Annotated in this window: 60 protein-coding genes and 3 tRNA genes (1 of these 63 only partly in view); 21 read left to right on the top strand and 42 right to left on the bottom strand. The window is 48.5% G+C overall.

The features are described 5' to 3' along the window. From JW878_00475 to JW878_00455, 5 genes are all read right to left on the bottom strand, one after another. A protein-coding gene (locus JW878_00475; protein ID MBN1761540.1) for an ABC transporter ATP-binding protein crosses the window boundary here: on the bottom strand, positions 1–586 show its 5' portion. It extends 98 nt beyond the left edge of the window; 586 of the gene's 684 nt are visible here — the first part of the coding sequence; it begins with the start codon at positions 584–586; its stop codon lies beyond the left edge, outside the window. After that, the gene (locus JW878_00470; GenBank protein MBN1761539.1) at positions 583–1,632 is read right to left on the bottom strand and encodes a DUF3344 domain-containing protein; all 1,050 of its coding nucleotides are present in this window, start codon (positions 1,630–1,632) and stop codon (positions 583–585) included. Before JW878_00470 ends, JW878_00475 begins: the two co-directional genes overlap by 4 nt. Further along, positions 1,574–3,364 carry a DUF3344 domain-containing protein gene (locus JW878_00465; protein ID MBN1761538.1) on the bottom strand — a complete coding sequence of 597 codons (1,791 nt, stop codon included), beginning with the start codon at positions 3,362–3,364 and terminating at the stop codon, positions 1,574–1,576. Before JW878_00465 ends, JW878_00470 begins: the two co-directional genes overlap by 59 nt. A 340-nt stretch (positions 3,365–3,704) precedes the next feature. Then, positions 3,705–5,942, bottom strand: coding sequence for a hypothetical protein (locus JW878_00460; protein MBN1761537.1), 2,238 nt, complete (start codon positions 5,940–5,942; stop codon positions 3,705–3,707). Further along, positions 5,932–7,065 (bottom strand): DUF3344 domain-containing protein, encoded by a 1,134-nt coding sequence (locus tag JW878_00455; GenBank protein ID MBN1761536.1) that lies wholly within the window; start codon positions 7,063–7,065, stop codon positions 5,932–5,934. The genes JW878_00460 and JW878_00455 overlap by 11 nt, the downstream gene beginning before the upstream one ends. Positions 7,066–7,401: 336 nt before the next feature. On the opposite strand from JW878_00455, the gene JW878_00450 reads away from it, so the two are divergent. The 3 genes from JW878_00450 (at position 7,402) to JW878_00440 (ending at position 10,643) form a co-directional block, all read left to right on the top strand. Further along, the gene (locus JW878_00450; protein ID MBN1761535.1) at positions 7,402–9,108 is read left to right on the top strand and encodes a glutamate--tRNA ligase; all 1,707 of its coding nucleotides are present in this window, start codon (positions 7,402–7,404) and stop codon (positions 9,106–9,108) included. Between the two features lie 170 nt (positions 9,109–9,278). Continuing rightward, on the top strand, positions 9,279–9,878 hold the full coding sequence (locus JW878_00445; GenBank protein ID MBN1761534.1) for a hypothetical protein: 600 nt from the start codon (positions 9,279–9,281) through the stop codon (positions 9,876–9,878). A 186-nt stretch (positions 9,879–10,064) separates the two neighbouring features. Continuing rightward, the gene (locus JW878_00440; GenBank protein MBN1761533.1) at positions 10,065–10,643 is read left to right on the top strand and encodes a peptidase C39 family protein; all 579 of its coding nucleotides are present in this window, start codon (positions 10,065–10,067) and stop codon (positions 10,641–10,643) included. Positions 10,644–10,835: 192 nt separating this feature from the next. Here JW878_00440 and JW878_00435 read toward each other — a convergent pair whose 3' ends face one another. The 25 genes from JW878_00435 to JW878_00315 form a co-directional block, all read right to left on the bottom strand. Then, positions 10,836–11,006, bottom strand: coding sequence for a hypothetical protein (locus JW878_00435; GenBank protein MBN1761532.1), 171 nt, complete (start codon positions 11,004–11,006; stop codon positions 10,836–10,838). Positions 11,007–11,176: 170 nt separating this feature from the next. Then, complete coding sequence (locus tag JW878_00430) at positions 11,177–11,413, bottom strand: hypothetical protein (protein MBN1761531.1); 237 nt, start codon at positions 11,411–11,413, stop codon at positions 11,177–11,179. Positions 11,414–11,479: 66 nt separating this feature from the next. Further along, positions 11,480–11,815, bottom strand: coding sequence for a H+transporting two-sector ATPase C subunit (locus tag JW878_00425; GenBank protein ID MBN1761530.1), 336 nt, complete (start codon positions 11,813–11,815; stop codon positions 11,480–11,482). Between the two features lie 415 nt (positions 11,816–12,230). Further along, a complete protein-coding gene (locus JW878_00420; protein MBN1761529.1) occupies positions 12,231–12,551 on the bottom strand; it encodes a hypothetical protein in 321 nt (106 codons plus the stop codon). A gap of 194 nt (positions 12,552–12,745) precedes the next feature. Then, complete coding sequence (locus JW878_00415; protein ID MBN1761528.1) at positions 12,746–13,321, bottom strand: hypothetical protein; 576 nt, start codon at positions 13,319–13,321, stop codon at positions 12,746–12,748. Positions 13,322–13,337: 16 nt separating this feature from the next. Further along, a complete protein-coding gene (locus JW878_00410; protein MBN1761527.1) occupies positions 13,338–13,553 on the bottom strand; it encodes a hypothetical protein in 216 nt (71 codons plus the stop codon). Further along, positions 13,546–14,799, bottom strand: coding sequence for an ABC transporter permease (locus tag JW878_00405; GenBank protein ID MBN1761526.1), 1,254 nt, complete (start codon positions 14,797–14,799; stop codon positions 13,546–13,548). Before JW878_00405 ends, JW878_00410 begins: the two co-directional genes overlap by 8 nt. 19 nt (positions 14,800–14,818) lie before the next feature. Next, positions 14,819–16,126, bottom strand: a complete 1,308-nt coding sequence (locus tag JW878_00400) for a COG1361 S-layer family protein (protein ID MBN1761525.1) — start codon at positions 16,124–16,126, stop codon at positions 14,819–14,821. Between the two features lie 26 nt (positions 16,127–16,152). Next, positions 16,153–16,482: a hypothetical protein gene (locus JW878_00395; GenBank protein MBN1761524.1), complete on the bottom strand. Its 330-nt coding sequence runs from the start codon at positions 16,480–16,482 to the stop codon at positions 16,153–16,155. Between the two features lie 6 nt (positions 16,483–16,488). Continuing rightward, positions 16,489–17,202, bottom strand: a complete 714-nt coding sequence (locus JW878_00390; GenBank protein MBN1761523.1) for an ABC transporter ATP-binding protein — start codon at positions 17,200–17,202, stop codon at positions 16,489–16,491. A gap of 359 nt (positions 17,203–17,561) precedes the next feature. Further along, the gene (locus tag JW878_00385) at positions 17,562–18,365 is read right to left on the bottom strand and encodes a hypothetical protein (GenBank protein MBN1761522.1); all 804 of its coding nucleotides are present in this window, start codon (positions 18,363–18,365) and stop codon (positions 17,562–17,564) included. Between the two features lie 33 nt (positions 18,366–18,398). After that, a complete protein-coding gene (locus tag JW878_00380) occupies positions 18,399–19,034 on the bottom strand; it encodes a hypothetical protein (protein MBN1761521.1) in 636 nt (211 codons plus the stop codon). A 153-nt stretch (positions 19,035–19,187) separates the two neighbouring features. Continuing rightward, the gene (locus JW878_00375) at positions 19,188–19,505 is read right to left on the bottom strand and encodes a hypothetical protein (GenBank protein ID MBN1761520.1); all 318 of its coding nucleotides are present in this window, start codon (positions 19,503–19,505) and stop codon (positions 19,188–19,190) included. 39 nt (positions 19,506–19,544) lie between these two features. Then, on the bottom strand, positions 19,545–19,826 hold the full coding sequence (locus JW878_00370; protein MBN1761519.1) for a winged helix-turn-helix transcriptional regulator: 282 nt from the start codon (positions 19,824–19,826) through the stop codon (positions 19,545–19,547). 73 nt (positions 19,827–19,899) lie between these two features. Next, entirely contained in the window at positions 19,900–22,656 is a 2,757-nt protein-coding gene (locus tag JW878_00365; GenBank protein MBN1761518.1) for an HAD-IC family P-type ATPase, read from the bottom strand. A gap of 107 nt (positions 22,657–22,763) precedes the next feature. Then, positions 22,764–23,567 (bottom strand): alpha/beta hydrolase, encoded by an 804-nt coding sequence (locus JW878_00360; GenBank protein MBN1761517.1) that lies wholly within the window; start codon positions 23,565–23,567, stop codon positions 22,764–22,766. Between the two features lie 45 nt (positions 23,568–23,612). Then, positions 23,613–24,332 (bottom strand): isoprenylcysteine carboxylmethyltransferase family protein, encoded by a 720-nt coding sequence (locus JW878_00355; GenBank protein ID MBN1761516.1) that lies wholly within the window; start codon positions 24,330–24,332, stop codon positions 23,613–23,615. 143 nt (positions 24,333–24,475) lie between these two features. Then, positions 24,476–25,576, bottom strand: coding sequence for an acyltransferase family protein (locus JW878_00350; protein ID MBN1761515.1), 1,101 nt, complete (start codon positions 25,574–25,576; stop codon positions 24,476–24,478). 27 nt (positions 25,577–25,603) lie between these two features. After that, a complete protein-coding gene (locus JW878_00345) occupies positions 25,604–25,831 on the bottom strand; it encodes a nucleotidyltransferase domain-containing protein (GenBank protein MBN1761514.1) in 228 nt (75 codons plus the stop codon). 297 nt (positions 25,832–26,128) lie between these two features. After that, the gene (locus JW878_00340; GenBank protein ID MBN1761513.1) at positions 26,129–26,584 is read right to left on the bottom strand and encodes a hypothetical protein; all 456 of its coding nucleotides are present in this window, start codon (positions 26,582–26,584) and stop codon (positions 26,129–26,131) included. Between the two features lie 158 nt (positions 26,585–26,742). After that, positions 26,743–27,282: a DUF3795 domain-containing protein gene (locus JW878_00335; GenBank protein MBN1761512.1), complete on the bottom strand. Its 540-nt coding sequence runs from the start codon at positions 27,280–27,282 to the stop codon at positions 26,743–26,745. Between the two features lie 120 nt (positions 27,283–27,402). Next, positions 27,403–28,167, bottom strand: coding sequence for a class I SAM-dependent methyltransferase (locus tag JW878_00330; protein ID MBN1761511.1), 765 nt, complete (start codon positions 28,165–28,167; stop codon positions 27,403–27,405). A 41-nt stretch (positions 28,168–28,208) separates the two neighbouring features. Next, complete coding sequence (locus tag JW878_00325) at positions 28,209–28,526, bottom strand: flavin reductase family protein (GenBank protein MBN1761510.1); 318 nt, start codon at positions 28,524–28,526, stop codon at positions 28,209–28,211. After that, positions 28,523–28,723: a hypothetical protein gene (locus JW878_00320; GenBank protein MBN1761509.1), complete on the bottom strand. Its 201-nt coding sequence runs from the start codon at positions 28,721–28,723 to the stop codon at positions 28,523–28,525. Before JW878_00320 ends, JW878_00325 begins: the two co-directional genes overlap by 4 nt. A gap of 85 nt (positions 28,724–28,808) precedes the next feature. After that, positions 28,809–29,252, bottom strand: a complete 444-nt coding sequence (locus tag JW878_00315) for a CGGC domain-containing protein (GenBank protein MBN1761508.1) — start codon at positions 29,250–29,252, stop codon at positions 28,809–28,811. A 390-nt stretch (positions 29,253–29,642) separates the two neighbouring features. Here JW878_00315 and JW878_00310 point away from each other — a divergent pair, with 390 nt between their 5' ends. Next, entirely contained in the window at positions 29,643–31,106 is a 1,464-nt protein-coding gene (locus JW878_00310) for a hypothetical protein (GenBank protein ID MBN1761507.1), read from the top strand. A gap of 151 nt (positions 31,107–31,257) precedes the next feature. Here the strand turns inward: JW878_00310 and acs are convergent, their stop codons facing one another. From acs to JW878_00295, 3 genes are all read right to left on the bottom strand, one after another. Next, on the bottom strand, positions 31,258–33,159 hold the full coding sequence (gene acs, locus JW878_00305) for an acetate--CoA ligase (protein ID MBN1761506.1): 1,902 nt from the start codon (positions 33,157–33,159) through the stop codon (positions 31,258–31,260). 164 nt (positions 33,160–33,323) lie between these two features. Then, a complete protein-coding gene (locus tag JW878_00300; GenBank protein MBN1761505.1) occupies positions 33,324–35,600 on the bottom strand; it encodes a diphthine--ammonia ligase in 2,277 nt (758 codons plus the stop codon). Positions 35,601–35,887: 287 nt separating this feature from the next. After that, positions 35,888–36,181: a winged helix-turn-helix transcriptional regulator gene (locus JW878_00295; GenBank protein MBN1761504.1), complete on the bottom strand. Its 294-nt coding sequence runs from the start codon at positions 36,179–36,181 to the stop codon at positions 35,888–35,890. Positions 36,182–36,318: 137 nt separating this feature from the next. On the opposite strand from JW878_00295, the gene JW878_00290 reads away from it, so the two are divergent. The 4 genes from JW878_00290 (at position 36,319) to JW878_00275 (ending at position 39,332) form a co-directional block, all read left to right on the top strand. Then, a tRNA-Met gene (locus tag JW878_00290) sits at positions 36,319–36,393 on the top strand. A gap of 10 nt (positions 36,394–36,403) precedes the next feature. After that, on the top strand, positions 36,404–37,714 hold the full coding sequence (locus tag JW878_00285; protein ID MBN1761503.1) for a TIGR00375 family protein: 1,311 nt from the start codon (positions 36,404–36,406) through the stop codon (positions 37,712–37,714). A gap of 90 nt (positions 37,715–37,804) precedes the next feature. Further along, positions 37,805–37,878, top strand: a tRNA-Lys gene (locus JW878_00280). Positions 37,879–37,898: 20 nt separating this feature from the next. Continuing rightward, entirely contained in the window at positions 37,899–39,332 is a 1,434-nt protein-coding gene (locus JW878_00275; GenBank protein ID MBN1761502.1) for an NAD(P)/FAD-dependent oxidoreductase, read from the top strand. 31 nt (positions 39,333–39,363) lie between these two features. Here JW878_00275 and JW878_00270 read toward each other — a convergent pair whose 3' ends face one another. Together JW878_00270 and JW878_00265 are read right to left on the bottom strand one after the other, a co-directional pair. Further along, a complete protein-coding gene (locus JW878_00270) occupies positions 39,364–40,473 on the bottom strand; it encodes a hypothetical protein (protein ID MBN1761501.1) in 1,110 nt (369 codons plus the stop codon). Between the two features lie 7 nt (positions 40,474–40,480). Continuing rightward, entirely contained in the window at positions 40,481–40,675 is a 195-nt protein-coding gene (locus JW878_00265; GenBank protein MBN1761500.1) for a hypothetical protein, read from the bottom strand. Positions 40,676–40,799: 124 nt separating this feature from the next. Here JW878_00265 and JW878_00260 point away from each other — a divergent pair, with 124 nt between their 5' ends. Next, positions 40,800–41,069 (top strand): DUF131 domain-containing protein, encoded by a 270-nt coding sequence (locus JW878_00260; protein MBN1761499.1) that lies wholly within the window; start codon positions 40,800–40,802, stop codon positions 41,067–41,069. Positions 41,070–41,162: 93 nt separating this feature from the next. Then, the gene (locus JW878_00255) at positions 41,163–41,750 is read left to right on the top strand and encodes an NYN domain-containing protein (GenBank protein MBN1761498.1); all 588 of its coding nucleotides are present in this window, start codon (positions 41,163–41,165) and stop codon (positions 41,748–41,750) included. 35 nt (positions 41,751–41,785) lie between these two features. Here the strand turns inward: JW878_00255 and JW878_00250 are convergent, their stop codons facing one another. From JW878_00250 to JW878_00240, 3 genes are all read right to left on the bottom strand, one after another. Continuing rightward, positions 41,786–43,159 carry an adenylosuccinate lyase gene (locus tag JW878_00250; protein MBN1761497.1) on the bottom strand — a complete coding sequence of 458 codons (1,374 nt, stop codon included), beginning with the start codon at positions 43,157–43,159 and terminating at the stop codon, positions 41,786–41,788. A gap of 31 nt (positions 43,160–43,190) precedes the next feature. Then, positions 43,191–43,922, bottom strand: a complete 732-nt coding sequence (locus JW878_00245; protein ID MBN1761496.1) for a hypothetical protein — start codon at positions 43,920–43,922, stop codon at positions 43,191–43,193. A gap of 350 nt (positions 43,923–44,272) precedes the next feature. After that, complete coding sequence (locus JW878_00240; GenBank protein ID MBN1761495.1) at positions 44,273–44,551, bottom strand: hypothetical protein; 279 nt, start codon at positions 44,549–44,551, stop codon at positions 44,273–44,275. Positions 44,552–44,691: 140 nt separating this feature from the next. Here JW878_00240 and JW878_00235 point away from each other — a divergent pair, with 140 nt between their 5' ends. Both JW878_00235 and JW878_00230 read left to right on the top strand, forming a co-directional pair. Further along, positions 44,692–44,916 carry a hypothetical protein gene (locus JW878_00235; protein ID MBN1761494.1) on the top strand — a complete coding sequence of 75 codons (225 nt, stop codon included), beginning with the start codon at positions 44,692–44,694 and terminating at the stop codon, positions 44,914–44,916. A gap of 63 nt (positions 44,917–44,979) precedes the next feature. Further along, positions 44,980–45,807: an arsenite methyltransferase gene (locus JW878_00230; GenBank protein ID MBN1761493.1), complete on the top strand. Its 828-nt coding sequence runs from the start codon at positions 44,980–44,982 to the stop codon at positions 45,805–45,807. A gap of 118 nt (positions 45,808–45,925) precedes the next feature. Here the strand turns inward: JW878_00230 and JW878_00225 are convergent. Beyond that, positions 45,926–46,000: transfer RNA gene (locus JW878_00225), tRNA-Pro, on the bottom strand. Between the two features lie 213 nt (positions 46,001–46,213). Here JW878_00225 and JW878_00220 point away from each other — a divergent pair. After that, the gene (locus JW878_00220; GenBank protein ID MBN1761492.1) at positions 46,214–47,035 is read left to right on the top strand and encodes a hypothetical protein; all 822 of its coding nucleotides are present in this window, start codon (positions 46,214–46,216) and stop codon (positions 47,033–47,035) included. 447 nt (positions 47,036–47,482) lie between these two features. Then, positions 47,483–47,983, top strand: a complete 501-nt coding sequence (locus tag JW878_00215; GenBank protein MBN1761491.1) for a hypothetical protein — start codon at positions 47,483–47,485, stop codon at positions 47,981–47,983. 211 nt (positions 47,984–48,194) lie between these two features. Here the strand turns inward: JW878_00215 and JW878_00210 are convergent, their stop codons facing one another. Together JW878_00210 and JW878_00205 are read right to left on the bottom strand one after the other, a co-directional pair. Further along, entirely contained in the window at positions 48,195–48,899 is a 705-nt protein-coding gene (locus JW878_00210) for a hypothetical protein (protein ID MBN1761490.1), read from the bottom strand. Positions 48,900–48,989: 90 nt separating this feature from the next. Next, entirely contained in the window at positions 48,990–49,868 is an 879-nt protein-coding gene (locus JW878_00205) for an AEC family transporter (protein ID MBN1761489.1), read from the bottom strand. Between the two features lie 226 nt (positions 49,869–50,094). Between JW878_00205 and JW878_00200 the strand changes: the two genes are divergently transcribed. From JW878_00200 to JW878_00170, 7 genes are all read left to right on the top strand, one after another. Then, positions 50,095–50,721, top strand: coding sequence for a cyclase family protein (locus tag JW878_00200; GenBank protein MBN1761488.1), 627 nt, complete (start codon positions 50,095–50,097; stop codon positions 50,719–50,721). Positions 50,722–50,832: 111 nt separating this feature from the next. Further along, positions 50,833–53,961, top strand: a complete 3,129-nt coding sequence (locus JW878_00195) for an N-6 DNA methylase (protein MBN1761487.1) — start codon at positions 50,833–50,835, stop codon at positions 53,959–53,961. A gap of 89 nt (positions 53,962–54,050) precedes the next feature. After that, complete coding sequence (locus JW878_00190) at positions 54,051–54,341, top strand: type II toxin-antitoxin system HicB family antitoxin (protein ID MBN1761486.1); 291 nt, start codon at positions 54,051–54,053, stop codon at positions 54,339–54,341. A gap of 16 nt (positions 54,342–54,357) precedes the next feature. Further along, a complete protein-coding gene (locus JW878_00185; protein ID MBN1761485.1) occupies positions 54,358–54,573 on the top strand; it encodes a type II toxin-antitoxin system HicA family toxin in 216 nt (71 codons plus the stop codon). A 121-nt stretch (positions 54,574–54,694) separates the two neighbouring features. Beyond that, on the top strand, positions 54,695–55,135 hold the full coding sequence (locus tag JW878_00180) for a DUF3887 domain-containing protein (protein ID MBN1761484.1): 441 nt from the start codon (positions 54,695–54,697) through the stop codon (positions 55,133–55,135). A 149-nt stretch (positions 55,136–55,284) separates the two neighbouring features. Further along, positions 55,285–55,794, top strand: coding sequence for a peptidylprolyl isomerase (locus JW878_00175; GenBank protein ID MBN1761483.1), 510 nt, complete (start codon positions 55,285–55,287; stop codon positions 55,792–55,794). Positions 55,795–55,834: 40 nt separating this feature from the next. After that, positions 55,835–55,978 (top strand): hypothetical protein, encoded by a 144-nt coding sequence (locus JW878_00170; protein ID MBN1761482.1) that lies wholly within the window; start codon positions 55,835–55,837, stop codon positions 55,976–55,978. Positions 55,979–56,034: 56 nt separating this feature from the next. Here JW878_00170 and JW878_00165 read toward each other — a convergent pair whose 3' ends face one another. Next, on the bottom strand, positions 56,035–56,412 hold the full coding sequence (locus tag JW878_00165) for a hypothetical protein (protein ID MBN1761481.1): 378 nt from the start codon (positions 56,410–56,412) through the stop codon (positions 56,035–56,037). Positions 56,413–56,610 lie beyond the last annotated feature (198 nt).

Here is a 56,610-nt window from a genome sequence, read left to right as displayed (position 1 = left end):
CTTCGGTGCTTAACCGCTTGAGTAAATCCAATATGCTCTGCCCGGTCTTCGAGTCGAGGTTGCCGGTGGGCTCGTCGGCCAGTATAAGCTTCGGATCGTTGGCAAGGGCACGTGCGATCGCTACCCGCTGCAGTTCACCGCCGGAAAGTTCGGAAGGGAGGTGCTCTGCACGGTTCTCAAGACCTACTAGGGACAAGAGGTTCCTCGCACGCTCTCTCCGTTCGCTTTTACTCTTCTTCTTATTATCCTTCGTGAAATAGAGCGGGTACTCGATATTCTCGACCGCATTCAACGCCGGTATCAGATTGAAGGTTTGAAAGACGAACCCGATAAACTGTCGCCGTAACAGCACCAGAGACTGTTTATTGTTGTAATCCACCCGCGCGCCATTAAAATGCACCTCACCCGCCGTCGGCGCGTCCAGGCATCCGACGACATGTAAAAACGTTGATTTCCCGGAGCCTGAAGGGCCCACAATAGAAATAAACTCGCCGTCTTCTACTTTCAAATCCACACCGTCTAACGCCACTACGTTCTCGTCGCCCATACGATAATGTTTCGTTAACCCCCGGGTCTCAACGGTCATTTCCTTCCGTCCCCGCTCTTCTCCACCACCAGCACCGCGTTGGTCACCATCATATAATCGTGATTGTCCTGAATCGCGGCGAAATTGTTCGAGGCTTTCAGATGATTGGTCACATCACGCTGATCAACTCCGATCTGAACCATGCTATCGGCAATATACACGTCATTCCAGACCCCGCCGCCAAGGCCGAACAATAATCGGAGCAGTTGCTTCAGGAAGGGAAGCTCCTCGAGCCATCCGCGCTCTTCGTTAAAGTAAAGCGAATTATGCGCCTTCTCTCCGCCAGATACGTAACCGCCTGAGGGAACCACCGAGATTAAATACGCCTTCTCTACATTTTCCACGTCCACAGCTCCATTGAAATAACTCGTGCTGATGGCCATCTCTGGGGTGATTCCGTATTCTGCATAGATCATGTCGCAGCCCTCGTTGATCCAGTATTCGATGAACGGGCAATCTTGATCGCCTTCTGAGCACTCGGTTACGACCAGCAGACCGATTCCTTGCACACTGAACGTGCTTCCGTTCGCATCCATGTTCTTCACGGTAACCGAATAGGAATCTGAATTCATGGGCAGCGTTACCGTGCAATCGTAGACCGTAACACCGGAGAAGTAATCATATTTCCCGACAAAGCCTTTCGTATCCGTATAGGTTATGAGCGGATTCAAAACTTCCGTTCCTTCAGATACCTCCAGTGTAGGATACACGCCGACGTTATCTTTCTGGCTCCAAACCCAGTAGACGTACAGTCGCGCGAGTTTTACGTCTTTTGCCGTTACCGTAGAGGTATCAAAATTGACGGTGTACGAATCATTACACGATATCTGTCCGCTGTAGGTGCTATCGCCAAGAGTGAATACGACAGTGCCACGAACTTCATCGTGCGCAACCGTGCTCAGCGGTTTGTCTCCCGCATACGAGCCCACGACGGGCATGATAGTGACGGCCAGGACAGCAAAGATGCTGAGTGCGAGCACGAGGCCACTAAAAATCGAAGGTAATTTCGTCGACGTTGTTACCCCTCCTGGTTTCTTGTAGCCCATTCCTCTCATCTGCGACTGCTTTTAAGGTGTGCGTTCCTTCCGTCACCACGATGGAAAAATCCGCTGTGAACGAAGTACCGCCTTCTAATCGCTCTATCGTGGTAAGCGCGCTCTTCTCATCGTCTATGTAGAGCGCGAGTTCAAAGTCCGCTGCGGGCAGCTCTCCCTCATTGGTGAGTTCAACAGGAACCGAATACTTGAGCATACTACCACCAATGGGATTTTTTCCTCCGGATTGCTCATCCACGCAGCCGCAGGTCACTAACGCTACGCTGAGAACGGCAAGGATTACGAGAACCTCGTGAAGTCTTCTCGTATCCCGTCTGCAATATAATAGAGCAAAAAGTAAGAGGAGAACACCGATTAACCCAGAGCACGCTGTTACAATACCGCTTGCCGTTGTCGCGCCGTTCTGCTCACGCACGGGCGTCAGAATCCGTACAGACACATCAGGGCTGCCACCGATATGAACATCAGAACTGAAGATGTTGTTGTTTTCGTTCAATTCCTGCACCGCGTTCTCTGCGTCAACTTCCGCTCTGATTGTGTGCGATCCATATAGGGCGTTCCATGGAATGGTCGTCTTTTTGATGCCACTGGCATCCATACGAACAGCATCAGCATAGATCTCAGAATCGTCAACGAACACGCTTAATCGTACGTCGTCCTCGTACAGGCGCCCGTCATTGCTCACCACCGCACGAAGCGTATTCGCGCCTTCGGTCAGGTTTCCGAAGTCGAGTTGGACAGTAAAATCGGGAGCAGTCTTTTCAGGGGTTTTATGTTCCACAGCAAGAACCGCGAGAACAGGATGCAGGTAATACTCTCCCTCCAGGTTACCCTCGTCATCTGCGTCTATAATGCCGTCCCCGTTGACGTCTTTACCTCTGAGGAAGCGGAGCCGATTTTCAGCCTGAGTATACTGCGTCACGTCGAAGCTCTTGAGATCAATCCCATAGGTCTCGTCGTCTTCGTTGTTGGCCACGTCATTCCCGCCTATCTCATGACCGTTGAACTCCAGATAATCGGGTTCTTTGATATTGCCAGCAAGATACGTCACGGTGAGATGCGCAGCGTTAATATTCGCGGGGTCAATCTCACTGCGGAAGTCCACGGATACGAGATCATTGATCGAGGGGGTGGTGCCAGCCCAGCCCATCCCGTGCAGGCTTGGGTTGCCATCACAGACCCAGTACGAGGTTTCCAGCCCGTTATCAGCCTCATAAACGGCGGCGAGGATGATGCCGTAGACGCGGCCATCCAGTTTACTGCCCTTTTCACCTCGGCTCGTCTCTGCGATTCCCGTATTGAGGCCCGGTATAACCTTGTCCGTGACATCGTAATAGACCCAGTAGCCACCATGACTGGAGCAATATACATGGGAGTTATCGTCATTGATGCCTTTCAAGAACGTTTTGCCAAGGTCATCCCCGTTAAACGTCGTCTGCACCCAGCCCTCATAGCGCTCAGTACCTCCCCAGACGCCAACATATAGCCGCGCCCACTTAACCGTAACCCCGTCAGGCAGTTCAAAAGTCTGCTCATACGGCGTGAAGCCGAGCCCACGACTCTCACCCACATAGACGCCACCTTTCAATGTGCCATGAGCTACTTCATCGAGCTTGTCCGGGTACGGCACGCCGTCAAACGAATAGATCGCACCTGCTACCTGTACTAATAACACGATACTGACCACTATCATCCCGATCAAGATTGCCGTTTTATCTTCCACGCTCGCTGTACCTCCATCCCGGGTTGCCACACTACCGAAGTTTGTTGTTTAATATTAATAAATCCTATTTCTTTTATATTACATCAGTTCGAAAAAATTACCAAAATTCACAAGAAAGGATCGGGAAGTTTTTTCTTCAACACACTCCTTTTAAACGTGTAGGAACTTAACCCGGAAGGAGAGAAGAGCTAAGGACACTCCGGATGACTGCTGATGAAGCGGAAGAAGTGAATCATGAGATTAGAAGAAGCTCTTATCGCATTCGTTCAGGATAGCGATGAAACAAAAAGCGATTTTTGGAGCCTTGAAGTGTTAGCTGACTTCTTACGTTTACCTGAAATCACGAGGACTTTTTCGCTTTCGCCCTTATCACATACGCTGCCACCGTAATGAGCAGCGCTAATAACGAGACGAGACAGTCAAAACCCGGTATTGGCGCTCCTGAACTCTCTTCTGGTATGGACATTGTTGGAGTCGGAGTAAGCGAAGGCGAAGGCGTAGCCGTTGCATTTGATATCGCTGTCGATGCAGGTGCGGTGGTTTCAGCTGTTATATTCACGAGCCCGATATCCGAACATCGATCCAGAATGTCCACACAGACCTCCCAGCGCCCCACAGATAGTGCAGTGGTATCAAATTCTGCCGTTATCGTCCCGTTCTCCACTTTAGCCGTCTTCATCTCCCGCTCTTTATTCGAGCCTTCTTCACCCACACTCAGCCATGCAGTAACGCCTTCGTTTACGTTTGTGCGTGCAACAATCGTTAGATTCTCACCAAGAGCGACATCTTCCAGCTCAAGTGTGACCTCAGGATTGACAACTTTAAAGTCCTTCTTCACAAAAAGATCATCACTACCCGCGCCCTTTATCCGATCCTCGAGTATCGCAATCCGCTGGTCCCGGGTCTTCGATTCATCGCCTATCTCCCACCAGCCATCGTATATTGCATCCGTTACACCATCCCGCCCCTTATGGAGTACAAGGGCCGTATACGTGCCGATATCAGGTTCTAGCAGCTTCTCATCCCAGATCCCTTCCTCTCCATCTACCGGTGTAGCCGTCGCTTCCGTGCCATACGGAACTATGACTCCCCCCTCGTGGTTCAATACCAGCAGGTATACCTTATCTACACCTGCTGCGGTTCCATTTATCCAAACATCGTCTCCTTTTGCCGTTATCGGTTGCACATTCAGGGTGAGCTCCTGTGACTCGATCAGAGCAAACTCTGTATCCGCGTCTGCCTTATTTCTTCGCTTCCAATCCTCCGAGACTTCCTCGCCGATACTGAATTCAACAGAAGCATCGATGAACACCTCGACCTTCTTCGGCCCTTCCAGCTCGCCCACGGTTTCATATTCGTATGTGAACTTGTTTCTGTAGATTCTTGCCTTGTCCACGTATTTATCGGCGATTACTATCACTGTGGAGTCGCCATAGGTGGACGTCCCTTCTATCACAACTGGATCGCCTAGTATCACTTCATCCGGTGCTGTCACCGTGACGTCACCCTTGAGGACTTCGATAGAGCACGATGCCTCTTCGTCCTCGTAGCCCCCGAATCTACCATCGCCGTCTACATCTACCTGTATCCGCAGCTCGTGCCTTCCGTGTGAAGCAGTTGCTGTATCCCACAGGAATAACTTCTCGCCTTCTGCATCTAACGTTGCATTCTGGCTTTCCAGCGAATCGATCAATAATCTCGCTTCCTTGTATGAAAATGCACTCTCTACAACTATCTCCGCTCGCTCGCCCTTTGCGATCTCATCAGTTACATCTAGTTCGATCTCTCGCGGTTCTATCTCGAAATTGATCTTCTTCTCAACCTCGGTGGCAAAGTCCTTCAGCACAATGGTGTATCTCCCCTCCACCACGTCCAAATCTGACATCGCCAGCACGATTCCACCCTCTGCTGAGATGGAAATGCCCCAAATATCCTCAGAGACGTTATAAAATTTTGTCTCCGCTCTATACTCGATCGGAATGTCATAAATGTCGTGCCCGTGAACGTCTCGTATCGAATGCCCGCCAGATTCGATGCTGAACTGCATAAAACCCGCTTCTTTGTTGTTTGATTCGATCGTGAGATTCAAGGAGCCCTCTGCATACGTCTTATCTGCGGGATACAAATTCAATCTGAAGGTATGCGTATCAAGCGAGAGCCAGCCTTGATTGTCCGTTTCAGCTTCAAAATAGTCTCCATTACCGTTCGCATCGTCTGAGAATCGATAATAGCCCTCATACTTGCCTTCTGTATCCCACTCTGCGGAAATAAAGGAGGTTTTGAAGTTGCTTGAAGAAGGGGACCCGGCAGCAGTGAATTTCCCGTCTATTCGTATTCCACTCAGTTCGCCCGTGCTATTCAGGAATCCTATTGTTTCGCCTTTGTAAACGACAAATATCGGATTGCCTGCATTCACTTCATCTTTTATCGATATTTCGCTAGCCGTATCGCAGGTTATATCCCCACCGACCTTCGTATAGGTTCGACTTAACGATGATGCTGATGCCGTGGAAATCAGAAATAAGATCGGAATTACACAGAGGAACGTGATGAGAAATAGCGTTCTATTAGCTCTCATTTTTCCTCCTCATGTGATACAGGGTCAAAATAAGGAAACCCGCAACTGTAAAGCCGACTTCAAAGCCGGACGGAGTGGGCGTAGGGGGAGAAGGTGTTGGGGAGAACGTGGGTGCAGGCGTTGCAACTATGGGCGATGGTGTAGCGGTAGCAGACGCAGCAGGCGTTGGCGAGGCGGTTGGGATAGGTGTAACAACAGGACTGGGCTCATCTTCTTCCTCTTTATACGTCACAACCAAAAACGCGCCGCTTGGAACCAAATAGTCTCCATCATCTTCGATCTTCGCTATATTATCTTTCGCTACCACATACTCGGTGACGTCCCGTGTATCAATGGCAAGATCATCATACGGATCCCCGGTATAAACGCTATCCCAGATCCCCGCATTAAACAGAAGTGTGTTTTCACCCCTATCGCCGCTGGGAACGATCGTCACTAAGTTCGCACTTTGTAGTTCCTCGCTCTCGATTACCCCACCAAACCTGGCGGTCGTAATCGCATCTTCAGCATGCTCGATTATCTTCATATTCAGTATGTCACAGCCCTCATTTAGCCAATATTCTCGCTTCTTCCCGCTCGCATCTTCGTAGATCACCAACAGCGCGAGTGCAACCATCGAAAATGTCTTCGATTCCGTCGCACTATTCTCAGCCGTTGTGATATACACGCTACTTCCCCATACCTGATCGGTAACATCATAGCAATACGTGCCGCTGGGGTAGTCATAATCGCCAGAGCCTTTTCTATCTGGGTATTCCCTATCCAACTTTGCTTCCGCTCCATCGAATGTAACGTCCATATCAGGATATACACCCTCTTCTCCTGCGTGGCTCCAGGTCCAGTAAGCATACAATCGCGCTATCTTTACCGTCGCACCGTCTGGAATGTCAAGATCGAAGGAGACCGTGTAGATATCCCCGGGAGATAGTTCACCCATATAGTCGCTATCTCCGATCGTATAGATCAGATCTCCGTAGATCGTATCATGCGCGTAGGTCGTTAACGGGTGATCAGCCGTGTAATCCGCGTTTGCAGGAGTCGAAAGCGTCAATATCACTGCTGACAGTGCCATACAAACAACACTGCCCTTCATCAGCGCACGACTAATACTGCCGTTTTTCATGGTAGTTTTACTCCCCGTTCCGCCATCCCGTAGCAGTCCGGGAAAAGGCGATGCCATCACTCATTTTTACCGGTTTCACGCTTTTTGCCTCGCATCGCCGCACCGCTCGTGCCTTCTCCCTTCATCTACCGTTAAGCGTAAGAGAGCATATCATATTGCTCTTATGGAAGTTGATAGGGAGTTAATAAAAATATTTTGATACAAATAACCTTGAGGATAAAATCTAAGAGTTTGCGGCGCGTATCGTTTTAAAAAGCGAGCCGCGTGGAGAAAAAAAGAAGTTTTTACTTGACTTATCCCTTTTAAACGTATAGCGAAGGAAATCAACAAAGAAGGATGGAAGAGTTAAGGGCACAGATACGGAAATACGCGTTACAGAACGCAGTGAAATACGGTAAATCGCCGAAGAAGGATGTGGTGCTGAAGCGCATGCTCTCAGAACAGCCCGAGTTACGAAAAGACGCTAAGAGTCTCTCGATAGTAGTGAACGAGGAGATCGCGCGTATAGACTCGCTGAGTAAGGACGAGCGCGCGGACGAACTGGCTACAATCGCGCCGGAGTTATTAGATGAGCTAGCTGCAGCGGCAACAGAACCAAGACGTACTGAAACTGGCTTGCCTGAACTGCCGCTGGCAGAGGGGGAGAATGTGGTGATGCGGTTCGCGCCCAATCCCAATGGCGCGGCGACGCTTGGCAGCGCTCGTGGCATTATTATCAATTCGGAGTACGCCCAGCGCTATAATGGAACATTCATTCTGCGATTTGATGATACGGATCCAGTAGTGAAACGGCCGTTATTAGAAGCGTATAGCTGGTATCTAGAGGACTGCGCATGGTTAGATGCTGAACCGGATGAAATAGTCGTGGCATCGGAACGTATAGATTTGTATTATACGTATGTGGAGGAGCTGATCCGGAAAGGGGCGGCGTATGTCTGCTTCTGCCCTGCGGAGACGTTTAAGCTGTATAAAGACAATATGCAGCCCTGCCCCCACAGGACCGCGAGCAGAGAAGAAACGATGGAGAACTGGGAGAAGATGCTCAACGGCGTGTACGAAGAGAAAGAGGCAGTGCTGCGGATAAAAACGGATATTGCCAGTCCTGATCCCGCGTTGCGCGATTGGGTCGCATTCCGAGTGCTCAAACGCGATCACCCGCGAGTCGGCGGGCGATACGTGGTATGGCCAATGCTGGATTTCGAGTCGGCCATCGAGGATCACCTGCTCGGTCTGACGCACATCATACGGGGCAAGGACCTCATGAAATCGGAGAAGCGACAGCGGTTCTTATACGACTATTTCGGCTGGGAATATCCCCGGACGATGCTCTGGGGCAAGATAAAGATACACGAATTCGGCAAATTCAGCACGTCCGAGCTCGGAAAAGCGATAGAACGCGGCGACTACGAAGGCTGGGACGACCCGCAACTGCCAACGCTCAGAGCACTGCGCAGAAGAGGATTTCAACCGGAAGCGATTCGCAAGTTCTTCGTTTCTATGGGTGTCACGCGGAACGATATCGCGGTGAGCATGAAGAATTTATATGCAGAGAACCGAAAGCTGGTGGATGACGTATCGAATAGATACTTCTTCGTGCGGAATCCCGTGGCACTGCGATTGGAAGGGGTGGATTCGCTTGTGGCGCACGCACTAAAGCATCCTTCACGTGAGGGGTATCGAGAGATACAAACTGGCAATACCGTTTACCTCAGTGATACTGATTCCGCGAGACTGGCGCCGGGAAAAAAAGTGAGATTGAAGTATCTCTGCACGGTAGAGATCGAGAGCACCGAGCCCTTAGTGGCAATGGTTATAGATAGAGCTACCGAACCGACGACAGACATGCCCGTTATCCAGTGGGCACCTGCGGACGGCATAAGCGTCAGGGTGAAGAGGCCTGACGGAGTAGCGGAGGAAGGTATCGGCGAGCCGTTAATTGCCACGGAACTCGGGAATGTGGTTCAGTTCGAACGGTACGGCTTCGTCAGGATCGATTCTGTTAACGAACCGAAAATGGAAGTAGTTGCCTATTTCACGCATTAGTTAACGAAAAATAAACTGCTATTTCTTGTAATATTTTTTACATTTTTCGATAGCTTTACGCGCAATTTTTTTAGCTTTTTAGCTGATTCTTTAACGTGAAATGGCGTGTTTATTCAATGTAATTTCGGATATCGTAAGGCTTATATAAAGGGGTACCAAGCTAAGATACCATGCACAAACTAGGCTTCGTACCAAAGATCCGGTCGTTTGATGAAGACTTCTTAAGCGTCTACGAGAACTATTTCGAGATCTACCTTTCCAAACCTTCGTTTATTGCGGGGAATTCTATTCTCCATACCTTTTTGCTACGCAATCTATCGGACGAAGGCTTCCCCGGTGGCGAGCTCTTTGGATACTATTATTTTGACCAGCAGCAACAGTCGATAGCGCCGCGAGTGTTTACCATCCCGGAGATGAAGAGTGGCGAGGAAATAGACGAATTCGTAATTTCCAAGGCAATAGTCCCCGACTTCTTAGGTATCGGTAAGATACCACGATGGGCTCGAACCTGTGCAGTGATCTTCTTCCTGCGTGCAATCGACGGTGACGAGATTGAAGTTCACCGCACGTACGATACTGAGTTTGAAGTGAGAGCTGATTTAAAGCCGCAGATTAACAAGGCAGAGTACGTGTACCCCGTGTTACCAAGCACCTTCGGGACGATCATTAAACAGGGGCAAGAGGTCTACGTGACAATGGAACAGGCAAAAGGTGATTATCGCTTCTACGTATCGGTGGATGGGAAGATAATAACGGAGATTGAAGGGTAATTAAAGTCCAACACCTAAGTTTTAATACTAATTACAGATCCTGGTGACACGATCATACTTTAAATATCGAATAGCCCGTAACTTGTAGGAGTGTTTATCCTGAACTTTTGATCTCAACGATCATTTCTCGATTTTTCCTTTTTCTCCGTAACTGATAAATAGTCCTGTTATCATTTATCAATTGTTATGAAGTTAGAGATACCCTTCCATAAGCAACCAGGAAAATACGATTGTGGCTATACTTCTCTCAGAATGGTACTCGATTATTTCGGGGAAAATCACGAGAAAAATCAAATTCAAGAACTTGCTGGAGAGAGATTTACAAGAGGAGCCCTAGCTATTGGTATCGCATTGGCTGCAAATAAGCTAGGTTTTCAAACCGAATATTATACTGCAGATTTCGGCATTGGTTCTCGAACTTCTAGGGTGATAGAGAAGAGAGGAGAAAGATTAGATAGGGCCACCGTCGAAGTCCAACGTATTTTAACTGAGTATATGGAGTTAAAAGGCCGCGCAGAAGAGAGGATTGTTCCTCTGGACGAAATTCTTGGCAAGATATCTTCAAATTGTGTTCCAATGGTTAGTATTAAAAACAAGCCAACACATATGGTAGTTATTGTTGGTTATAATAATGATGAGGTATGTGTCCATGATCCCGATAGAGGACCATTCCAAAGGTGGGAAAAAGAGACTTTTGAGGATTTTCGAAGGGTTGCCGATTGGGATGCGATATTCGTTTATAAGAAGAATAACCACACTCGATAGTTGAGATTTTCAATATTTTTCCCTCACTGCTTTTTTCACACAAACTTTAGGATATTCAAGTACTCAGTTAGTAAGCTGTCGTTTTTAGACGAGTTACAAGATAGCGATAGAGTTTTTTTTTATAATTGGAAAGCTCCCGTAGATTTTTAGGTTGATTGAAGGTTCCATTATTTAATGCGCTTGCTCTTCGCTCTACTTTAGCTTGTATGTCAGGCAGCCCGCCTCCCTCACGTTAATATTGTCTTCCCGCCTCTGCCTTTCAATCCTCCTAAACGCGGTTATCACCTTGTGGACGCCAAGGTAGATACAGCCGGTTTCCACACATATCGCGATAAGAGGCTTATTCGTATCTCGCTTGGCCATAATCGCCTCCTGTATTCACTCCAAATCCGCGAGCAAACTTATTCGTGCCATTGCCTCTCCGCTCTTCTCTTTCCGCTTTAAACTACCGGATCGTAACGCACTAAAATCACCTAATACCGCAGGGCTCAATTTACCGTGATAATTTTCAAGAACGAAGAAACAGCACGGAATCATTCGTATTTCAGCTTCATGAGCGCATAAGAGATAAGCAGTCCAAAGATGAAGCCGAGGAAGGACAAGGCGAAAGCAAGCGCGAAGCTGGCTACGCTGCCCTCGAATCGCTTACCGAATGTAAACCCGCCGAATAAACCGAGGAACGTGAGAACCGCGATAAGAAAAGCAAAAGGAAGGGCTTGGAAAAAAAGATTGCCCTTTAGCTTTCCTTTCAACTTTGCCCAAAGTTGCATTTTACGTCTTCTTTACTTTTTGTTTTTTTTGCTTCACACGGCGCATTGAGCGCTCTGCGCGGCTATCTATATCTTCGTCCAGAGCATGAATGCGATCAAAAGCCCATAGATAGCTATTGCCTCGGCGAGAGCTACGAAAATAAGCACTCGCCCGGATATCTCAGGCTTCTCCGCCGTCGCGCCAGCAGCAGCAACACCGGTAGCTACTATTGCCCAACCCGCAGCGAGTGCGGAACCCACCATCGTTGCTGCTGTTGCTAAGGCGATCCATGCGCCTTCTGTCATTCCCACTGTAGCTGCCGCTTCTGCTTCTTGCGCTCCTGCAAGCCCCACACTCAATCCCGTGAGGAGCAAGAGCACGCAGAGCGTAAATGCAAACCTGTATTTCATCTTTATCTCCATTTCTTTCACCCCTTTCTTTATTTTAGGTAGTTGTCGAGATATTATTTGATAAGGGTATATAAAATAATTGGTTTTTTTTGAGCCCACGTGGCAAGAACGAAGATATTTGGAGCTTCTTCGGAAGCGGCCTTTCGGTCCTTCGCTGCACAAGCTATGTTCCGAATCTCTTTGTGCGGGCAATCCGAAATCTATCGAGCCCCCACGCTCTGTTGTGGCGGATGAACTGTGAGCTGCACCCGATGGTCGCCACGGCAATCACCTTCGTTCGGTCTGGTCTTATCTTAGCGTGCCTTCGCCTATTTCGATCCCTTCATAATCTTTGGTGGTTATCGTAACGGTACCCACGCTACCCAGCGCTTCATCCAATTTAGAATCCCATGCAGTCGTTTTTACGCTCTGAGAAGCGCATAACGACTCAGGACTTCAGGCTAATATACAGTAATATCGCCAAGGCCACAAATTCAAACAGATCAGGCAATATGGTGAACAAGCCCAACGCATTTATATGGCGAAAGCCCCACATCACGTGGACGAACGGATTCGAGGTGAACGCCTGCACAAGCAGGAGAATAACAAAAGCGATCAAGCCCAGCGCGAATTTCGATTTGATCTGCCCGTAGTTCCTCGCGTAGATGACAAGTAAACACAACAAGAGTATAATGTTCCCTAATGTTGTAACCGCTTTGAGGTTGACGAGCCACATGTCTGGCTGAGGCTGCGGCAGTGGTATCGGCATTTTTATCACCTTCTATTTTTTTCTCTTTCCGTTTTAAACGGTATTCCCGTAATCTAACATGACCTGCTTTCTTCTTCCCCTTGTTCGTTTACCAAAACTGAAAAAATAGTGGGTGCGTGGAAGATGTGGAAAAAGAACCACGCACCACTCACTACTACGGTTTGTGTATAATGGCGGCTATACCATCTCCGTTATCACTGTTCCGCTACATCTGGAGGAGTTGGTGGAAATTCACCGAATCCTGGCTCTCCTCGAAACCCTCGCATGTGCGGGCCCATGTTTTCACAGATACCATCACCATCTTCATCCACAAATTGCGGGCCGCTGGGACAGGTGATGTTATACTGCTCCGCTAACTGCTGCCGGAACTCCTGCATTTGTTCCTGCACTTCCTCTCGCTCCTCGTCCGTCATGTCGATACCATACTGCTCCGCTAACTGCTGTCTGAACTCTTGCATTTCCTGATGCTGCTCCTGTTGCTTTTCCTGTAGTTGCTCCCGCATTTCCTCTCGCTCCGCGTCCGTCATGTCGACACCGTACTGCTCCGCTAACTGCTGCCGGAACTCCTGCATTTGTTCCTGCACTTCCTCTCTCTGCTCCTCCGTCAATTGGTTCATACACCCAGGACCTCTGGACCACTGATGTGCTCCCGTGAGCGATTCCACACCTTCAGGTGGTTGCATGCCAGAATTGTCCCGGGCGAGAACCGCACCAGTGGCCGTTGCCACCAATGCCAGAACCACCAATCCTGCAATCAATTTTGTTTTCATTTTGTCATATCACCTCCTAAATTTTTAACGCTTTTCCACGGCTATATATTGGAAATAACCCCTCATAAGCTTTTCTTTTCACCCTAATTAGAGCCAAATCCCACCCAAATCTTACCCAAATTTTCTCGGACTTACCTCTACCGACGCCAGCAGAAACTCCGTGAATGCCAAGCAACGAGGAGGCACCATCAACGAGTGCGTCTACCACGGTATTGAAATGCATTTCACTCATACCTCAATGCATCAACCGGCTTGAGCCTTGACGCGCGATAGGCCGGAATAACACCAGCTGCGATGCCAATGCCGACGGCGAGAAGAACCGCATAAATTAAAAGCATAGGTGTGATCACCGTCGTCACTTCTTCCCCCATTCCCATTATCCGCATACCCAGGAGCGGCAGTAATGAAGAAATGCCGGTACCAAGACAGATCCCTAATACCCCGCCGACCAGCCCGACGATTGCTGCATTTAAGAGGAAAATCATCATGATGTCACCGTTCCTTGCTCCGATCGATTTCATGATCCCGATCTCCTTCGTCTTCTCCAGCACTGACGTAAACATGGTGTTCGCAATACCCACGGATCCGACCAGCAAAGAAACTGCGGCAATCGCTTCTAAAAATAGGGACATGGTTTCTGTGACGTCACTCATGGTCTCCTGCATGGATTTTTCTGAGCTTATTCTGAAATCCGCGGTGTCCTCCGTAAGGTGCCGATAGTTCAGTAACTTCTGCTCGGCATCTTCCATAATCTGGTCGATATCAGCAGTACTCGCTGCTTTGATCGTGATAGAGTCGAACTCATCCTCGCCAATGTCATCCAGGGTATCTCGCGCAGCGTCAATGGGCATGATTATCGTACGGTCGTTCCCACCAAAACTCCCACTTTCTTCTAAAATGCCCACGATCTTGAATGCTTTGCCCTCGATGGTGATCACGCGGTTCACCGTTAACGGCTGTTTGAACGTATCTTCGGCTATGCTGTTGCCAACGACAACGGCATTATAGTCTGACGGGCCGAGGAACCGCCCGGATTCCAGTTCAGATGTGGTCATCTCTTTCCAGACCAACGGTTCTACACCCTCAATAGAAACGGTTGCCTTTTCTCCGAGGTAATACACTTCTCCGCTGCTTGAAACGGTGCCCTGAATCAACTCAATACCGTCTACAGACTGAAGCACTTGAACGTCTCTTTTGGTTAAATCTTCGGCGTCATCAGAGGTTGCAGCGCTTCCCTGCTCACCAGGAGGGCCACGGAACCCCGCAGAAGCACGCCCTCCCCCAGGGGAGATGGTAATAACATCCGCACCGAGCCCTCCAAGACGGCTCTCGACACCCTGCTGCATGCCTTCCCCTATAGATACGATCGCAACCACCGCAGCGATTCCGATGACGATACCGATAATCGTCAGCCAGCTACGCAGCTTGCTGTGCACCAGAATATTTACGGCTAACTTGAGGGATTTTCTCACTTTCATCGTGTTACTTACTCTTTCTTCACTTTGCTCGTGAAAATCGGGTTAAAAACGCAGTTACCGATTGCCTTTTCTTGTAGCAGATAAATCCAACAATAAGGAGAATCACGAGAGCAATAACGCCAATTAAGGTGGTATTTTGCCAGATGCTCTGCTGTTGTCTCATCATACCAGGAGGGAATTGAGCTGCATTTGAGCTCGAATTAGTGGATGGAATCGCCACGGTTTTTTCAACCGTTTGTCGTGTGCCCGTTGCGTCTGTATATTCAATCAATACGTCAAGATCGTTGTTTTGAGTGGCACTTTGTTGTTGAGAGGGATCTGCAGCAGCAGGTCCTCCGAACGAAGTACGTGTGGACGTTAGCTCGAATGAGACGATGGTGTAATCGCCTGTATCGAGATTGCCGACGATCGAGGCGGAGCTGCCCTGAACCGCGAACTGCTCCTGCTCAGGAATCTTCACCGTCACGGAATACGCGGGATTATTACCGATGTTCGCAACAGAAAGCGACGTCTGGCTATCTGAACTATCAGAGAAGGTCACGTCAAAATCAGTTCCCCCGCCTATGATGATGCCCGCGGTCGTGTTCAGCGATCTCGAGCCGCCGCTTTCGTCGTCAAACTTTATCGTCAGATCTAATTGATACACCCCGGCATCGGCATTCACATCGGCTACGACCGTGTACGCTACTTCAACGGATTCACCAACATCGATACGATTAATGTGTTTCGTATTGTCAGAAGAAAGAGGGAGAATTGCTCCTTCCGCTTCGTTCCACGAAAAGGCGATGTCCTGCAACGGATAATTGCCAATATTGGCGATGGTAAACTGCAGCTCTGTCAGCTCACCGGGCTTCAGTTCTGACGGGACGATGTCAGCGATATCGATGATCGCGCCCTGCGCCACCTGGAGGACGATCGAATAGGAGACTTCGGGCATGGTTTCGGTAACCGTTTGACTGCCCTCGGAATAGTATTGATCAAACGTGCAGGTGACGGGAATGGCATACGCCCCGCTTGGCGCGCCCTTTGCGACATGAACAGTGATCGTCACGTCTTTGGAACTCCACCCGGAGAGCGAGAGCGCCGAGACGCTTGACGAGCCAACCACCGAGATATACTCAGTGTCCTCGAAATTAAGCGTTACGTGCTTTGCATCGTAGGACCCCCCATTCTGAAGGGTAACCGTCAGCGTTTTCGTCTCGCCGGGCAGGAATTCCGTAGGCTTTACGTTTGTTATAACGATGCTCGCATCAGTGCCCGCGCTTACCGGAGCAACAAGACACGCGAGCACTGCCACTATACTACAAATAGCCAGTACATTCTTCATTTTGTTTCTACATAACAGCTTCCTTATCATTTATCTTTTACCTCCTTTTTTAACACCAATTCAGCTAATTCTTCTGGTGTTCTGCCAGATACTTTCCTTATTGTATAGTCCGCTAATTTCAATCCATCGTTCTTATCGATATCAGGGTAATACAGCATCCTTATCGTTTCTCGTATTATATCAGCAGTAGTATGCACTTTATTTCTCACATTTGTTTTGTTTTTTTGGATGTGCATATCGTAGCAGTGCGCTTTGTTACCGCAAAGTTCACACAAGCCATAACGTATCGGATAGCTACTTACTGGACACCCCAAGAAATAATTAACACAATCATCACAAATTAGCATTTTATTCATCTCACCCTAGTTGTTCTTATGGTTATGCTCTTCTCGCTCGATTTGGCCGTCTTTGAGATACACAACCCGTTCCGCTCGCTTTACCAGGTAGAAATCGTGCGTCACCAGAATAATCGTTTTGCTATCGTTCCCGTGTACCTCGCTCAGCAAATTCATGATGAATTCGCCAGTCTTGCTGTCCAGATTCCCGGTCGGCTCGTCGGCGAGGATTATGTCGGGGTCAACGGCCAAGGCTCTCGCGATCGCCACACGTTGCTGCTGCCCGCCCGATAGTTGAGAGGGCAGGTGGTGCACTCGTTCTCCCAACCCCACCAGCTCGAGCAGCTCGAGAGCTCTCTCTCTCGCCCGTGCGGATTCAACATCCTGGAACTCCTGAGGGAGCATAACATTCTCCAAAGCGGTGAGTGTGGGAATCAGATTGAACTGCTGGAAGACGAACCCGATTTTCTGGCCGCGTATCTGCGCTAATTGCGACTCGCGAAAACTCGCGATATCGGTACCGTCCAACCGAATTGTTCCCTTACTTGGCAGATCTAGACAACCGATGAGGTTCATCATCGTGCTCTTGCCACTCCCACTCGCACCCGCGATGGCTAAAAATTCGCCTCGCTCTACTTCTAGATCAATACCCCGTAGCGCTGACACTTGAACATTGCCCATCTGATGGATCTTCCAGACATTCTCTAACTGAATGACCGTATCTAGTCCAGAGGGGCTCATAGCCTACCCCCTAGCGAAGTTCGAACTCTGTATGTGCTACGAGCCCCTCTACATCTGGGGAGATGCGGTTCTACTTTATCGGTTTCTTCAATCATCTCGATCTTCTGCTCCATCTTCGCATCACTTTTCACGTATGGTTCTTCCCGGTCAAGGGTTAGAAATAGCTATACATAAGCCTTTCTCTTTTACCAAATTAGACCCAAATCTCACCCAAGTTGTTTGAATCTCTCTTACCACGCCAACGCTGTGTAGAGCCACAACGTAAGGTTGTAAACTAAAAAGAAAGCTACCGGAGCGTTTTAAAACCCTCTCCTGTTGCCGCATCGCACAAAAGTATTTGTCTATCATGGGTTGCAATCTCAGGTGATCATGTACGACACCACATCATCAATTGTCGAGGCTTCCTTCACGTTCATCTCTCCCTGGAAATACTCGCCGAGATCGATCTCTTTGGACGTGTAATAGACCCGCTTAAACCTGAAGTCAAATCTACCTCGATCTTCGATTTGTTGCTCGTAATAGACCACCATTTCTTGACCGTCTGGCACGAGAAAGAGCGTCATGTTATTATTCTCTGCTGCGATAGCCTTCTCAAACACACTGCCTACTTGCCCGATGACGCCGCCTTCTTCGATCGTGCCCGTGACTGCCACGTCCTGTCGTACGCTTTCACCTTCCAGTGCTGCTATGATAGCGACAGTGGTCGCTGCTCCGGCTGACGGCCCCCCAACCAGCGAGCCGTTGATCTCAAACGAGATAACGATATCTTTATCCGCGATACTCGCCTGTGTGAAGTCGGTAGCCACTTCGACTGCTTCTCGCACGGAATATTGCGTATCAGGCTCGGTAAACGGATTCGTATTCACCAGAACATTCCCTGTTCCTTCGTTGATCTCCACATGCACCTTTCCTATCTCGCCCATGCTGGTATCGCTTCGTACCGCAACGATATTGGCCGTAGCGTTCCTGACACCTTGAGACACACCTGTAAAAGCGAACGAACCCTCGTTGCCGGCGGTTCCGCTATTAAGATTACTGAAAACTCCAAGGACCCTCTGCACATCTTCTATCCCATGTTGCTGCTGATAAATGAGGCACGAAGCCGAGGTCGAGCCGAGCAAGAGGATGGTAAGTACAGCAATTATTACATCTTTACGGTCCATTTCGCTACATCACCTCTTTTTTAACCTCGTTACTCATACTCTCCCGATTTGTAACTCGATCACCCCAACTGAACTCAAATACGCCTTTAGGCCTACCAAATTCTGGAAAAACGTTTTGATATTCCCGAGCCATTTGGCAACACGTCCAGGCCCATTCTCATCCCTTTGCTGTTCCTGCCTTGCGGTTTCATTGAAATTCCCGCCATCTCCCCCTGCGACAGGTCTACGCTCAGGCATTTGCCTCTCCGGTCCGATGGTGTCATTGGTACCAACGCCCTCCGTAGCCCAATAGCGATACCCGTCGGGGCACGAGATATTGTACTGATCGCAAATCTGCGCCCAGAAGGTTTGCAGCTCTTGATCCATCGCTTCGCGCTCCTCTTCCGTCAGATCGCCACTGTACTGCTCACGTAGCTCCTGCATGAACTCGTGCATTTGCTGTTGGATCTCTTCTCTCTCCTCCTCCGTCAACTGGTTCATATCATCACATTGCCCCTCAGGCCACCGCGGTGCTATTACGGGAGATCGATTGCCTTCATGTGGCTGCCTACCCTCAGGTGATTGCATACCTACATCTCCTAGAGCTAGAACAACCTCAGTGGCGATTGCTATCAGTGCCAGAACCAGCAAACCAGCAATTATTTTCGTTCTTATTCTCATCATTCTCATCTCTTATACCTCCGATTCTTTCAGAATCTCTCCACGACTATAGTTAGAGAATGAGCTACACATAAGCCTTTCTTTTTTACCAAATTCGACCCAAATCGTACCCAAATTCGCTTGGAGCCTTTTGATGAGCTTTGAACGCTTTTCAGAATTCAGCTACTCGGGTTTCAGGCTGATATACAAGAGGATCGCCAATGCCGCAAATTCAAACCACTCAGACACTATCCTGAGGAGGCCCAGCGCGTCGAGATGCCGAAAGCCCCACAAAAAAGCGACGAACGGATTCGAGATGAATGCCTGCACAATCAGAAGAATAACAAAGGCGATCAAGCCCAGCGCGAATTTCGACTTGATCTGCTCGTAGTTCTTCGCGTAGATGAAGAGCAGACAGAGCAAAAGGATAACGTTTCCGAGCGTTATGAGCGCCTGGAGATTGATGAGCCACATGCTTGGCAGAGGCTGAGGTCCCGGCATCTTTATCACCTTCTATCCTCTCTCTTTTTTGCGCTTATATTATTTATTCCACACTTTATCCAGATATTCCTTAAAGACTTCATACTCTTCCTCCATACCTGATGATAAGAAATACACCGATCCGTATCCATCACCTGCTACGGTGATGATCTTGTTATCCAGAAGGACTTTGAGATGGTGTCGTACGGTCTTGTAATCCAATTCTAGGACCTCTGACAACTGATTGGCGTTATAGGGTCGTTCATTTAATGCCCGTATTATCCGCGCACGATTTACGCCGCCTTTCGTACCGACAATCAGCCACCAGATTACACGTCTCATCGTTCACTTCGTTCAGAGTCCTTTTATCAATAAACGCCTTTCATAATTATAAACCTGCTTTAATACCGCGCCTCTACGCTTTAAACCCCGCTCTCCTCTCTTCTCGACGCTTAGTTAAAAACTTCTCGAACTCGATGATGAAGAATATCGGGATCGCGAGTATAACCATGACAAGCCAGCATTCGGCCGGCAAGAGCGCAGTTCTCAGCGGATTGATGCCAATAAACGGCGGAGCGTAGATTATAATGAGCTGGAGCCCGAGCGTGAGTGCCGCGCCGATGAGCACCCATTTGTTCGAGAACGGACTGAACCTGAACGCAGACTCGGTGATTGACCGCGCGGTGAAGAGGTAGCAGATGTGAACCAGCATTACGGTAGTGAATGCCGCCGTTTGTGCCTCTGTCAGAACCTCGGGATCGCCCGCGCATATTCGCGTGGCGATATAGTACATAAAGAACCCTGCGAGTGCCATTGCCAGCGATACTATTCCGACTTTCTTGAAGAACGGACTATCGATTATACGTTCATCAGGGCTGCGTGGCGGTCTATCGAGCAGTCCCTTCTCCTTCGGCTCTCTGATGAGCGGCAGTGCGAGCGCAACGGCGTCGAGCAAGTTTATCCAGAGGATCTGCACGGGTGCGATAGGAAGACTTCCGCCTAAATGCGGATTGAAGATGGGTAAAAATGGTGCCAATAGTATTGCGCCTAAGACCAGCATCGTTTGCCCGCCATTTGTCGGCAGCGTGTACAGAATGATTTTTCGGATGTTATCGTAGACGTATCGACCTTCTTCTACCGCGGCCACGATGCTGGCGAAGTTATCGTCTGTAAGAATAATATCTGAGGCTTCTTTGCTCACCTCGGTTCCCGTTATCCCCATAGCGATCCCGATGTCCGCAGCCTTGAGCGCGGGCGCGTCGTTTACGCCATCGCCGGTAACAGCGGTAATATGCCCCCTGCGCTGCAACTGCTTGGTTATTCTGAACTTATGTTCCGGAGCAGCCCGGGCATATACCGAAACGGTATCCACAACCTCGTACAGCTCATCATCACTCATTCGTGAGAGCTCTTCCCCGATCAGCACTCTCGCGTCGTCTTCGCCAATTCCTATCTGCTGTGCAATCGCTTTCGCGGTCTGTGCATGGTCACCGGTGATCATCACGACGCGGATGCCTGCACGCTTGCATTTCTTTACCGCCTCCATCACTTCTTCTCTGGGCGGGTCGATCATCCCCTGGAGCCCGAGGAACGTCAGCCCTTCCAAATCCTCGCGATTCAATTCCCTTTTTTCTGCGGGTACGAGCTTATACGCCATACCCAGAACACGCAAAGCCTCTCCCGCCAGCTCGCTCGCCTTTGCTAAGATTACATCACTGCGCAGCGGTTCACTCTGTCCGTTGACCAGTTGTTTTTGGCACAATTGTAAAACCCGCTCCGGTGAGCCTTTCACATAAATGGCATTCCCGCGCGGGCACTCGTGCAATGTAGCCATGTACTGCTGCTCAGAAGAGAACGGTATCTCATCTAATTTGGCGCGGTCGTCGGAAATACCCGCTTTACGTGCAGAAACGACGAGCGCCCCTTCTGTAGGATCGCCAACGATGCTGTACCTTCTTTCTTCAGACTCTTCAAGCACAGCGTTGTTGCACAGATAACCCCCTCTCAGGGTTTCAGTCAGTGCTTCGCCCTCGTTTTCAGGGTTAATGGTGAGCCCTCCCCGAAAGAACTCTCCTTTGGGCTCATAGCCAACACCACTCACCATGTAATCCCTGCCTCCGCTGTAGATTCGCGATACCGTCATTTGGTTCTTGGTGAGCGTGCCGGTTTTATCAGTGCAGATGACCGTCGTGACGCCGAGGGTTTCTGCAGCCGGTAACTTCTTTATGAGCGCATTGCGCCGTGCCATGGTCATTGCGCCAAACGCTAAGGTAATGGTGAGTATCGCGGGTAGTCCTTCCGGTATCGCGGCAACCGCTAACGAGACCGAGGCAAGGAATGAATACACAGGAGGGAAGCCAAATCGTACTGCGAGTAGGAAATTAAGCGCTGCAATGGCAAGGATCGCAATGATTAACAATCGCGTAAAATCCGCCATCTTTCGCATGAGCGGTGTGATGGTCTCTTCTGTCTCTTCCACCAGTTCCGCGATTCTGCCAATTTCGGCATGCTTGCCGGTAGCGACGACCACCCCCTTGCCCGAGCCGTTGGTGATGAACGTCCCGCTGAACGCCATGCAGTACTGATCCGCGGGTGTTAAGTTGGGCTTTGCAATCGGCTCGGTCATCTTCCTTACCGGCACGGACTCGCCAGTGAGTGTCGCTTCATCTGCACTCATGTCCTTTATATAGAACAGCCGCAAATCCGCGGGCACCTTTTTGCCTTCGTCCAGCAGAACCACGTCACCGGGTACCAACTCCCGTGCTGGGATAATCTCCTGCGTAGCGTCTCGGAGCACGGTGCACTCAGGAGTCATCAGTTTCTCCAGTGCTTCAGCCGCTGCTTCCGCTTTGCCCTCTTGAATGAAGCCGATTATGGCGTTGGCAAGGACGACCGCCAGGATAACTGCCGTATCCATCCACATCTCCCCTTCGCCCGTAATGCTGAGAAAAGCGGTAACGATGGCGGCTATGATAAGCACGTAGATTAATGAGCTGTGGAACTGCATCAGGAACCGGACAAGCGGCCCCCGTTTCTTGAACACCAATTCGTTATAGCCATAGCGCTCAAGCCGTGTTTTTGCCTCACTGACCGTGAGCCCCCGCGCGCTCGCGAGTAAGGCGTCAAAAACCTGATCCACCGGCTGTTGATACCAGTTTTTATCTTGCCGCAAAGGAGATCCCTCCTCTTTACTAACCGTTAACAGTTAAAACAAATTTGATATGAGGTCTGTTAAAGGTTAGCCTTCCATTAGCCTTTTTACAGTCTCTGGTTCTTCTTTTACCGTGAGACGTTCGTCTGCAAAAATGCGGCAATTGCCTGATAAAATGCGTGCGGATTATCGTAACCGGGAAAATGATTGCTCCGAGGTATTTCGACCGTTTCGCATCCGCCCTCTTTTAATGTTGGCAAATAGGACAAGCCGCGATTCTCAGAGCCGTAGACGAACAGTTTAGGCATTCGTAGTCCAATGAACCGTCGAACCAAGCTACCGCTATCAGAATAATCCACTAAAGGAGGGGAGTAATCAAAGTAAGCTCTTTCAGACGCTTTTCCTAACGTCTCCGCGTAGTTGCGGAATCCTCGGTTCGGTGAGTGCGTTAAGCGGCGCTTTAGCTCTGGAAGAGCGGCCGTGGTAAAATAATCGAAACTATGCTGCGTGACCTCGCGGGAGAAGAAACAGTCTTCTGGCGCTAAATTACCTTCTACGTTAACGAAGCCTTTTACGTGCTCTTTATATCTCTCTGCGTACAAGAGAGCAACGAGCCCGCCCATGCTGTGGCCAACAATGACGAACTCGTCTATCTGCAGCTTCGATAGTACTAAGTGCGTGATCTCGACCAGATCGTCTATTTCGAGATGGAAACCACTAGGATAAGGGGAGTTGCCGCAGCCGGGGAAATCGAACCCGACGAGCGTGTACTCTTTCAGCTCGGGGCTATTTATGGCCTCTAAGAAATCGTTCTTAGAGCAGCCCAAGCCGTGGAGATACACTACTGCGTCGTTTCCAGCACGACGTAGTATGAAATAGTCGATCAGGAGCGGGTGGTTCCGGTAAACAATTTCTAGTTTTTGGGAGTGCATGGTCTCAGTATATAACGAAGAGCATATTCTATTTCACTTTTTACCTTACCACATCCGAGGCACAAGCCGATACCGTACTTTTTTCGTATAGTTGAAATAGCCCGGCAATTCCTTTTGTAACGTGACGTCTTCCAAGTAGGTGCGGATAATAAGCAGTATAACCACAAAAACCGCAGGTATGAGCCCCCATAACGAGCCCAGAACCAACGAGGTGCTGATCGCCATGAGAATGCCGCCCACGTAGCCCGGATGTCGGACATACCGGTACGGGCCGTCCTGCACCACCTGCTGCGCTCGATCCGTCTGGATGCGGACCGTGCTGGAGAACCATTTGTTTACCCACATCGCCCAGGAATAGAGGTAAATCGAGAAGATGAATGCTATGTAACTGATTACGTAAACCACCAGCGGCAAGTGGGGGGACCAGAGAAACCGTCCGGCATCTAAACATGCAATGATGAAGATAGCGAAGAATAGCGGTGCATACAATACCCAGAATACTTTGTCCCACCACTTCGTGCCTGGTCCGGGTTTGAACCGTTCCTGGGCAAGGTCGGTTTTATCGGCGAACGCGATAAGCTGAATCAGAACGAGCAGCACCATGACGATACTGAAGACCCAGCCCTGCCAGTACGTTAATCTACCAGCTAAGAGGAAAATGAAGGCGATAATGAATAAGAGTGAAAAAACGCCCTTAACCGCTATTTTGAGATAGTCCCGCCTCTCTTTTTTCGGAGTTTTAGTAGTTTCCAGAGTGCGTCTCATTTTCACTCCCATTTAGATACATTCTAAGCACTAATAAATGTGGCGCTGCGATCGCAGAAAACGGTGTCCCGAAAGGCACGTAGGGCTTTAGCCTCCCTTGTTAGAAGGCAGACGATGCCTGAGCGAATGTTGCGGTCATTACCTTATAGAACCTTCTCTGAATAGGGAATCCTGCGTACAATACAATGACTTATCACGAAGCAAAGACTCACTCCTAAAACCGACACTAAAGCGAATTTCAGCAGCGGAAAAATAGGGAGTCCTCTCAGTGCATACGAAACGAACACGATAACTGGAGCATGAATTATGAAGACGGTATATGCGTTGTCCGATAGCGTCCTGGTAAAACTCGTCTGGGAATCAAACCTTTTGCGAAAAAGAACGAAGAGGCCAGCAATTAAACCTGCGCCTACAAAAGCTTCCCACAGCGAATATGCTAACGATTGCCAGTGAATGCCGCCCAAGAACGGAGTTACATCTTCGACTGCACCGCCCATTACGCCAATCACAGGAAATAGGAAAATAGCGGGTACTGCAAGCTTCAGCCATCTCATTCCAACGGAATCAGAGAAATTATCAAACCACTTATTGTCATAGGCTATAATGCCAATGACAAAAAGGCTTACATAGCCAGGGAAGAAGCCGAATTGGAGGTTTGAAAAGCTCTCACCAATCGGCCACCATATTCGAACGAGGAAATTAGCAAGTGATAGCATAAGGACGAAGACGAGGATCTGACTGCTTTGCGGCTGTTGCTTTAATCCGCTCACATTTTCTGGGCTTAATACCTTCCATAAGGTATAACCAACACAAAAGATCAGTAACGCCTGAACAAACCAGAGCGGACCTGTCCCAAAGAAATCCTGGAGGCGCACCGAGTCACCCATCGACCTGACGTAGAGCGTATACACTATGAGTGGGTTGATACCGAAAAAATAGACCACGAGGGGAATGCCTAACCGGATAAATCTGCCCTTCAAATACGTTCTCGGTCCCTTTCGAGCATACGATCCTGGCGTGAGGTACCCGGAAATCATAAAGAAGAATCCTAAGACAAAGGACTGCACAACCGCAGTGAAGAGCGTGAGAAGAACCGCAGAGATAACGTCCCCGGTATGTTCGTAGTAATACCAAGAACCAGTTGCACCGTACGTAATGGCGATATGGAGCATGACAATGAGTGTGATCAGCACTGTTCTCAGGTTATTGATGTAGAGTAGTTTTGGACCGCTTTGTTGTGACATCGTTTTTAATGCTCCCACAAGATCAATTTAAGGCTCCCCCCTTTCAAATAATTCTTCCAGGAAGAATTTCAGGTCCATGTAGTTATCGAACGTTTTCTTTCCGTGTTCAAACTCCACCAAAACGTCGAGGTCACTCCCTGGAGTTTGCTCATTTCGCATATGAGAGCCAAAGAGCCTTATTCGCTTCGCGCCGTACAAGTTTATTTCAGTCTTATGCTCTTCAAGCTTCTTCAGCGCCTTCTCATAGGTTAGCATTATCTACATGCACCACCTGACCCGAGGATAGCTAGGGACCGATTCCTTCGCTTCGCTTCGCATCGTAAGGGTAGCGGAGATCGCCTTCTGTTCATCCACCTGCTTCTCTTATACGCGTCTTCACATGATTATGCTTATCCTCTGCGTTACTCCGATACAGACGATCGTGGAATTATCCTGAGCAGCACCATCACAACTTGCCAGTAGGTGAGCTGGCCGGGCTAAGAGAAAGATACCTGCGATGATGAGTAAAGGGGCATGCGCTGCGTTATCTATCTGCGGTTGCTCAGCCGCACCTTAGTACCCCGTTTGGTTGCTCCACCACGTTCTCAATTCGTCCGTATTACCGTCAAAATAGTAAATTGAGCATAGAGCGGGGGGATAACGTCCTCTTCTAAATCCTTCGATGAGAAACATTGCCTCGTTTCCGACCGTAGATGACTCATTGAAGGGATAATAGGAACTGAGTACTGAAACTACCGGTGCAGCAGGCTCTTCGGAATCGATCACGTGCATAAGCTGCCGAACGTGTTCTTCCGTTATCCAGTCCGGTGGTGGCGTACTCGCAATCGTGAGCGGGGTGTCTGGACGGCTTTTGAGGATCTCAAGCAAGGCTAGCGGATCTGTTTCTGCCCAATCAAGTTGCTCTGGCATCGGTGAATCCTGAGGCGGTATTTTTTGATGTTGTGAAACCCAGCCAACAGCGGCTATCGTGAAAATGCCGATAATGATGATGATTAGTAGCTTTCTCATGCTCTCTTCACCAGTCCACAGGTATAATAACGGAAGATGAATAAAAGAAGTTGCTGACGGCGATTTCGGAAAAACTTTGATTCCCTGTAATCCGCGGTTAGCCCCCGAGAGGCGAGCCTTGCGAAACAAGGCGCGGAGTTGACTTCGGAACACTATTGTTAACTCAGATCAACATTAGATGTTGAAGCCAATTCTCTGATTGTCTTCTTTACAACATTTGCCTTGGATTTTATGTCAGCTTTATCTACTTTTTCACTTGCAAGTTTTTTCGTTGCTTCTTTAATTGCCGCGTTAATCAATGCAATCTGCATTCTTGCACAGGCTTTACAGTAAAAACTCATTGATCGCCCTTCATTATAATGCTGGAGTAATCTTTCCAACAATGCTTGTCTTTCGCTTTGTTCTTCTAACCACCTTTTTAAACCAACTTCTTTAATCCGGAGTAAATTATTAGCAGCAGGGATCCACTCCGTAACTTTCCTTCGCGAGAAGATTTTACACTGAAATACTTCTTTACATTCGATGCAAGTCTCAAAGCCATGCTTTTTTACACAGCAGTTCCAGATACTGCACCATGAATGTTGTTCGCCCAATTTGCAACCGATGCATCTGCTTTTCGCGGTTGACTGGTACTTGCTACATAACCCACAATATATTCCGCAGCACCCAATGAGGCTCTTTGCTTCGTTATTTCCCATTCTTCATCACCTCTAAAGCCGGTCCGCATACCGTGTCGAGCAGATTTGAAGTTTGCAATCGAAAGGAGCAGATTTGGGCGAACGAATGAGCCAGATAAGCTTTATTGAGAGAAGTACTGGTCATTTTTCCCCCAGAATTAAAAATACCTTCCGTTTAAAAAATAATTCGTCATTTATTGTAGTGAAATACGGTGAGATGTCTTGATCATTCAGGCCACCATCCACTAAATGGCTTATATTCTCTAAATTAGCTTTAGACTGGATAGCATGATTAACATATTCATTAAAATTCAATTCAATTTCCAGCTCATAAGTTCTCAGTATTTTAATTTTATTCCGGCGGAATAAATCGGTAAGATGCTCCTTTGACAATGCTTTATTATGGCTTTTATCTATCTCTTTTTCAAGCCTCTCGAAGAAATCGTTTGCCCTGTTATCGTCATACGAAACGATATCCTGTATGCTAATTCTGCCATCTCTTTTACAACCACGAATCATTTCGCTGAAAACAGTCTCGTAATTTAAAAAGTGATGAAATGCAGACTTGCAAACGACTATAGAAAATGTATCGTCTTCGACTGGTATGTTTTCTACGTCGTTACAGGTAAAGTGTATATTGTTTAATTTAGTCGCAACTACCTGAGCTTCGGCTAATTCAATCATCTTCTCAGAAAGGTCTACTCCACAAACATACTTTATCCTTTTTGCACAGAAGATTGAAAATTCTCCTGAGCCACATGCCACGTCCAGAAGAGTGTCTTCTGGTACCATACCACAGAATTCGAAGTATCGTTGTTGATATTCGAGGTTCTTTGTAATTGACCAGTTCGAGAATTTTTCGGCTTGCTTATCAAATTGGTCCTTCACGATCTTTTTCGTATCCATGCTATTCTTTGCCTCGAATTCATTGTGTCTTATTGGTATATCTACTCGCCAAACCGCGTCCCATAGATCTTCCGGGGGAACGCTCCCTGTGCGTACTCTATTTTCCGTTTGCCCTTCACCAGCGCTTCATCTGCGTACGCCTCCATAACTTCACCGACAAAGATATTTTTATCGCCCGTCTCTATTTCCTGTCGCACCATACACTCCATCCACGCGACGCACTCCGCGATAATCGGCGCTTGTACCTTCCGTGCTAGCTGCGGCGTTAAGCCTGTTTCCTTGAATTTATCAACCTCAGAGCCCGAGTGGTAGCCGCAATAATAGACCTTCGGCTCCAGCGCTTTGGGCGGCACATTCACCACAAATTCCTGCTGCGTTCGATTAACCCACAGGAATACGCGCCTCGACCGATGGCGCAGGCGATGAGTGGCGGCTCCTTTGAGACCGGCATGCAGAAGCTGACCGCGATGATGTTCGGTTTCTGGAGGTCGCCGCAGGTGATCAGATAGTGCCGCATCGGCCACAAATACTCCAGATATTCGACGTCGGTCTTCATTCAAGTTACCTCTGTTTTAGCGAAGGCGCGTGGGTTGGTGATCCGAGGTTTCCGCAATTCAGTTAGAAAGACAACAAAACGGGCGTTAATCGTACAACGCCATGATCGCTCTGTCCTCGTTTAGGAGCGGTCCCGCTATGTTTTCCATATCCATTGCAGTCCAAAACGGGAGATTTTTATGTGCCGTGTAGTACTTCAAGGGTACGGGATGGGTACCAACGACCACGGGCGTTTTGTACACGTGCTCGATGAACGTTTTAAAGTGGTTAATTCGCGGGCAGGGCGGATAGCCCACAACCATGCCAGTCGCAAAATGGATAACCTCAGCACCGTTTTTTATCATTTCTTCGGGCACGTATTCGATATTCCCGCCAGGACAGCCACCGCAGAATGAATAGCCAACTAACTCGAGTTCTTCTTCCCTGGGATACGTTGCAAAACCGCCCACATGCTCTTTTAACGCCCTGAGGCATTTACCGCCGCCACACGTTTGATACCGTCCGCAAATGATGATTCCTATTTTCGTCATGGTCGCACCTGCTTGTAGTAAGAGAAATAAGCACCGTTAAAGATATTAGTATCGTTCGTTTCTAGCTCGTGCCGCACCATGCAGGTGCAGGAATATGCACTTCAGCCGATGGCGCAGGCGATGAGCGGGGGCTTCTTCGAAACGGGCATGCAGAAGCTGACGGCGATGATGTTCGGTTTCTGGAGGTCGCCGCAGGTGATCAAATAGTGTCGCACCGGCCACAGAAACTCAGGTATTCGACATTGGTGTTCATTTTTGGTTACCTCAGCTTAATTCATTTTATATAACATTTCGCGTGTATATGAGGTTACAATGGGAAGGTCCCGAAGAGTTTTTAGTCAACCCAAATATGGTATATTCTTTTATTTTCCCTATCAATTAATAGATTATATGGATAAATTATCCTTCGAGAAAAGAGATAGGGATTTAATGGTAAAGTTGCATACTTCAGATTCTTTTGGGAAGTTCACAACTAGCGTAACGGGGGATATTGTTATAAATCGCACTGAAGGTGACAGACAATACAAAGTGAATATAAAAAATTTTTTTGATGAATATTCAAAGATACAGGCACTAAAATTAGAATTGGCTAATAACGAAAAGTTTGTTATAGATTACGACCAATACAAAGATTCCTTTAGATTTTTTTATAGTGATACAAGAGATAAAACTAGGTTAACACAAAAGGGAGAGTATGTTTGCTATGGAATCGGAAAAGAGACTATAACAGAAGTTTTCATAATAAATCTTATTAAATTTTTAGATAAAGAAAGCGAAGTTATCACGGAAAAATGCCTTATCAATACTGAAGAAAAGGAAATAGTTAATTTTTATTTGTCGGTTTTAAAGAGATTTGAGAAATCATTTTCAGGAGAGAATAAGGATAAAGTCAGCAAAGCAAGAACTTATCTAGATCAGATTTGGAGGGATTTCCCATTAATTAATGAATCGTATATTAAGAGCATTGGAAAACTGTTAGAAGGTATGGAGTTTCGAGAACTTGAAGAATGTGCAGAAAGTATCAAGGATATGCAGAGGGAGATTATACGCCTTTCATCTTTAGTCAGAGAGCCTAATGAAATAGATAAAATAGATGAATACATAGTGAAATACAAAAGAGGGAGGGGTTCACTAAGTGAGGCTTTTAATGATTCTGACATTGATAAAATTCCTGAGATAGAACAACTAAAAATTATTAAACTCAGAAAGCAGATAGTTAGAGTAAGGGAACTTTTAGAAATACAATACAAATATGCGCCACTTGAAAAGAAACAAAAAATTATGCAGTATATCACAGTTATTAAAAATTTTGAAACAAAAAAATATTCCCCCAGTGAAGAGGATAAAGTATCGACTTTTAGAAGTTTATTAGATATATTTGAAGGGGCAGAAGGTATATCTACGCTTATAACAGGAATTCCCCCGATAATTTTTGGATTAATAGTGAAAATAATAAAATCTCTTCTCGCTCTAAATGATTTGAAAAAAGAATACAAGCGGGAGCAAAAAGGACTGATAAAATATGAAGAAACAAAGTATGAAGAGAAAAGAATACAAAAAGATGAAGTTTATGTTCATCCCACTACACAAATTAAATGGCTAAAAAGGCAAACTAAACCTACTGAAGTTAGAAGCAATAAACTAATTGTTGAAATAGTTGAGGAGATAATTAAAAGACATGGTCCTAGGACTGTAATTGGATTAAAGGAAATTGCTAACCATTATAACTACAGAATAACCAAAAAACAGATACAAAATGCTGTTTATAGTTCGAATAGATTCTATGCTCTGGGAACGAAGAAAAGAAGATACAAAGGAAGATTAATAGAATATAACATATACCATGTAAGATGATGGTTGAGATAGATTGTAATTATCTAAATATTTTCAAGCAATCTATCTACATTTTCGTGAATGTAATGAACTATAGTCCTACATGAATAACTATCTGTACTTCATCTCTTAATTCTCTTTCCGCTTCTAGGATCTTATCGGCTCTAGAGTCTCAATCTTCCAACGTCGAAATATCCCCGATGTCCATACCGAGCTCTTGCGCCTTGAGCACGCGCCGCATGATCTTCCCGCTTCGCGTTTTCGGCAGCGACTCCACGATCTCCAATTCATCAGGCACCGCCAGCGCGCCCAGCTCACGGCGCACGTGGAGCTTGATATCTGTTATCATATTCTCCGAATGATTCTCTCCTTGTATAATGATGAGGAACCCCTTGATGCTCTCGCCCTTGAGCTCGTGCGGCTTCCCGATCACCGCAGCCTCCGCAACTGCAGGATGCGAGACCAGCGCGCTTTCGACTTCCGCGGTGCCGATCCGGTGTCCCGAAACCGTAAGCACATCGTCCGACCGCCCTAGGATCATGATATAGCCGTCCTCGTCTTTCGTCGCAAGGTCGCCCGCTAAATAGTACGGTGCGATCGTGTTCCAGTACTCTTCGTAGCGCTCCGGCGCGTTCCAGCAGGTTCTCAGTCCGGAAGGCCACGGCGCCTTGATAACGAGATGCCCCACGGTATTGGGATCGACTGCTTGTCCTTGCTTGTCTACCACGTCGGCAACGACGCCGAAGAACGGCTTGCCCGCCTTGCCCGGCTTCGCCGCATACGAGGGTATGGTTGTTATTAAATGCCCGCCGGTCTCCGTCTGCCACCAGGTATCGACGATCGAGCAGTTCTTGTTCCCGATGTACTCATAGAACCAGAGCCATGCTTCTGGGTTCAATGGCTCGCCAACGCTGCCCAGTATCCTTAAAGAAGAGAGATCGTACTTCCCCGGCCACTCCTCGCCGTATTTCATGAACGAGCGTATCGCCGTCGGCGCGGTGTAAAAGATATTCACGCCGTACCGGTCGATGATAGACCACCAGAGCCCTGGATCGGGATAGTCAGGCGCGCCCTCCACCAGCACCGAAGTCACGCCGACCGACAAGGGGCCATAGACCAGATAGCTATGGCCGGTGATCCAACCGGGATCTGCGGTACTCCAGTAAATATCATTCTCGTGCAAATCGAAATTGATCTTCGTGGTGTAATGCGTGTAGACGTTATACCCGCCGGTTGTATGGAGCACGCCCTTCGGCGTTCCCGTCGTGCCCGACGTATAAAGGATAAACAATGGATCCTCGGCATCCATTACTTCCGGCTCGCAGCATGGCGACTGGCTTCGTATCAACTCGTGGAAATCGATCTCCTTCTCCACGAGTTCGTAACCGTTCCCTTCCCGCTGCACCACAATTACCTTCTCGACAAACGGTAAATCCTCGACCGCTTCGTCAACGGAAGACTTCAAATCGATCTTCTTACCGCGTCGTTTCGTCCACGACGCTGTAATCACTACCTTCGCGTGCGCCTCTTCGATCCGCATCCGCAGCGCCGAGGCACTGAACCCGCCGAAGACGACCGAATGGATAGCGCCAATGCGTGCACACGCGAGCATCGCCACCACCTGCTCCACGATGAGCGGCATGTAGATCGAGACGCGATCACCTGTCTTCACGCCGAGCGACTTCAAACCGTTGGCAAACCGGCAGACCAGCTCCAAGAGCTCGCCGTACGTCACTTTCACTTCCTCACCCTCTTCGTTCGTGTAGATATACGCAAGCTTGTTCCGCTTGCCCGCGTTCACGTGTCGATCAAGACAGTTGTACGTGATGTTCAGTTTCCCGTTTACAAACCAGCGGTAATAGGGGTGCTCCCCGTCACGGACCGAATCCCACTTCTGGAACCAGTACAACTCGTCCTCTGCGATCCGTGCCCAGAATCCTTCCGGGTCTTCTATTGACTCCTTGTACAACGTCTCGTACTCGTCAGGTTTGATAAACGCCGCCTCCACAACGTGCCGTGGCGGATGATACACCTGATTGACCTTCAGCAATATTTCATTCTTGTCCGTAGCCATAGCTCTGTCTCCGGGGTTAGTTTACTTAGGTTCACATATAGTAGAACCCACGATTTTAAAAAGTTCAATTCGCCTTTTAGCCTATTTGAGAATTTTTCAGAACGAGTATGAACGAGCATCCTGTCAACGCATCGTATACAAATCAACTTTCGTTTACTCTATCCTCAGTAAATCTGCTTTTCTACCAACTTCGCCGCCTTCACGACCAATCGTGCGGTATACGCGTCCGCCTCCACGATCTCACGCTCCTCAACGACCAGCCGTTTCTTGAACAGAGGCCCGTCCAGCACCAACGATTCGAATTCACCGCCTTCGCCTGCTATGTTCAACCCGTCGAACCGGGAAGAAAGTTGGTCGCCACGTCTCGCGAGCTTCTTGTCCAATGCCACTAAGCGGTCGATGTCTTGCATCATTATCCTCCGGCCAAGCCAGCTCTTGTCCAGCCCGTACGCACTGATACCTGTGAACATCAGTTCGAAATGAGAGACGACGAGCCGCATCTCCGTTTCCTGATTGCTGTGCCACAGCGGAGAGAACACGGCGAGGTCCTCTTCCCTGGCTATTCGATCGATGCGTTCTTTTTGATACGTGCTCCATAACGCGCCAGTAATAACACCTTTTATGCCGTATGTCGCCTTTGCTTCTCGAAACGCAGCTCGCAGATCCTCCAGTTCCTTCTCCTTTTCGCCCGCAGTTTCTTGCAGCACGAGCGGTAAGCCAATCGCTTCGGCTTGCAGTTCCACTAACTCCACCGCAGGCGTGTGGAACATGTACGATTCAGGATTCCGGCTCTTTATGGTGATTAAACAGTCCACTGGATAGCCAGCCTTTCGCATGAGCCAGAGTGCAAACGTACTATCTTTACCAGAGCTGAACAGGCTGCCCAGCTTGAGATCCCGTGCGGGATAAAACGTCCGCAGGTAATCGCGCGTGTACCGGTAGCCGTTCCGCTTCGCTAATTTCTCGATCCCCTTCACCACGTTCGCGCCGTATTGCACCGCCCTCTTCTTCCTGCCCGCAACGTCCTTCAAACCAAGATCGCACGCTATCTCGCGTAAAATCGCCTTATCCGTATCGCCTGCTAGCTTATATGCCGCAGGTATCCGTAACGCATACGCCACGAGGTCCGGAGCCAAAAACGGTGCCCGCAACGAGATCCCGTGCGCCTTCGCCACCATGTAATCACGGTACAGGTCCCGCTCATGCATACTCAAAAGACCGGTGAGGCATTCTTTGTTCACAGCCTCTCGTTTTTTCACGCGTTTATGACGCTCATAGCCCGCGAAGAGCTCTTCGGTGCCGAGACCACTGAAAACCGTATTTATGCCGTCCTCGTTCGCCATCTCACACGCGGCATACAACGGCACCGCCACGCTTATCTTCACGCCATCCGTATCGTCAATCAGTGGAACAACCTCTTTAAGGTACCGCTCAACATCGTCAACTCCGATTTTCTTCAGTGCTACTGGCAACCCCAAATCAGCAGCAATACGCGTCGCATAGCGCAAATCCTCGGCTTCCTTCATGCCCGGCTCGTCAACTGCGACCGTATAGCAAACGAAATCGGCATCCAACTCCTTGCAGAGGTACGCGATAAGCGTGGAATCCAACCCACCGGAGAAGAGCACGCCCACCTTCTCGCCGCGTGGTAATCTCCGCTGGATACTCGCTCGCAGTAACGCGGGCAATTTTTCCTTTAGCTCATCCTTATCCTCCGTTAGCTCCGGCACCGTGGAAAATGAATCTCTTTTCAGGAACCGCAACCGGTCATCTTTGATGCGGTATCGTAAAAGTATCCTCGGGTCGAGTTCGATCGCATGAGGATAGCCCATAGCTTCTAAAGCTCTCTTTTCCGAAGCAAATGCAAAGCCATCAACATGCGCGAACCAGAGCGGGCGCAATCCTAACATGTCACGGGCCAGGTATAACACCCCGCCATTCGTGGCTTCACGCAGCCAATAAGCCCAAGCATACGCTCCGTCTATCTCGTTTAAAACTGGATAATCTCCCTTCAGCTCCGATTCGTGCGCACCTACGAAACGTTCTAACAATCCCAGGAGTACTTCATGGCTCTTCTCGCCTGCAGCATGATATTTCGCTCTCAATTCGTCCACATTGTACAGCTCCGCATCTGCCACAAACCCGCCTTCTATCAGGTTACTCGAACGAACAGGTTTACAGGAGCAACACGCGATGCAATTGTTACTCTCCTGTGTTACCCCCTGTTCCAAAGTCTGCAACTCCGTCGCAAAATACTCGCCGTTATCAGTGCCAATCCCAAACTCAGCATCTTCTCGAGCCTTCAGTACTTCTAAGCCCTTAAGCACTAGCTCTACCGATCTCTCAGTGTTAAAAACGCCGATTATACTGCACATTTGCTCGATCTCCAATCTAAATTTCTGATTTGTTATACAGTAACCATTAGCCGTCTTGTCTTCCAAAAACGCGTCGATTACGTATCCACGTTTAAGTTGCGGGTGGTGACGTATGATGTTGCTGGCTTCATATACCGTAGTTATGTTATGTAACCGCTTTTGTTAAAATTCCGTTATACTTTTCCAGGCACCACAAGCGAGCGGGTACACGGACAAAAAAAGAAAGAGGAAAAGGCAGGAGTGCCCACCTTTCGCATAATTTGACAGGATCATGCCTCTATACGTACCTCTCTACAAGGGTAAAGAGGAGAGATCAGTAGGTGATAGGAAGATAGTCCTTCCTTTGTCGTGACTCAGATCTTCTTAATCTCTGAAATCACTTGGTCTACTTTGTCGGTCACCCAGTATTTCCGTATCGCTTTCCCCTTCGACTTCGGCGCTTCCGATATCTCGTACCTGCTGTTCACAAATCCATACTCCTCCAGCGTCAGCAGATGGTAAGAAACAAGTCGTCTTTCTTCGCCCATCGCCTTGCTTATCCCGTTTATGTGTAGTGGCTTCTCCGCCAGCAGCTCCACAATCCTGAACCGTATAGGATGCAGAAGCACATGCGCGTCCTTCACTAACGTATCTTCCATTTTCATCATGAAACCTCATATAAACTAGGGGTATAAAAACCTTGCTTACACTGGCAACATTCTTGAGTTCGCCTGATGCTCGAATTTCTGATATTGCAAATTTATATTTATAACTCCTCTTTTCTTATAACAAGAGCGCCTACATGAGCGGGGTAGGGTAGTTAGGAGATCCCGTCGGGCTCATAACCCGGAGATCGGTGGTTCGAATCCATCCCCCGCTATTGAACGAACATGAATATTAACGCTGATTTACATATCCATTCCCGTTTCTCGGCTGCTACTTCGCCCCGAATGGATTTGCCGACTCTTGCTGCCGAAGCGCGGCGGAAAGGGATACAGCTCCTCGGTACGGGCGACTGCTTGCATCCGAAATGGTTACAGGAAGTGCAGGAGCTTGAGGAGCAGGACGGCGTCTTTTTCTTTAAACCCGCAGGCACCGTGGACGAAACCGGCGGGGCCGTAACTACGGCGTTCGTGCTTACCGTGGAGGTGGAGGATTTGAGGCGGGTGCACCATCTGCTCATCGTGCCTGCGATCTCGAAGGCAGAGGAGTTGTACGAATCGTTTAGACCGTATTCGCCGGATATCGATTCTGACGGCAGACCGTCGCTGCGACTGAGCGGAGCGGAGATAGCAGAGCATGCACGTGATGCAGGAGCGCTTATAGGGCCCTGTCATGCCTTCACGCCCTGGACCGCGTTGTACGCGTATCATGATTCGCTCACGGACTGCTACAGCGATATGGCGGGCTATCTCTCCTTCGTGGAGCTGGGGCTGAGCGCGGATTCTTCGTATGCCGATCGCATAGAGGAGCTGCGCGATCTTACGTTCTTGACGAACTCGGATGCGCATTCGCCGTACCCGATCCGATTGGCGAGGGAGTTTAACCGATTCCAGATGGAGGACCTGAGCTTTTTAGAGTTGAAAGCGGCGATACAACGCGAAAGAGGACGGAAATCCGTGCTTAACGTCGGATTCCCACCGCAGGAGGGCAAGTACAACGAAAGCGCGTGTATCCGCTGCTATACACATTATTCGCTTGCCGAGGCCATTGCGAGACGATGGCGATGCGATTGCGGCGGTCTGATAAAGAAAGGGGTGCGGGACCGAGTGAACGAGCTTGCAAATTGCGATGGCACGCATCCAGAGCATCGTCCGCCGTATCTGCATCTGATACCGCTGGCTGAAGTGGTCGGGTTAGCAGTACAGAAATCACCGAGTTCAAAAACGGTACAGCAGATCTGGGAATCGCTCTTGGCGGAATTCGGCACCGAAGTCACCGTGTTGATCGACACGCCGCTCGATTCCATTGAGGGCGCGCATTTCGAGTTCAACGCGACCGCGCTGGAGCGTGTGGTAGAAGCGATACGCGCGTTTAGAGGCGGGAAAATACGGATACTACCCGGTGGCGGCGGCAAATACGGTGCCATCCAGCTAACGGCAGATACAGGCGTGGATACGCGAGAGCGAGGCGACGGGTCCGAGTTAGAACAGGAACGTGAATATGGGAGGAAAAAGCAGCTCTCTTTGCTTGATTTCTGAGTGATTTTCCCGTTCCTTCTCACCGTGCGCTAAAAGTATACTTATTACAAGTTGGAGTAAATTTAAGTACTGGTGTGCGTATATAAAGATGGGCCGGTAGCTCAGAAAGGTAGAGCAGCAGGCTCTTAACCTGTCCGTCGGGGGTTCAAATCCCTCCCGGCCCGTTGATTGCACGCACGGAACGATGAACGAGGATTTTTATGATGTTATTATAGTTGGAGCAGGCCCTGCAGGCTTATTCGCGGCGAACGAGCTGAAAGATAGATGGCTAGGGCGTGAAGGCCAGAAGAAACGAGTTTTGATCATCGAGAAGGGCAAGGACGTCAAGGAGAGACGGTGCTTTGTGGAAGAGGTCGGCTATTGTCAGCACTGTAAGGAATGCAACATCATGTGCGGCGTAGGCGGTTCCGGAACGTTCTCCGACGGCACGCTCAATCTCCGACCGGATGTTGGTGGTAACCTTGCCGAATTCTGCGATAACGAAACTGCATGGCAGCTCGTGAGGGATGTGGATGCGGTCTTCCTCAAGTACGGTATGCCGGACGAGCTTTATAACGGTACTGAGGAGGATATAGAGAAGCTGAAGAGGCGAGCCGCTTCGGTCGGCGCGAGTTTTATCGAGATCAATCAGAGGCATATCGGGTCTGACAAAACGCAAGCAGTGATAGAAGCGTTTAAAGACGATTTGGTTGCGCACGGCATCGAGTTTATGCTCAATACGCACGTCGTTGACCTGCTTATAGAAGCGGAAGAAGACGGGGGAAAGAAAAGGGCAAAGGTATGCCGGGGCGTGATAACCGAGGCCGGCGATACAATAAAGGGCGGATGCACGCTCTTAACGCCCGGGCGAGTGGGTGCGACCTGGGTCGATAAAATCATCAAGAAGCATGGAATCGACGCGGAATACGTGGATATTGACGTTGGTGTGCGGGTAGAGGTGCCGGCGATCACCATGGATCCGGTGACGAGAATAAACCACGACCCGAAGTTCCATATACGGACAAAGCGGTACGACGATTTCACACGGACGTTCTGTACCAACGAGCACGGTTTCGTGGTTAAAGAGGAGTACGTAGATTTTATCGGTGTAAACGGTCATTCGTTGAAGTCCAAGAAGTCAGAGAACACTAATTTCGCGTTCCTCGTGCGAGTCGGGCTGACGGAACCGGTAGAAAATACTACACGGTACGGACGGTCGATCGCGAAGTTGGCGACCACGATCGGCGGTGGAAAGCCGATAATACAGCGAATGGGCGATTTACGACGCGGGAGAAGGTCCTCATGGACGAGTATAAAGCGGAATTTAGTGCGGAATACACTCACGGATGTAACGCCCGGCGATATTTCCATGGCGCTGCCGCATCGAATCACGATGGACATTATAGAAGGGCTGGAGAAGCTGAATGAGATCATCCCAGGCGTCGCGTCGGATTCGACGCTGCTCTACGCGCCGGAGATAAAGTTCTACGCGATGCGGACGAAAGTGGATGGGAATATGGAGACGACGGTGAAAAAGCTCTTTGCCGCGGGAGACGGTACCGGACTGTCCCGAGACATCGTTAACGCAGCGGCTACGGGCATACTCGCGGCGCGAGGCGTGATGAACCTCTGCGGGTGAATGGTGTGGCTGGCGTACGGTACGTACTTATTTATTCGGTTGAGCTGTGATACCAATTCATAATTTCAGGAGGCAGACCAAAACCCTCTTTCTCCAGGTTCGCTACCAGCAACAGCGGTAGTGGGCTCAACAGGAAGGCAGCACGGAGATAAAACTGAGTTGAAGGGCTTTCAATGATAATGCTATCAGTGGCTTTAGAAAGGGTTGATTTATTGCCCACGATCGAGAAAGTGACAGCTCCTGAGCTTTCATACTTATGCTGCCACGCGGAAAGCGGCTTGTTCTCGCCACTCCAGGAGACGAGCAAGAGGCAGTCGCCGCGTCGGGGCTTGGGCGCTAATTCCCCTGATAAATACGCTTGATCCCCCATTGCGCGTTTCACGTGCTGTAACCGGATAACCGTCATCTCCGCCACGTTCTTCGCCGGGCCACGACCGCCAACGGTAACATGACCGCGTGTGCTCATTTTCTCCGCCAAGCTCTGGTAGACCTCGGAATCGACGTACCGATTAATTATCTCGCCTACCACTTCCATCTCCTTGTTTGTCTCGTCTATTACCCACTGATGGTCACGGCCTCCATTTATCGCCTCTTTGAGCTTCTGGAACAGCACCATACTCCCCAGCTCGTAGACGTCGTTCATTATGCCCTGCTCAAGCACCCAATCCGCAGTTTTGGTGCGAGTTTTAGGGCCGCTGAGCTCCAGCATCGTTCCGTATCGCTCACCTAATTGCCCGATTGCCGAGTCCAGTTTGGATGTAACGACATCGATGGAAAACTGCTTATGGGCCGCATCGTGCGTATCGATATACCCTGCCAGATCCTCCGCGATTACCGTTGGTGTGGTGGTCCTTCCGCTGCTCGTATTGATCACCAGGCTGATTTTCTCATATCTGCTCTGCAAGACCGGCGCGGCTTCCAGCAGATTCCGCCCCGGGAAATCAATATCCTCCACGAATTTCACTTCTTTGTCAATCTGGCTGATGCCAATGCGAAGCGCGGCTTTAGATCGCCCCTCGGCGGCAAGTACGAGGCAATCTGCTTCCCGTAAATTATCGAGCAGTTTCCTGACCGCTTCCTCGTTGATCCTCCTGACATTTCCCGCCGTCTCGTTTATATACGGGAATTTACAGATCTCCATTCTCTTTTCAACCTCCTGTTCCATTCAAATTATTACCAATTCGATTTTGCACCTTTACACCGCACTGCAGGCACATAACCGTAGAAGCCGCAACACTTAAACCCCTATCTTCTCCATCGTACTCTTCCATATGCGCTCCCATCCATGACCGCTTCCCGGCGACGAGTTCCACCTCCCCTCCTCTGGCAATTAAACCTTTCATTTTTTATCGGTAATAACCTTCGGCTGTCGATGTGCACCTAGAACAATGCGCGAGACAATCGCAAAATAAAGATTTAACAACGCGTGATGACAAATGATATAACAAAAAGAGTCACTAACAGCCGATGAAACTCATTACTGTAGGGTTCCTGATCGTGTTCATAGGGATGCTGGTCATCCTTGCTGGGGTGTTCAGCATAACGTATCAGAGCTGGAAGACAGGAGGCATGGAGAAACCAGAACCCAGCGTGCGTGGCGGCGGCGTCATTATGATCGGACCGATCCCCATCATTTTTGGCTCGGATCTTGGCGCGGTAAAAGTAGTGATACTCTTAGCGATCGCGTTGATGATACTGGCGTTTCTGCTCTTTTATCTGCCGCTGTGGCGGGTGTAGGGTAAGTTTTTCGAATACTTGATCAAAATCGAAATAAATGATACATGAATATTTATACAAGAAAGGTAAGACAGAATTTAGAGGAAAATCAAAATGGGGCATATTGTCACAACGGGTCCAACTCCATCATATCGCCCTGTAATGATATTCATAGATGGAGGGTACCTTAGAGCGGAAGTTAAAAAGGTATTCGGCCACGATGACATAAATTTTGCTTCATTAGCTCTCAGCCTTAATGGGTTTATTCTGGAACGGCTCATCCATCCGGAATTAATTAGAGTTTATTGGTATGATGCAATAGTGGAGCCTAGAGATCCAAAGTATGACGAACAAGAGGAGTATTTCAAGTACATAAGAAATAACAGTAATTATGAGGTTAAACTTGGGCGATTGATAAAAACTAAAGGTAATAAACCTCGCCAAAAAGGTGTCGATGTCCTATTAGCAATCGATATGATAACAAAAGCATTTCTAAATCATTACGAAATTGCACTTCTTTTAGGAGGAGACGATGATTATGTTGATTTAATAAAATCGATAAAGGATTTAACAGGAAAGCGAGTTTACGGAGCATATTTTCAAGATAGTGTATCGGAAAGATTAGTTGAAAGCTTTGATAGGCGTTTAGTACTTTCAGAGGATGTTTTAAAGACGTTTATAAACTACATAGAATCCAAATGACCACTCTTCTTGTAATCGACTCACCTATATGGAAGTTAAGTTGATTTCTTCTCCCAGTAACTCGCGATCTCCTCCGCCTTCTCCGCCGCTTTGCCCGTGTACTTCTCTGGGTTGAACACCGACTCACGCTGCTCGCTCGTAAATCGTTCTAAATACTCCGCTATTTCGGGGTCCGCCTCGATAAGTTCTTTCAACGGTTTATGCTCTTTATAAGCCTGGAAGCTCTTTTTACGCACGTATTCGTGCGCGTCCGGATGCCCGTAGTACGAGAGCAGAATATACAGTGGCTCGGCAATAATGTTATCACTTGCTCGCGAAAAGTTCGCCTGCATCCGCTCGCGATCCACTTCTAACCGCTCGGAAATTTGCGTTAGCTTGCGTATGCAGTAGTCAAACGCTACGAGGAGTTCCTGGATGTAGCGCTGCGATGCCGAGTTTGTGAGGTCGCGTTGATGTTCGGAGATCTGATCGAGGTGCATGGTTATGGTTTGCGGCATGAACTTCTTCCAGAGGCTCTTCACGCTCTCGAACCCGATCGGGTTTCGCTTGTGCGGCATCGTTGACGAGCCGACCTGCTCCGCCGCCACGCGCTCCATCACCTCGCTGAGTTCACTGCGCTGAAGGTGCCGCATATCGTCGCAGAAATTCGCCAGGACCGAGAAGCTGCTGATAACTGCATGAACGAAATCAGCCATCGGCTCCGGCGGCACGATCTGGGTGGATATTGGTGCAGGTTTGATGTTAAGCAGAGCGAGCACTTCCTGTTCAAACGCTTCGGGATCGTCGATTAACAAAGAGGTCGCATTATACGCGCCGACGGCACCGGAGAATTTGCCGACGAGGTTCACACTCGATTCTTTCACCCGTTCTATCGAGGAACCCCAGCGGTTCACGTACTGCGCGAGTGCGAACCCGAAGGTGATCGGCTCGGCATGCTGGCCGTGCGTCCGCCCAATCTGAAGCGTGTCTTTCTCACGCCGTGCCAGCTTTATCCACGTTCGCTCAAGGGCGAGCATATCCTCAATAATGACGTTCAGCACGGCGTCTCTGTATCGGAGCGCATTCGCAGTATCCACGATATCATACGAGGTCGCACCGAGATGCACGAAGGGTTTCGCCTCGTCGCTTACCCTGCTCCTGATAACGTTAACCAGCGCACGGATGTCGTGCTTCGTCTTCTGCTCCTCGTCGTATACCTCTTCTGCGGTGATTGCTTTCGTAGCAGCCACGATCTCCTCGCACAACTCGTGCTTTAACAGGCCTCTGCTCTCGAATACTTGAGCAAGCGCCGCTTCTATCTTCGCTTTATACGTAACGTACGCCTCATCGGAGAGGTAAGCCCGTAAATCAGCCACGGCATACCGGTAATCGGTAGGGGAGAATAAGGAGAAGTCTATTTCTTCTTTCATTCTTACACCTTTACGAGTTTCTTGGCCCCCATTATTTATGAAGGTATTCCTCATCCTTCAAGACTTTGCTAACCACGTCTAGAATTCCAATGGATTCACCCAATAATGAATGTGCTTCAGATGGCGTTGGGATTACTTTGATATCGTGAGAGAAGAAATTCCTTGCTTTTCTACTCGCTTTTATTATCGCTTCGTGGATGTCTTTTCTGTTTTCCTCTACAATCTTTTTCTCGAGCAAAAATTTCACTTTTTCCTCATCAGATTTTCTAGGGATTTGATTTAGAGCGTAAATAATAACACGACCGGAGATTAATGCTGATGCAAGATAATCTCCTTTTACGTATTCATCTATTGCCTCGCTTAAGTTTCTTTCGTAGTTTATATCAGGCAATACTTTGGATAGCTTTTCCAATTCCTCCCTGAGCGCCGAAAGTTTGTCCAATTCGTCTTTAGGTAAAGGAGTGCCTATACTTCCTAAAGCGCCAATAGCTTTACTGCATTCTATCTCAGTTCTTCTAAGGAGTGCTTTTTCCTTAGCCCATCCTGATGGTATCCATTCTATATCCAGGAGAGTCACTTTAAACTTTTGTTTACCCTTTATTCTTTCAAACTGCATTTTAGCATCAGTATATTCTTCAACAAGGATTTTTCCCTCCTCGGTATAATCAACCCAACCGCCACGTCCTATACGTTGTAGAATCTGTCTTGTATGGTCTCTAATAGAATCAAATTGTCCTAAAACTGCACCAATATCTGGTTCCATTACTTCTCACCTCCTCATCTCAGTGTATCACGCATCCCTTTTTCTGTATAACTATCGCTCTTTAAGAAGAAAATACCTAACGAGAAGGTTCTTGTTTTAGCACAGGTTATCTTGTTCCCAAAGAAGAGGTTTGTTTAGAGAGATTCTTCTGAATGAAACCGTTTCTCTTCAACCAAAGAATTGCGCTGCGCGAAAGAACGCGTTAACGAGAACGTCACTAGTATGAACCGGCAGGCTCGTTCCTCGTTTTCGCGCGCTCAGTCATCTGGACTCAAGCCGGTTTTTGCGGCTGAATAGAAAGAGCAAATCTTACGTCCTTCGCGTTATCTCGTGCCCTGCGAGCGTAAAGGCTATTTTTCCTTCTCTGCCCAAAACTTCTCCGCTTCTTGCTCCATCTTCTCCAGCCGATCGTAATAGTCCGGGAACTCATTGAGGTGCGCCAACGCGATTTTTCCCGTCGTCAAAAGGTCGTCATTGGTCACATTTGTTGCGGGATCGCGGGAACCGTGCTCCAACTCCACATCCATACCTCGCCTGAATTGATCTACATCGAACGTATCCCACGTAATCCCCAACGTTTCACCAATTTCCTTTGCCTCTTCTACGGCAACGTGCTTTTTACCACTCATTTTTATCACCTGCCTTGGTTTACTGTATCATCTCCAGGATATAAAAAAATTTGCCCTGAACTTGGCTTTGCTCCAGAAGTCTCGAAAGTGCCAGACTTTAGGAGTGAAAATTTTTTGAAGATAAAAAAACTTAAGAGGTAATGAGAAAGTTTCGTGAAGCTTTGCTGTTTGCATTCCTTTTCGTAACGCTCGCCAGTTTGGCCCTCATTCTATTCTTATCGTTCCCGTGGGTTTCTTGGTGCTCGTCTCTTGGGTTCAGTCCTACGACGCACGTTTATACTGCCCTCGAAACGATGATGGCGAATCTCTGCTTGGTTCCGCCACTTGTCGGCTGGTTATGGGGCGGTCCAAATCAAATGAACTGAGAGCGCTATCGGCAAGTGAAATTTTATCTATGAGTAGTGCGATGAGATTAGTGGCGAGCGGAAATGAGCAAGGAAGTGATAAAGAAAGCGGTACGGGAAGGCTACGCGAAAATAGCAAAGAAGGAGCGCTCCTGTTGTGCTCCGGTGACCTGTTGCGGCGGTGCGGACTTTGCCGAGGACATCAGCAAGAAGGTAGGCTACACGGATGAAGAACTCAAATCCGTTCCTGAGGGTGCGAATCTTGGCCTCGGGTGTGGGAATCCGATCGCGCTGGCTTCGTTACGGGCTGGAGAAACCGTTATGGATCTTGGCTCAGGCGCGGGATTCGATTCGTTCCTTGCCGCACTGCGCGTGGGAAGGACGGGAAAGGTCATTGGAGTGGACATGACACCCGAAATGATCGACAAAGCCCGGGAGAACGCGCATAAAGGCGGATACGTGAATGTGGGATTCAGGCTGGGCGAGATAGAACATCTTCCTGCTGCTGACAATTCCATTGATGTGATCGTCTCGAACTGCGTTATCAACCTCTCGCCCGACAAGGAACAGGTATTTAACGAGGCGTACAGGGTACTAAGACCCGGTGGACGGCTGATGGTGTCGGATATCGTGCTGTTGAAAGAGCTCCCCGAGTTCATAAAAAATTCTATTGATGCGTATATCGGCTGCCTTTCTGGCGCGATCATGAAGGATGCATATATTAACACGATACAGAAAGCGGGCTTTCAGGACGTTACAATACTCGACGAGTCCTCTTTCCCTCTTCGCTGCATGGCAAACGATCAAACGGCAAAGGCACTGATCAACGAGGAGAACATACCCTCGGAGGAGTTGGAAGAGCTTGGCACTTCGATTGCGAGTATAAAGGTTACGGGCAAGAAACCACTCTGACGAGTTTAGTTTTTCTTAATCCCGTTCGTTTTATTAAACCCTATCAGAAAAAGCGTTTTTGGATAAGTACCTTCTTTTTGGTAAATATTTTCTTTCCTGTTGAAATTTCCTTGATTGATGGGGCAGCCCAGATTTGAACTGGGGTCCATGGCTCCCAAAGCCACGAGGATAAACCTGGCTACCCTACTGCCCCGCGCTCATCACCTATACGTTAGTTAGGATACAGTGATAAAAAGCTATCATAAATACCCAGACTCTTGTTGCCGCGCGACGATTCGGCTGGCTTACGGCACAAACTCCGTATGCGAGAGCTGTAGGGGCTTGGAAAGCTAAAAGAGCCGTTTTTCAGGCCGAGCAACCCTAAACGGAGCACATCTTTATATTCTTGAAAACGTATGTTAATAGTATGAAACGAGCAATTCTGTTGGTTGTGGTTTTAATTGTGCTCACCTCAGTGGTTTCTCTGGCTGTTGGTCAGAGTGGTATTCACGAACCCGGAACGGAAATCCTGAATCCTGAATTACAAGAGGCGGGTCAGGGCTCTGAGCAGGGTCAACAGGCAGGAGTAAATGAATCGGGACAGGGCAGCACCCCGCAAGGCCAACAGGCGGGCTTAAATGAAACCAGTCCTGGAACCGAACAAGTTCAGCAGGAACAGGTGCAACAGGAGACACAAAATATAGGCGAAAACGAGACGATTCGCGTTCAACAGCAGGAGGAGGTGCGCGCTCAAAATGTAAGCGAACTGCACGAGCTGGTACAGCAGCGAGAGCAAGAGATGAACCAGGAACTACAAGCGTTAGATGAGCATCAGCAACTGGTATACCAAAATCAAAATAGAGTGCGATTGGCCGTTCAGTCTTTGTTTGCAATGGAGGAGTTAGTGGGCGGTATAGGTCCCCAGGTTTCCCAAATTGCCGAAGAACTTAATACGTCTGTACAAGCAACGATTCGAGCAGAAGAGCGCATACAGTTAAGGAATACCATCGTACGGTTCTTCGCCGGCGGCGATGAAGCAGCCGCGCAGGAGATAGCGCAACAGGTGATTCAGAATCAAGACCGCATTCGCGAGCTTCAGCAATTGCAGGAAGAGTGTGATTGTGACGAAGAAGTGCGGGCTATACTGCAGGAGCAAATACAGAATGTGGAGCAGGAACAGACGAGATTACAGCAGGTAGCCCAGAGTGAGCTGGACGATAAAGGGTTGTTCGGCTGGTTGTGGAAATAACTGATAGGCAGAGAACGGCGCGGGTTTTGAATATGCCGTCCGTGCTCCTACTCTCTCACTCAGCCAATAGGAGTATGAAGCGATACGAAGGAGCCCTTAGAGCGAGGTAAGGGAGAGAACTAACATAGTCTCTTCGAAACGCACAGATATGGGTGTAAACAAACGTTAAAGCGTGCTGCTCTTTCTGATCTTGGTTTGTCCTTTAAAGAATTCACCAGTGAGAATAAGAAGGCCGTCAAATCGTCTGCTTGGTTGGCACATGCACACCTACTTTTATTCACGGTATCTCACGTCTACTAATTGACGCAGGATTGAGCAGTGTTGTTTGCATTGCGCGATATTCCAAATCGTTCACTATATAAGACCGCTGCTTAGAATCTCGGTTACGTCATCTGCGTAGCAGGCAGGTGAGGTGTACTAAAAACAATAGGAGGTGAAAAGAAGAAGATGAAAAAAGCAACAAGTTTTGCGCCAGGAATAGCGTTAGTAATAGTCCTCATGCTCGCAGCAGTACTTGGAATGGCTCAAACAGCGGATGATCCCTTTGTCACTAATTTGACCGCAGGCCAAGATATTACCGTTGGAACCGTCAGCGTCTGGAATGATGCCGCTACGCTTTACGTGAAATACGAAACGACGGACGGCTGGGTTATCAATGAGTCACATCTAGCTGTTGACACGAGCTACAAAACGATTCCGCAGACGAAGAATGGCAACCCGCAACCGGGGCAGTTCGAGTATTCGAATGAGAGTGTGACCACCGACTACACCTATGAAATCCCCAATACCTGGGATGTAAACACCACCGTTTTCATCGCTGCTCATGCTGAAGTGCTGCTCCTGAACGAAACTGGCGTGGTAATACAAGAAGAGACCGCTTGGGGCGATGGCGCGCAGTTCAATGCAGGAAGAAACTGGGCGATGTTCTTCAAATACGTGCTACAATGAACGAGAGGGGAAGAGATAGCCGCGTGAAGACCGGGCCACCCCTTCCACTACACTAAAAAATTTTTACCTTTTATATTTTTTTTCGCCCGAGTCTTTATGCATGAATCAGTCATTTGTGCTCCCCCAGAAGGCTGAGCATTTTATCGAAAAACTGTCAACGAGAACTCGACGCGAGCGGTATGTCGCAGCGCTTAGCGTAGTTCAGCCTAGCTTAGCGCCTACTAAGATAGAGTGCAACGCAGACTCCGATTAACGCGAAGAGAACCTCAAAGCCAGGCGTTTCGGGTGATGGTGATGGCTGTGCCGTTGCTGTAGGCGTCGCCTCTGCGGTCGGCGTTGCTGACGGCTGAGACGGTTCAGGTGTGGGTGATGGCTGTGCCGTTGCTGTAGGCGTCGCCTCTGCGGTCGGCGTTGCTGACGGCTGAGCGGTTCCCGATGTGGATGATTGTGCCGTCGCGGTAGAGCTCTCCTCCGCGGTCGACGTTGTTGACGACTGAGACGTAGTGACTGTTAGTTGTGTTTGGATGCTCCCATAAAGACTGCAATACGCGGTAACTTCGAGTTCGTCCCCAATATTGGCAGCAATTGCATACGTATAGCTAAAGGTCGATGTTGAGGGCTGGTTGGTGTACTCCTTCGTGAGCAGTGGCTCACCGTTTTTTGTGATCTCCACCTTTTCCACATAGTGACTCCTCGGATCCGACACTGAGTGTATAATCGAAACCGCTAACATCTGCGTGTCAACGTCGTATGTCAGCGCCATCTGTGAGGGTGGATGAGCAAGAACAGGCGTGGAGAGAAGGATAACGAAGAACGAGAGCAGGATTAAAGCTGAGAGGAATAGTGCGACTTTCCGGCTGGACGGGCCAGGTTGAGAAGACGGCCCTTTAATGGTCCACTGCATTTCCCTGCTCATCTCAGTAGACGTTTGCCGCGGGAGCATAAAAACCTTCTTGGCTCATTGCCGTTTGACCGTACGAGCCTATGGAGCAGGTACGTTAGTTAGTTAGAGCATCGAGAGTATGAGCGGTATCGAGATCAGACTGAGCACCGTAGTGATGAGCACGACGGAAGCGACCAGCGACGCGTCCCGGTCGTATTTCGCAGCCAGAATCATGCCCATGACGGCCGAGGGCATTGCGGCCTGAAGCAGTATGATATCTCGGACCATACCTTCGATGGCCAGCAGTTCGATTATCGCGAGCGCAACCAGAAATCCACCGAGGATCCGGAATACCGACGCGAGTACGGCTACTTTTACTGCGGTTAGCTTTATCTCCGTCAGTTTATAGCCGAGCACGAGCAACGCCAGAGGAATGGTGATCATGCCGATCATCTCGATCGGAGTGAATATGGCATCCGGTACCTGAAGGTGTAAGAGATTGAAGGCCAGACCGACGACGACGGCGTGGAGCAGCGGAATCTTGAACGCTTCCCGAATCTCGTTCCTTTGGTGGACGATATAGATGCCGAGAGTAAAGATCACGAGTGAATTGATCATGTCGAAGACGACCGCACGTGAGAGGCCGGCCATGCCGAAGGCGAACAGTGCGACCGGATAGCCGAGATAGCTCGTATTGCCGAAGACGAGCGGTAAATACAACCCTTTTTTGGCTGATCCGGTCAGTCTGAAGATGAGGAACGCGACCGAAGTCATAATGAGAACGATCACCAACGCGGCGCCGGCAATGGTAGTAAAATCCGTGAGGTTGATGTCGCTGCGTGCGATAGACGCGAAGATTAGACACGGCCCGGCGATATACACAATGAGGTCGATAAAAGGCTGCATATCTACTTCTACTTTCCTGCGTATGCCAATTGCGTAGCCGACCGCAATAATCAAGAATATCGGCAGTACCGTCTGGACAAGTGCTGCAGCGTGCATAGAGAAAAAGAATGGGGAATGTGATTATAAACCTGTCGGCTCGTAGAGTGCACTGCAAACATTCCGAGCACCGAACGAGCACCACAATCCAAAATACATTTCAAGCATCAATCAGATAGAAATCAAAACTGTACTGTACGATCAAACTAAACTAAACCAAATCAACATAAATAGATGCTCACGGAAGGGGAGGGGGGCGATCGTCATGGCGAAAAGCGATAAGAAGCTGAAGATTCATGATCTTTCGGTATCCATTTATCCGGGCATGCTGAAGTGGATCGACGATGAGGATGTGGAGCTGAGGCAAGAGAGGTCAATAGCAAACGGTGATGCATACAATTTCTCTCGATTGACCTGCAGTTCTCATATCGGCACGCATATTGATGCACCCTACCACTTTACCGAGGGTGGCGAAACGATCGATCAGCTAAGCCTGTCCGACTTGATCGGTGAGGCGCTGGTTGTCGAGGTGGATGTTGAAGATAGGATTACCGCTCAGGAGCTTGCGAACATCGATTTCGAGACCTACAAAAGGATCCTGTTCAAGACCCGGAATTCAGAGCTGCTTACGTCAGAGGATTTCACGAAGGACTACGTGTCACTCGATTACTCGGCTGCGGCTCTTCTGGTGGAAAACGACGTGCGAGTGGTGGGTATCGATTATCTCTCCATCGAAGAGTTCGAGACGGACGAGCATCCCGTCCACAAGCTGTTAACCGGGAACGACGTGATTATCATCGAAAGCCTTGATTTGAGCGGGGTCGAGCCGGGCGCGTATTTCATGGTGGCGCTGCCTTTAAAATTGAAAGGGTGCGACGGTGCGCCGGCACGGGTGGTTTTGGTTGAGTTTTAGAAAAGATGGGATGGATAGAACTCTGAATTTGAACCTGTTCAGGTGGCAACAAAGATAGCTTACTTATGTGAGGGGAAACTATGATTGTAGGGAGAGGGTTATTCTGAAGAAATGGACAAAGCAGAACGGCACAAGTTCCAAAAAGTTCTTGCTACGTACCTTAAAGAACTCCACGAGATTTACACAACGGGCGACTTTAGAGAAGAGAGCTTTTATCCGTCTTTAAAAGACCTCTTCGAGAATTGTTCACAGTTTTTTATCACAGAAGAGGAGGAGGCAAAAGCGCTCGTTTTACCGAAGAAGACGGAAGTGGGCATTCCAGACATCAGCATTCGTAAAAATGGAGAGCGTGTTGGCGATATCGAAGCGAAAGTGCCTGATTCGAATCTGCGTGAGATAGAGAAAACAGAACAGATCCAACGATATCGGGATGCGCTCCCCAACCTCATTCTGACAAACTTCGTCGAATTTCGACGATACCGCAACGGTGCGTTTATAGAGCAAGTTGACTTGTGCTCGCCAACAGCGTTACAAGGTGTGAAGCCACCGGTTCCTGAGAACGTGGATGCCTTCTTTGAGTTTATCGAAAGATTCTGCAGCTTCTCTGTACCGGAGATACAAAGTGCTTCTGCTCTTGCGATTGTGCTTGCAGATAAAACGAGATTTTCGAGGCAGATTTTAAAAGAGGTGTTTGAAAGGAAAGATAGGGATTCTATACCTCTGGAGAGCTTTTACGTAGTGTTCAAAAAAACACTTATTGGAGGTTTGACCGAGGAGCGATTTGTTGACTTATATGCTCAAACGATTACGTACGGTCTTTTTGCAGCTCGGATAATGGCGGGGAAGGAGCAGATAACCAAAGAGAACGCATGGAAATTTATTCCTGGAAATGTGCCCTTGCTTAACCATATTTTTCATACGTTCGTTGGTCCCGATACGCCAGAAGCAATGAATTGGATTATTGAGGACATTCTTAATGTGCTCAACAAAACGGACGTTGTAGCTATTACCCAAGAGAAGGAGGCAACATACGGGACTAGAGATCCCGTCATTCACTTCTATGATACCTTCCTTGGCGAGTACAACCCAGAAGAGAGGGCGAAATTAGGGGTTTATTACACGCCCCCTGAAGTGGTGGATTACATTGTAAAATCAATTCACAACCTGTTGAAGGAGAAGTTCGGGAAAGGCAAAGGACTTGCAGAAGAAGGCTTGAAACTTCTTGACCCTGCGGCTGGGACGTTAACATTCATAATACAAGCCCTTAGAAAAGCAGAGTTCGAATTGTTGGACAATCGCATGGGTGGTTTGATTCCGTTGAATATAAAAAACCATATCTTAGCCGATTTCTATGCGTTTGAACTTCAAGTCGTTCCCTACATCATCGGCCATCTCAGGGTTGCGATGTCGTTAGAAGCGTGGGAATATGAATTCTCAAAAGATGAACGATTCCAATTCTACCTTACGAATACGCTGGAGATGAAAGAGCCGGAACAAGAGCTTTTACTCCCACAACTTACGGAGGAAGGACGAGAAGCGATGAACGTGAAGGAAAAGGAGCCGATTCTGGTTGTCCTTGGTAATCCTCCTTATTTTGGTATGTCTGAGAACAAAGGAGAATGGATTTTAGGGTTGATTGAAGATTACAAACAAGTCGATGGCAAGCCTCTGGGCGAAAAGAATCCCAAATGGCTTCAGGATGATTACGTGAAGTTTATCAGGTTCGGCCAGTGGAAGATTGACCGAACGGGAGAAGGGGTTTTAGGGTTTATTACGAATCACAGCTATCTGGATAACCCTACTTTCAGAGGCATGCGTCAATCTCTGATGAAGAGCTTCGACGAAATCTATATTCTGAATTTGCATGGTAACTCGTTGAAGAAAGAGAAATGTCCTGACGGCAGCAAAGACGAGAATGTGTTTGACATTCGACCAGGTGTTGCCATCGGTTTGTTTATCAAGAAAAAAGGAACAAAAGAGAAAGGAGAGCGGAACGCACGCGTCTTTTATGCTGACCTGTGGGGACTTCGTGAGAATAAGTACAAATGGCTTCTGCGAAATGACAGAACAACCACTGAGTGGGAAGAGTTGAAGCCAAAGAGCCCGTTCTATTTCTTCGTGCCGATTAAGGACACCTATTGGGATGAATATGCGAACTCCTGGAAGATAACGGACATCATGCCTACAAATTCGGTTGGGATAGTTACTGCTAGGGATAAACTAACGGTTCAAGATTCACCGGAGAAGGTTTGGAAAACCGTTCTTGACTTTGCTGCACTTCCTGAAGAGACGGCAAGAAGTAAGTACGGCTGTGGGAGGGATGCGCAAGATTGGAAAGTATCCTTGGCACAAGATGACCTAAAACGGTCAGGTTTGAAAAGAGAACTTATCGTTCCTGTCCTCTACCGTCCGTTTGACATAAAACATACCTACTATACTGGACGCTCCAGGGGGTTTATTTGCAGGCCTCGTCTGGAAGTTATGCCGCATATGCTGCATGAAAATTTGGGGTTGCTATATACAAGACCACAATCACCCAAATATGAATTCTCCGTCATAGTATCAGCAGAAATGATTGATCAGTGTAGTATTGGGAATAAATCAGCCGGAGCTGGAATATCTTATATTGCGCCTCTTTATCTCTATCCCGATAAAACTACAAGGAAGCTAACAGACGAAAAGACCTCCGCACCAGAGTGCACCCCAAATTTCTCTAAAGAGTTTTTAAAAGCAATAACCGAAGCTTTAGGCACGGAACTAACGCCCGAGGCAATTTTCTATTATATCTACGCGGTGTTTTACTCGCCCACATATCGAAAGCGCTACGAAGAATTTCTGAAGATAGATTTTCCACGGGTTCCTTTGCCGACAGATTATGAACTGTTCAAGAACCTGAGCGCGCTTGGCAAGGAATTGGTAGACCTCCATTTGCTGCAGCATCCTTCGCTGAGCGAGACGGGCGTAGGATTTCCCGTGAGCGGGACGAATACGGTGGAGAAAGTCAGCTACGACGAGGAGAATGAATGGGTGTATTTCAACAAAACACAGTATTTCGACGGCATCTCAAAAGCGGTCTGGGACTACCAAATAGGCGGTTACCAAGTGCTGATGAAGTATTTGAAGGATCGGAAAGGGCGTGAGTTAACTTGGGAGGAAATCGTGCATTATATGAAAGTAGCAGCGGCAATAAGAAGGACGATTGTGGTGCAGGAGGAGATTGACGGGGTTATGAAATTTTGAGTGCGCAATTGAAATGGCCGCTCCACAAATTTTATTACTATTACCTACCTCATAATAATGAGCGGCTTGAAAACCGCGGGTGATGCACCATGCACTTAACGGGCTTACTCAAAAAGGCGGGAGAGTATTACGTGGCGTTATGCCTGGAACTCAACGTAGCCAGTCAGGGCGAAAGTATCGAAGAAGCACGGAAGATGCTGCAAGAGGCCTGTGAAGAGTATCTCGCGTACATAAAAGAGAACAAACTTGAGGCTGAAATACGACCTGCACCTCCTGAAATTCTCCGGGAATTCCTCATCGAAGATGTCGAGCACGTGCGACCATCGCATGACTGGGCATATTCGGAAACCATAGCCTTTGAGGTTCGTGCCGGTGCCTAATAAGAAAATTCCACCAATGTCTAGTAAGAAGTTTGTCAAGCTTCTTGCACATGGTGGTGCTCGATTCGTCCGGCAGCGAGGCACGAGCCACGCGATATTTGAACGTGAAAAAGACGGACGATTGTATAGCGCACCCGTGGTGATGGCTAAAAGAGAACTGACACCAAAATACATGAAACTGGTATTTCGTCAGTTAGGCTTTACCGATGAGGAGATCGAGGCGCTGTTATAACTTTCCCCAGAAGTGGCTAAAACGCGTCATCTAACCGAAAGCAGAAACAGAAGAATATATGAAGGAAGGTAGCACATTCTATCATAACAACACAACATAGACCTAAAAGGAGCGACTCACTATGAAACATAAATCCTTAGAAATTGTCGTAGCCCTAGTCGCGCTTGCTGTGGTACTCTGCGCAGGCTGTCTATCCCGGACAGAAGTCGACGTCGAGCAGGTCCGAGCCTACGCAGACCCGATCACCGAGAACATTCTCGTGGCGATGAACGAGGATAATTACACAAAGTATTCGGAACATTTCGACGCCACAATGAAGAATGCGCTGCCCGAACCAGTCTTCCACGAGAATAACGCGCTCATCCAGTCAAAGATCGGCGCGTACGTCTCTAAGGAATTCTGGAAAGTGGAAAGCCAAAACCAGTACACGATCGTGTATTACAAAGCGACCTTCACGCAAGAGCCCGACGACGTTATCGTTAAGGTCGTCTTCCAGGAGATCGCGGGTGAAACGAAAGTATCCGGGCTGTGGCTGGATTCGCCGAAGCTGCGCGAGAAATGATCTTTATGGCAGAACATAAATCGGAAAGAGAAGAAAAGAGAAGAAAGGGGCTAGAGTTTGGCGGGATTTGACACAGCAGTATAGACGCAGGGGATTTAAGTACTGGGGAGATCATTAGGAATCAGAAGTGAGTGAACGTACGTAGAACCATGAAGAAGAAAACCATAGCAGGTGTGATAGCACTACTAGCAATTGTCCTGGTGGTATTCGTTGCTGGCTGTGCTGAGAAGACAGCAACCGCAAAAGAGGGTGATACCGTTAAGGTTCATTACACGGGCACCTTGGCGGATGGTACGGTATTTGACTCGTCCATCGGACGTGAACCACTGCAATTTACTCTTGGCGAGGGTCAGATGATCCCGGGCTTTGAGCAGGGCGTCTTGGGTATGAAGCTCGGCGAATCAAAGACCTTTACAATCCCCGCTGATCAGGCGTATGGCCCATATTATGAGGAACTCGTTTGGGAAGTCAGCCGCGATCAACTCCAAGCAGGCATGGAGCCCGAAGTCGGCCAGCGGTTACAGGCGACGCAAACCAACGGGGAACCCATTATCGTCACGATAATCGAGGTCTCGGAAACGAATGTAACGGTAGATGCCAATCACGAGCTGGCGGGTGAAGACCTGACGTTTGCTATCCAGCTCGTAGAGATCCTCTAATCAATAACGTGCTCTCTACCTCGCGGGATGTCCGTGAGCAGTGAAGTGCTCGATAGCGCGGGAACTCGATCCTGACTACGATCTATCAGCGTTTGTCGCGGCGGGATTGGTACTCCCCGGTGCACGTGCCGTAGTGGTCATCTCGGTGCTGTTTCTGGTAGTGACTGATGACCGAATGAAATGAGCGAGTCGTTTAATACGTCTCAGATCGTTCGTCCCATCAATCAATCAACCAGTTAATCATCCGGTCTCGCGGCTTTGCAACGCAAGCGCTTTCTGCACATAACGGACAGCACAATCCTCACAGATGAGATGGGATACATTGCCCGATTCCTTCCGATACTCCAATTCTTTCGATTCACCACAAAGTGCACAAATCGAGTTATTCTTCGTCCCGTTGTTCTTCTCTGCCAGTTCTCCCAGCTCTTCCTCTGATAGTTTTTCGAGTTTAGCTATGAAAATTCCTTTATGGCACCACTCGAACGGAAATTCCACTGGGTAGCGCAGAGTATCAGGTGAATGAATCGGTTCGTGTAAACGAATGGCATGTTCGCCCATGCCCTCCGCTCCTGTGCCCCTAACTACTCTGGTTACAGGTGCTCTTGACACTTCAGCCATTTTTATCACTTATTTCTTGTACTGTACGTATTTTCTTAAGAAGGAGGGGTTATATAAACTTTTCGGTCATCCGGCCGCCGTGTGGAGTCCAGTTATTATTTCGTCAGTCCATGCCTTCGAATGGCATGGTAAAGACGAATGAGGAGATCAAATGGCTCATAATCCGTGTGAGTTCCGGATTTTTCACCGTGAAGAAAG

The organism is Methanomicrobia archaeon (genome assembly GCA_016930255.1).
In the GTDB taxonomy this organism is placed as follows: Archaea; Halobacteriota; Syntropharchaeia; order Alkanophagales; family Methanospirareceae; genus JACGMN01.
Note: the sequence above shows the minus strand (reverse complement) of the source record. Positions and strands in the feature narration are given on the sequence as shown.

What these genes read in the sequence shown, in the direction of transcription:
- JW878_00470 (MBN1761539.1), bottom strand. Translation starts at nt 1,632, where the DNA reads ATGGGCTACAAGAAACCAGGAGGGGTAACAACGTCGACGAAATTACCT.
- JW878_00460 (MBN1761537.1), bottom strand. Translation starts at nt 5,942, where the DNA reads ATGAGAGCTAATAGAACGCTATTTCTCATCACGTTCCTCTGTGTAATT.
- JW878_00455 (MBN1761536.1), bottom strand. Translation starts at nt 7,065, where the DNA reads ATGAAAAACGGCAGTATTAGTCGTGCGCTGATGAAGGGCAGTGTTGTT.
- JW878_00450 (MBN1761535.1), top strand. Translation starts at nt 7,402, where the DNA reads ATGGAAGAGTTAAGGGCACAGATACGGAAATACGCGTTACAGAACGCA.
- JW878_00445 (MBN1761534.1), top strand. Translation starts at nt 9,279, where the DNA reads ATGCACAAACTAGGCTTCGTACCAAAGATCCGGTCGTTTGATGAAGAC.
- JW878_00440 (MBN1761533.1), top strand. Translation starts at nt 10,065, where the DNA reads ATGAAGTTAGAGATACCCTTCCATAAGCAACCAGGAAAATACGATTGT.
- JW878_00435 (MBN1761532.1), bottom strand. Translation starts at nt 11,006, where the DNA reads ATGGCCAAGCGAGATACGAATAAGCCTCTTATCGCGATATGTGTGGAA.
- JW878_00430 (MBN1761531.1), bottom strand. Translation starts at nt 11,413, where the DNA reads ATGCAACTTTGGGCAAAGTTGAAAGGAAAGCTAAAGGGCAATCTTTTT.
- JW878_00425 (MBN1761530.1), bottom strand. Translation starts at nt 11,815, where the DNA reads ATGGAGATAAAGATGAAATACAGGTTTGCATTTACGCTCTGCGTGCTC.
- JW878_00420 (MBN1761529.1), bottom strand. Translation starts at nt 12,551, where the DNA reads ATGCCGATACCACTGCCGCAGCCTCAGCCAGACATGTGGCTCGTCAAC.
- JW878_00415 (MBN1761528.1), bottom strand. Translation starts at nt 13,321, where the DNA reads ATGAAAACAAAATTGATTGCAGGATTGGTGGTTCTGGCATTGGTGGCA.
- JW878_00410 (MBN1761527.1), bottom strand. Translation starts at nt 13,553, where the DNA reads ATGAGTGAAATGCATTTCAATACCGTGGTAGACGCACTCGTTGATGGT.
- JW878_00405 (MBN1761526.1), bottom strand. Translation starts at nt 14,799, where the DNA reads ATGAAAGTGAGAAAATCCCTCAAGTTAGCCGTAAATATTCTGGTGCAC.
- JW878_00400 (MBN1761525.1), bottom strand. Translation starts at nt 16,126, where the DNA reads ATGAAGAATGTACTGGCTATTTGTAGTATAGTGGCAGTGCTCGCGTGT.
- JW878_00395 (MBN1761524.1), bottom strand. Translation starts at nt 16,482, where the DNA reads ATGAATAAAATGCTAATTTGTGATGATTGTGTTAATTATTTCTTGGGG.
- JW878_00390 (MBN1761523.1), bottom strand. Translation starts at nt 17,202, where the DNA reads ATGAGCCCCTCTGGACTAGATACGGTCATTCAGTTAGAGAATGTCTGG.
- JW878_00385 (MBN1761522.1), bottom strand. Translation starts at nt 18,365, where the DNA reads ATGGACCGTAAAGATGTAATAATTGCTGTACTTACCATCCTCTTGCTC.
- JW878_00380 (MBN1761521.1), bottom strand. Translation starts at nt 19,034, where the DNA reads ATGAGAATGATGAGAATAAGAACGAAAATAATTGCTGGTTTGCTGGTT.
- JW878_00375 (MBN1761520.1), bottom strand. Translation starts at nt 19,505, where the DNA reads ATGCCGGGACCTCAGCCTCTGCCAAGCATGTGGCTCATCAATCTCCAG.
- JW878_00370 (MBN1761519.1), bottom strand. Translation starts at nt 19,826, where the DNA reads ATGAGACGTGTAATCTGGTGGCTGATTGTCGGTACGAAAGGCGGCGTA.
- JW878_00360 (MBN1761517.1), bottom strand. Translation starts at nt 23,567, where the DNA reads ATGCACTCCCAAAAACTAGAAATTGTTTACCGGAACCACCCGCTCCTG.
- JW878_00355 (MBN1761516.1), bottom strand. Translation starts at nt 24,332, where the DNA reads ATGAGACGCACTCTGGAAACTACTAAAACTCCGAAAAAAGAGAGGCGG.
- JW878_00350 (MBN1761515.1), bottom strand. Translation starts at nt 25,576, where the DNA reads ATGTCACAACAAAGCGGTCCAAAACTACTCTACATCAATAACCTGAGA.
- JW878_00345 (MBN1761514.1), bottom strand. Translation starts at nt 25,831, where the DNA reads ATGCTAACCTATGAGAAGGCGCTGAAGAAGCTTGAAGAGCATAAGACT.
- JW878_00340 (MBN1761513.1), bottom strand. Translation starts at nt 26,584, where the DNA reads ATGAGAAAGCTACTAATCATCATCATTATCGGCATTTTCACGATAGCC.
- JW878_00335 (MBN1761512.1), bottom strand. Translation starts at nt 27,282, where the DNA reads ATGGGAAATAACGAAGCAAAGAGCCTCATTGGGTGCTGCGGAATATAT.
- JW878_00330 (MBN1761511.1), bottom strand. Translation starts at nt 28,167, where the DNA reads ATGGATACGAAAAAGATCGTGAAGGACCAATTTGATAAGCAAGCCGAA.
- JW878_00320 (MBN1761509.1), bottom strand. Translation starts at nt 28,723, where the DNA reads ATGAAGACCGACGTCGAATATCTGGAGTATTTGTGGCCGATGCGGCAC.
- JW878_00315 (MBN1761508.1), bottom strand. Translation starts at nt 29,252, where the DNA reads ATGACGAAAATAGGAATCATCATTTGCGGACGGTATCAAACGTGTGGC.
- JW878_00310 (MBN1761507.1), top strand. Translation starts at nt 29,643, where the DNA reads ATGGATAAATTATCCTTCGAGAAAAGAGATAGGGATTTAATGGTAAAG.
- acs (MBN1761506.1), bottom strand. Translation starts at nt 33,159, where the DNA reads ATGGCTACGGACAAGAATGAAATATTGCTGAAGGTCAATCAGGTGTAT.
- JW878_00295 (MBN1761504.1), bottom strand. Translation starts at nt 36,181, where the DNA reads ATGATGAAAATGGAAGATACGTTAGTGAAGGACGCGCATGTGCTTCTG.
- JW878_00285 (MBN1761503.1), top strand. Translation starts at nt 36,404, where the DNA reads ATGAATATTAACGCTGATTTACATATCCATTCCCGTTTCTCGGCTGCT.
- JW878_00275 (MBN1761502.1), top strand. Translation starts at nt 37,899, where the DNA reads ATGAACGAGGATTTTTATGATGTTATTATAGTTGGAGCAGGCCCTGCA.
- JW878_00270 (MBN1761501.1), bottom strand. Translation starts at nt 40,473, where the DNA reads ATGGAGATCTGTAAATTCCCGTATATAAACGAGACGGCGGGAAATGTC.
- JW878_00265 (MBN1761500.1), bottom strand. Translation starts at nt 40,675, where the DNA reads ATGAAAGGTTTAATTGCCAGAGGAGGGGAGGTGGAACTCGTCGCCGGG.
- JW878_00260 (MBN1761499.1), top strand. Translation starts at nt 40,800, where the DNA reads ATGAAACTCATTACTGTAGGGTTCCTGATCGTGTTCATAGGGATGCTG.
- JW878_00255 (MBN1761498.1), top strand. Translation starts at nt 41,163, where the DNA reads ATGGGGCATATTGTCACAACGGGTCCAACTCCATCATATCGCCCTGTA.
- JW878_00250 (MBN1761497.1), bottom strand. Translation starts at nt 43,159, where the DNA reads ATGAAAGAAGAAATAGACTTCTCCTTATTCTCCCCTACCGATTACCGG.
- JW878_00245 (MBN1761496.1), bottom strand. Translation starts at nt 43,922, where the DNA reads ATGGAACCAGATATTGGTGCAGTTTTAGGACAATTTGATTCTATTAGA.
- JW878_00240 (MBN1761495.1), bottom strand. Translation starts at nt 44,551, where the DNA reads ATGAGTGGTAAAAAGCACGTTGCCGTAGAAGAGGCAAAGGAAATTGGT.
- JW878_00235 (MBN1761494.1), top strand. Translation starts at nt 44,692, where the DNA reads ATGAGAAAGTTTCGTGAAGCTTTGCTGTTTGCATTCCTTTTCGTAACG.
- JW878_00230 (MBN1761493.1), top strand. Translation starts at nt 44,980, where the DNA reads ATGAGCAAGGAAGTGATAAAGAAAGCGGTACGGGAAGGCTACGCGAAA.
- JW878_00220 (MBN1761492.1), top strand. Translation starts at nt 46,214, where the DNA reads ATGAAACGAGCAATTCTGTTGGTTGTGGTTTTAATTGTGCTCACCTCA.
- JW878_00215 (MBN1761491.1), top strand. Translation starts at nt 47,483, where the DNA reads ATGAAAAAAGCAACAAGTTTTGCGCCAGGAATAGCGTTAGTAATAGTC.
- JW878_00210 (MBN1761490.1), bottom strand. Translation starts at nt 48,899, where the DNA reads ATGAGCAGGGAAATGCAGTGGACCATTAAAGGGCCGTCTTCTCAACCT.
- JW878_00205 (MBN1761489.1), bottom strand. Translation starts at nt 49,868, where the DNA reads ATGCACGCTGCAGCACTTGTCCAGACGGTACTGCCGATATTCTTGATT.
- JW878_00195 (MBN1761487.1), top strand. Translation starts at nt 50,833, where the DNA reads ATGGACAAAGCAGAACGGCACAAGTTCCAAAAAGTTCTTGCTACGTAC.
- JW878_00190 (MBN1761486.1), top strand. Translation starts at nt 54,051, where the DNA reads ATGCACTTAACGGGCTTACTCAAAAAGGCGGGAGAGTATTACGTGGCG.
- JW878_00185 (MBN1761485.1), top strand. Translation starts at nt 54,358, where the DNA reads ATGTCTAGTAAGAAGTTTGTCAAGCTTCTTGCACATGGTGGTGCTCGA.
- JW878_00180 (MBN1761484.1), top strand. Translation starts at nt 54,695, where the DNA reads ATGAAACATAAATCCTTAGAAATTGTCGTAGCCCTAGTCGCGCTTGCT.
- JW878_00175 (MBN1761483.1), top strand. Translation starts at nt 55,285, where the DNA reads ATGAAGAAGAAAACCATAGCAGGTGTGATAGCACTACTAGCAATTGTC.
- JW878_00165 (MBN1761481.1), bottom strand. Translation starts at nt 56,412, where the DNA reads ATGGCTGAAGTGTCAAGAGCACCTGTAACCAGAGTAGTTAGGGGCACA.